Annotated in this window: 53 protein-coding genes, 1 rRNA gene and 1 pseudogene (1 of these 55 running past the window's edge); 38 read left to right on the top strand and 17 right to left on the bottom strand. The window is 42.5% G+C overall.

Annotated elements, in window-relative coordinates; translation table 11 throughout:
- From rlmN to der, 8 genes are all read left to right on the top strand, one after another.
- Positions 1–589 carry the 3' portion of a 23S rRNA (adenine(2503)-C(2))-methyltransferase RlmN gene (gene rlmN / locus FTU09_RS08705; protein ID WP_004975094.1) on the top strand. The gene continues 644 nt to the left of window position 1, outside the view, so only the last 589 of its 1233 coding nucleotides appear in the window; its start codon lies off the left edge, out of view; the stop codon is at positions 587–589.
- Positions 590–664: 75 nt separating this feature from the next.
- Positions 665–1453 carry a type IV pilus biogenesis/stability protein PilW gene (gene pilW / locus FTU09_RS08700; RefSeq protein ID WP_371971077.1) on the top strand — a complete coding sequence of 263 codons (789 nt, stop codon included), beginning with the start codon at positions 665–667 and terminating at the stop codon, positions 1451–1453.
- Positions 1444–2253 (top strand): RodZ domain-containing protein, encoded by an 810-nt coding sequence (locus FTU09_RS08695; RefSeq protein WP_004975098.1) that lies wholly within the window; start codon positions 1444–1446, stop codon positions 2251–2253. Before pilW ends, FTU09_RS08695 begins: the two co-directional genes overlap by 10 nt.
- A 22-nt stretch (positions 2254–2275) precedes the next feature.
- Positions 2276–3397 carry a flavodoxin-dependent (E)-4-hydroxy-3-methylbut-2-enyl-diphosphate synthase gene (gene ispG / locus FTU09_RS08690; RefSeq protein ID WP_004975100.1) on the top strand — a complete coding sequence of 374 codons (1122 nt, stop codon included), beginning with the start codon at positions 2276–2278 and terminating at the stop codon, positions 3395–3397.
- 3 nt (positions 3398–3400) lie between these two features.
- Positions 3401–4696 (top strand): histidine--tRNA ligase, encoded by a 1296-nt coding sequence (gene hisS, locus FTU09_RS08685; protein ID WP_180079998.1) that lies wholly within the window; start codon positions 3401–3403, stop codon positions 4694–4696.
- 30 nt (positions 4697–4726) lie between these two features.
- Complete coding sequence (locus FTU09_RS08680; protein ID WP_004975103.1) at positions 4727–5428, top strand: tetratricopeptide repeat protein; 702 nt, start codon at positions 4727–4729, stop codon at positions 5426–5428.
- The gene (gene bamB, locus FTU09_RS08675; RefSeq protein WP_180079997.1) at positions 5428–6576 is read left to right on the top strand and encodes an outer membrane protein assembly factor BamB; all 1149 of its coding nucleotides are present in this window, start codon (positions 5428–5430) and stop codon (positions 6574–6576) included. The genes FTU09_RS08680 and bamB overlap by 1 nt, the downstream gene beginning before the upstream one ends.
- Before the next feature lie 218 nt (positions 6577–6794).
- The gene (gene der, locus FTU09_RS08670) at positions 6795–8207 is read left to right on the top strand and encodes a ribosome biogenesis GTPase Der (RefSeq protein ID WP_004975107.1); all 1413 of its coding nucleotides are present in this window, start codon (positions 6795–6797) and stop codon (positions 8205–8207) included.
- 138 nt (positions 8208–8345) lie between these two features.
- On the opposite strand, the gene FTU09_RS08665 is transcribed toward der, so the two are convergent.
- Both FTU09_RS08665 and FTU09_RS08660 read right to left on the bottom strand, forming a co-directional pair.
- Entirely contained in the window at positions 8346–8900 is a 555-nt protein-coding gene (locus FTU09_RS08665; RefSeq protein ID WP_180062337.1) for a hypothetical protein, read from the bottom strand.
- Positions 8901–9108: 208 nt separating this feature from the next.
- Positions 9109–9882 (bottom strand): SDR family oxidoreductase, encoded by a 774-nt coding sequence (locus FTU09_RS08660; protein WP_004975109.1) that lies wholly within the window; start codon positions 9880–9882, stop codon positions 9109–9111.
- Positions 9883–9989: 107 nt separating this feature from the next.
- Here FTU09_RS08660 and mazG point away from each other — a divergent pair, with 107 nt between their 5' ends.
- From mazG to yjgA, 9 genes are all read left to right on the top strand, one after another.
- On the top strand, positions 9990–10751 hold the full coding sequence (mazG, locus tag FTU09_RS08655; RefSeq protein WP_004975111.1) for a nucleoside triphosphate pyrophosphohydrolase: 762 nt from the start codon (positions 9990–9992) through the stop codon (positions 10749–10751).
- A 16-nt stretch (positions 10752–10767) separates the two neighbouring features.
- Positions 10768–11235, top strand: coding sequence for a ComEA family DNA-binding protein (locus FTU09_RS08650; protein ID WP_096901517.1), 468 nt, complete (start codon positions 10768–10770; stop codon positions 11233–11235).
- 129 nt (positions 11236–11364) lie between these two features.
- Positions 11365–12831, top strand: coding sequence for a polynucleotide adenylyltransferase PcnB (pcnB, locus tag FTU09_RS08645; RefSeq protein ID WP_096901516.1), 1467 nt, complete (start codon positions 11365–11367; stop codon positions 12829–12831).
- Complete coding sequence (folK, locus tag FTU09_RS08640) at positions 12828–13316, top strand: 2-amino-4-hydroxy-6-hydroxymethyldihydropteridine diphosphokinase (RefSeq protein WP_004975118.1); 489 nt, start codon at positions 12828–12830, stop codon at positions 13314–13316. The genes pcnB and folK overlap by 4 nt, the downstream gene beginning before the upstream one ends.
- Positions 13317–13365: 49 nt before the next feature.
- A complete protein-coding gene (panB, locus tag FTU09_RS08635) occupies positions 13366–14175 on the top strand; it encodes a 3-methyl-2-oxobutanoate hydroxymethyltransferase (protein WP_004975120.1) in 810 nt (269 codons plus the stop codon).
- Between the two features lies 1 nt (position 14176).
- Positions 14177–15022, top strand: coding sequence for a pantoate--beta-alanine ligase (gene panC, locus FTU09_RS08630; protein WP_180079995.1), 846 nt, complete (start codon positions 14177–14179; stop codon positions 15020–15022).
- 24 nt (positions 15023–15046) lie between these two features.
- On the top strand, positions 15047–15898 hold the full coding sequence (rapZ, locus tag FTU09_RS08625; protein ID WP_180043973.1) for an RNase adapter RapZ: 852 nt from the start codon (positions 15047–15049) through the stop codon (positions 15896–15898).
- Positions 15895–16164 carry an HPr family phosphocarrier protein gene (locus tag FTU09_RS08620; protein ID WP_026438354.1) on the top strand — a complete coding sequence of 90 codons (270 nt, stop codon included), beginning with the start codon at positions 15895–15897 and terminating at the stop codon, positions 16162–16164. Before rapZ ends, FTU09_RS08620 begins: the two co-directional genes overlap by 4 nt.
- A gap of 2 nt (positions 16165–16166) precedes the next feature.
- Positions 16167–16700: a ribosome biogenesis factor YjgA gene (yjgA, locus tag FTU09_RS08615; RefSeq protein ID WP_167846246.1), complete on the top strand. Its 534-nt coding sequence runs from the start codon at positions 16167–16169 to the stop codon at positions 16698–16700.
- A gap of 107 nt (positions 16701–16807) precedes the next feature.
- Here yjgA and FTU09_RS08610 read toward each other — a convergent pair whose 3' ends face one another.
- The 3 genes from FTU09_RS08610 to FTU09_RS13905 form a co-directional block, all read right to left on the bottom strand.
- The gene (locus FTU09_RS08610; protein ID WP_131260752.1) at positions 16808–18454 is read right to left on the bottom strand and encodes an acyl-CoA synthetase; all 1647 of its coding nucleotides are present in this window, start codon (positions 18452–18454) and stop codon (positions 16808–16810) included.
- A gap of 202 nt (positions 18455–18656) precedes the next feature.
- Complete coding sequence (locus FTU09_RS13910; protein ID WP_228274499.1) at positions 18657–19121, bottom strand: helix-turn-helix transcriptional regulator; 465 nt, start codon at positions 19119–19121, stop codon at positions 18657–18659.
- The gene (locus FTU09_RS13905) at positions 19064–19684 is read right to left on the bottom strand and encodes an AraC family transcriptional regulator ligand-binding domain-containing protein (RefSeq protein WP_306670084.1); all 621 of its coding nucleotides are present in this window, start codon (positions 19682–19684) and stop codon (positions 19064–19066) included. The genes FTU09_RS13910 and FTU09_RS13905 overlap by 58 nt, the downstream gene beginning before the upstream one ends.
- Positions 19685–19805: 121 nt before the next feature.
- Between FTU09_RS13905 and FTU09_RS08600 the strand changes: the two are divergent.
- From FTU09_RS08600 to FTU09_RS08565, 8 genes and pseudogenes are all read left to right on the top strand, one after another.
- A pseudogene (locus tag FTU09_RS08600) lies at positions 19806–21589 on the top strand (neutral/alkaline non-lysosomal ceramidase N-terminal domain-containing protein).
- A 125-nt stretch (positions 21590–21714) separates the two neighbouring features.
- The gene (locus FTU09_RS08595) at positions 21715–22998 is read left to right on the top strand and encodes a D-arabinono-1,4-lactone oxidase (RefSeq protein WP_167846245.1); all 1284 of its coding nucleotides are present in this window, start codon (positions 21715–21717) and stop codon (positions 22996–22998) included.
- A gap of 58 nt (positions 22999–23056) precedes the next feature.
- Positions 23057–24226: an alanine racemase gene (locus FTU09_RS08590; RefSeq protein WP_178318757.1), complete on the top strand. Its 1170-nt coding sequence runs from the start codon at positions 23057–23059 to the stop codon at positions 24224–24226.
- 188 nt (positions 24227–24414) lie between these two features.
- Entirely contained in the window at positions 24415–26337 is a 1923-nt protein-coding gene (gene thrS / locus FTU09_RS08585; RefSeq protein WP_004975142.1) for a threonine--tRNA ligase, read from the top strand.
- A gap of 5 nt (positions 26338–26342) precedes the next feature.
- Positions 26343–26891, top strand: a complete 549-nt coding sequence (infC, locus tag FTU09_RS08580) for a translation initiation factor IF-3 (RefSeq protein ID WP_096902435.1) — start codon at positions 26343–26345, stop codon at positions 26889–26891.
- A 211-nt stretch (positions 26892–27102) separates the two neighbouring features.
- Positions 27103–27720 (top strand): glutathione S-transferase N-terminal domain-containing protein, encoded by a 618-nt coding sequence (locus FTU09_RS08575; protein ID WP_004975146.1) that lies wholly within the window; start codon positions 27103–27105, stop codon positions 27718–27720.
- A 72-nt stretch (positions 27721–27792) separates the two neighbouring features.
- Positions 27793–28077, top strand: a complete 285-nt coding sequence (locus FTU09_RS08570; protein ID WP_179991363.1) for a hypothetical protein — start codon at positions 27793–27795, stop codon at positions 28075–28077.
- Between the two features lie 7 nt (positions 28078–28084).
- Positions 28085–28513: a YqaA family protein gene (locus tag FTU09_RS08565; RefSeq protein WP_167846243.1), complete on the top strand. Its 429-nt coding sequence runs from the start codon at positions 28085–28087 to the stop codon at positions 28511–28513.
- Positions 28514–28545: 32 nt separating this feature from the next.
- On the opposite strand, the gene FTU09_RS08560 is transcribed toward FTU09_RS08565, so the two are convergent.
- Complete coding sequence (locus FTU09_RS08560) at positions 28546–29304, bottom strand: energy transducer TonB (RefSeq protein WP_373685370.1); 759 nt, start codon at positions 29302–29304, stop codon at positions 28546–28548.
- Positions 29305–29644: 340 nt separating this feature from the next.
- Here FTU09_RS08560 and rpmI point away from each other — a divergent pair, with 340 nt between their 5' ends.
- Together rpmI and rplT are read left to right on the top strand one after the other, a co-directional pair.
- On the top strand, positions 29645–29839 hold the full coding sequence (gene rpmI, locus FTU09_RS08555; RefSeq protein WP_004975152.1) for a 50S ribosomal protein L35: 195 nt from the start codon (positions 29645–29647) through the stop codon (positions 29837–29839).
- An 11-nt stretch (positions 29840–29850) separates the two neighbouring features.
- On the top strand, positions 29851–30210 hold the full coding sequence (gene rplT / locus FTU09_RS08550; protein ID WP_004975153.1) for a 50S ribosomal protein L20: 360 nt from the start codon (positions 29851–29853) through the stop codon (positions 30208–30210).
- Positions 30211–30502: 292 nt separating this feature from the next.
- Here rplT and FTU09_RS08545 read toward each other — a convergent pair whose 3' ends face one another.
- On the bottom strand, positions 30503–31531 hold the full coding sequence (locus FTU09_RS08545; RefSeq protein ID WP_167846241.1) for a hypothetical protein: 1029 nt from the start codon (positions 31529–31531) through the stop codon (positions 30503–30505).
- A 159-nt stretch (positions 31532–31690) separates the two neighbouring features.
- On the opposite strand from FTU09_RS08545, the gene pheS reads away from it, so the two are divergent.
- From pheS to FTU09_RS08530, 3 genes are all read left to right on the top strand, one after another.
- A complete protein-coding gene (pheS, locus tag FTU09_RS08540; RefSeq protein WP_004975156.1) occupies positions 31691–32671 on the top strand; it encodes a phenylalanine--tRNA ligase subunit alpha in 981 nt (326 codons plus the stop codon).
- Positions 32672–32846: 175 nt separating this feature from the next.
- The gene (pheT, locus tag FTU09_RS08535) at positions 32847–35228 is read left to right on the top strand and encodes a phenylalanine--tRNA ligase subunit beta (protein ID WP_180079991.1); all 2382 of its coding nucleotides are present in this window, start codon (positions 32847–32849) and stop codon (positions 35226–35228) included.
- Entirely contained in the window at positions 35225–35521 is a 297-nt protein-coding gene (locus FTU09_RS08530; protein WP_004649746.1) for an integration host factor subunit alpha, read from the top strand. Before pheT ends, FTU09_RS08530 begins: the two co-directional genes overlap by 4 nt.
- Positions 35522–35891: 370 nt before the next feature.
- On the opposite strand, the gene FTU09_RS08525 is transcribed toward FTU09_RS08530, so the two are convergent.
- From FTU09_RS08525 to trxA, 3 genes are all read right to left on the bottom strand, one after another.
- Complete coding sequence (locus FTU09_RS08525) at positions 35892–36191, bottom strand: hypothetical protein (RefSeq protein ID WP_131260745.1); 300 nt, start codon at positions 36189–36191, stop codon at positions 35892–35894.
- Positions 36192–36612: 421 nt separating this feature from the next.
- Positions 36613–37881 (bottom strand): transcription termination factor Rho, encoded by a 1269-nt coding sequence (gene rho, locus FTU09_RS08520; protein ID WP_004975162.1) that lies wholly within the window; start codon positions 37879–37881, stop codon positions 36613–36615.
- Between the two features lie 335 nt (positions 37882–38216).
- A complete protein-coding gene (gene trxA / locus FTU09_RS08515) occupies positions 38217–38543 on the bottom strand; it encodes a thioredoxin (protein ID WP_004975164.1) in 327 nt (108 codons plus the stop codon).
- Positions 38544–38814: 271 nt separating this feature from the next.
- On the opposite strand from trxA, the gene ppx reads away from it, so the two are divergent.
- From ppx to FTU09_RS08490, 5 genes are read left to right on the top strand one after another with little or no spacing between them, the layout of a single operon-like run.
- Positions 38815–40335 carry an exopolyphosphatase gene (gene ppx / locus FTU09_RS08510; protein WP_180079989.1) on the top strand — a complete coding sequence of 507 codons (1521 nt, stop codon included), beginning with the start codon at positions 38815–38817 and terminating at the stop codon, positions 40333–40335.
- Positions 40336–40367: 32 nt separating this feature from the next.
- Positions 40368–41189 carry an acetyl-CoA carboxylase carboxyltransferase subunit alpha gene (locus FTU09_RS08505; RefSeq protein ID WP_004975170.1) on the top strand — a complete coding sequence of 274 codons (822 nt, stop codon included), beginning with the start codon at positions 40368–40370 and terminating at the stop codon, positions 41187–41189.
- Positions 41126–42472, top strand: coding sequence for a tRNA lysidine(34) synthetase TilS (tilS, locus tag FTU09_RS08500; protein WP_104852453.1), 1347 nt, complete (start codon positions 41126–41128; stop codon positions 42470–42472). Before FTU09_RS08505 ends, tilS begins: the two co-directional genes overlap by 64 nt.
- Positions 42473–42502: 30 nt before the next feature.
- The gene (gene proC / locus FTU09_RS08495) at positions 42503–43330 is read left to right on the top strand and encodes a pyrroline-5-carboxylate reductase (protein ID WP_096902428.1); all 828 of its coding nucleotides are present in this window, start codon (positions 42503–42505) and stop codon (positions 43328–43330) included.
- A gap of 42 nt (positions 43331–43372) precedes the next feature.
- Entirely contained in the window at positions 43373–43942 is a 570-nt protein-coding gene (locus tag FTU09_RS08490) for a YggT family protein (RefSeq protein WP_004975174.1), read from the top strand.
- Positions 43943–44104: 162 nt separating this feature from the next.
- On the opposite strand, the gene polA is transcribed toward FTU09_RS08490, so the two are convergent.
- The gene (polA, locus tag FTU09_RS08485; RefSeq protein WP_180079987.1) at positions 44105–46864 is read right to left on the bottom strand and encodes a DNA polymerase I; all 2760 of its coding nucleotides are present in this window, start codon (positions 46862–46864) and stop codon (positions 44105–44107) included.
- 182 nt (positions 46865–47046) lie between these two features.
- Here polA and FTU09_RS08480 point away from each other — a divergent pair, with 182 nt between their 5' ends.
- Positions 47047–50058, top strand: a complete 3012-nt coding sequence (locus tag FTU09_RS08480) for a DUF2339 domain-containing protein (RefSeq protein WP_180079985.1) — start codon at positions 47047–47049, stop codon at positions 50056–50058.
- Between the two features lie 48 nt (positions 50059–50106).
- Here the strand turns inward: FTU09_RS08480 and FTU09_RS08475 are convergent, their stop codons facing one another.
- Complete coding sequence (locus FTU09_RS08475) at positions 50107–51030, bottom strand: mechanosensitive ion channel family protein (protein WP_096902425.1); 924 nt, start codon at positions 51028–51030, stop codon at positions 50107–50109.
- Positions 51031–51039: 9 nt separating this feature from the next.
- On the bottom strand, positions 51040–51861 hold the full coding sequence (locus tag FTU09_RS08470) for a hypothetical protein (RefSeq protein WP_004975182.1): 822 nt from the start codon (positions 51859–51861) through the stop codon (positions 51040–51042).
- A gap of 102 nt (positions 51862–51963) precedes the next feature.
- Here FTU09_RS08470 and gspE point away from each other — a divergent pair, with 102 nt between their 5' ends.
- Positions 51964–53451 carry a type II secretion system ATPase GspE gene (gspE, locus tag FTU09_RS08465; RefSeq protein WP_180050468.1) on the top strand — a complete coding sequence of 496 codons (1488 nt, stop codon included), beginning with the start codon at positions 51964–51966 and terminating at the stop codon, positions 53449–53451.
- Between the two features lie 80 nt (positions 53452–53531).
- Here the strand turns inward: gspE and FTU09_RS08460 are convergent, their stop codons facing one another.
- From FTU09_RS08460 to FTU09_RS08445, 4 genes are all read right to left on the bottom strand, one after another.
- Entirely contained in the window at positions 53532–54356 is an 825-nt protein-coding gene (locus FTU09_RS08460; RefSeq protein WP_180060974.1) for a carbon-nitrogen hydrolase family protein, read from the bottom strand.
- A gap of 21 nt (positions 54357–54377) precedes the next feature.
- The gene (gene gigB, locus FTU09_RS08455) at positions 54378–54905 is read right to left on the bottom strand and encodes an anti-anti-sigma factor GigB (RefSeq protein WP_070154874.1); all 528 of its coding nucleotides are present in this window, start codon (positions 54903–54905) and stop codon (positions 54378–54380) included.
- A 113-nt stretch (positions 54906–55018) separates the two neighbouring features.
- Positions 55019–55987: an RsbU family protein phosphatase GigA gene (gene gigA, locus FTU09_RS08450; protein ID WP_096902424.1), complete on the bottom strand. Its 969-nt coding sequence runs from the start codon at positions 55985–55987 to the stop codon at positions 55019–55021.
- A 101-nt stretch (positions 55988–56088) separates the two neighbouring features.
- Positions 56089–57012, bottom strand: a complete 924-nt coding sequence (locus tag FTU09_RS08445; protein ID WP_180079983.1) for a VacJ family lipoprotein — start codon at positions 57010–57012, stop codon at positions 56089–56091.
- A gap of 546 nt (positions 57013–57558) precedes the next feature.
- On the opposite strand from FTU09_RS08445, the gene FTU09_RS08440 reads away from it, so the two are divergent.
- Positions 57559–57671 (top strand): 16S ribosomal RNA (locus FTU09_RS08440); the annotation flags it as partial.

Genomic DNA, 57671 nt, shown 5'->3' with positions numbered 1-57671 from the left:
TATGCTAGATGACTTTGCTTATGGCATGTCTAAGCGTCGTGTGACTTTATCGACTTCGGGTGTTGTACCTAAAATTGACCAATTGGCACAAGATATTGATGTGGCTTTGGCAATTTCTTTGCACGCCACCAATAACGAACTGCGTGATGAACTTGTTCCAATCAATAAAAAATATCCATTGGAACAATTAATCGCAGCTTGTCAGCGTTATATTGGCAAAGATGGCAACGAAAGTGCGCGTAAACACGTGACCATTGAATATGTCATGTTAGATGGTGTAAATGACCATCCTGAACATGCGCAGCAAATGATTAAGCTACTCAAGAACCTGCCAAGCAAGATTAATTTGATTCCATTTAACCCATTTCCGCACGCGCCGTATGGACGTTCAAGCCGAAATCGAATTATTTCTTTCCAAAAAACTTTGTCTGATGCAGGTTTTGTGTGTACGATTCGTCAGACACGTGGTGATGATATTGATGCTGCGTGTGGGCAATTGGTTGGACAAGTGGCAGACCGCACCCGCCGTGCCGAACAGTGGAAAAAGAAAGTTGCAGCGCAAAATGAAATCATACGCTCGCAAGGATAATGACTTGTATAGATAACTAACTTGCATCGAACGAAGACGCAAAGGGGATGTCCATTGAATAAGCCTGTATTTAAAATCGCACAAATTACAACTGTTTGTATTTCGGCAATTTTTGCTGCAGCTTGTCAAACCACAGCTCCAACCTTAGGGCAAAAAGACCCTGAAAAAGCGGTGCAAGTACGTACGCAGTTGGCAGCAGAATACTTAAAAAATGGCGATTTAGACTCAGCCAAACGCGCACTTGATCAAGCTTTGGAAAGCGATTCACGTGATTCCACCGCTAATATGATGATGGGCGTGTTGCTGCAACAAGAAGGCAGCAAGCTGAATTTAGAAAAAGCCGATGCGTATTTTAAGCGTGCCATTGCCGCTGACCCAAAAAATGCACAAGCGCGTAACAACTATGGTACGTATTTATATCAAGTAGAACGCTATAATGATGCGATTGAGCAGCTCAGTATTGCAGGTGCAACACTGGGTTATGATCAACGCTTTAGAGCATTGGAAAATGTAGGTCGTATTTACTTGAAATTAGGCGATATAGAGAATGCCGAAAAGTCATTCAAACAAGCCTTGCAAGCCAATCGCGATTCTTATGTTTCAATGTTAGAGTTGTCGGAAATTTTATATTTAAGACAACAATTTGCACCCGCGCGACAATTGTATGAACAATTTGTACGTGCTGTGGGGCAAAAAAATCAGGGTGCGCGTGCCTTATGGATTGGGATTCGTTTAGCACGTGCCAATGGCGATCAATTGGGAACTCAGGTTTTAGTGAACCAGCTGCGTGCATTATTTCCCAATAGCCAAGAATACCAACGTTATTTGCAATTACAGTACAGTACTGAGGCCGTATGGAAGTAAATCCTAATTCACCGCAACCCACACAGGGGACAACGCCTGTACCCCATGCATTAGGAAATGTTCAACGTCCAGGTGAGTACCTTCGTCAAATTCGCGTCAATCAAAAACGCGAACTGGATGATGTTTCAAAAGATTTGAAAATTCCATTAAAAACGCTGATGGCGCTAGAGCAAGACGAATATACCGCTTTGCCTGAAGCGACCTTTATTAAAGGTTATTATCGTACCTATGCCAAATATTTACAGGTCGATGCTTCAGCCATTATTCAGCGTTTTGATGAAATTTATGCCAACGATACAGGGTTGTTGCCAAATCACGCCTTGAACAATTCACCCATCAAAATTATGGGAAAACTGCCAGGCTCTAACCGCGATCGCAATAAAAAGTGGCTCACACGTATCGCTGTGATTGTGGCGGTATTGCTGTTGTTGTGGGCATTGGTCGCGCTAATTCAAAACTGGATGTCGTCTGGTCAAGAGGGTGCAGAACCTGAAATTGCAGTACTGCAATCCGATGTGCAAATCATTTCTGACAATGCGACAGGCAGCACGCCTGCACTTGCTTCGGGCGATCAGCTGAATTTGCAATTTGCTCGTCCAACTTCAGTGCATATTGTTGACTCTGCTGGCAATGTTTTAGCGACAGGACGTCAAGCCTCTACTTTAAATTTACAAGGCGAAGCCCCATTTCAAATTCGCTTAGATGATGCGACTGCTGTGTCATTAAGTTTGAACAATGAGTCGATTTCATTATCGCCATATACTGTGAACGGAAAAGCAGAATTCCGTTTATCTCGATAATGCAGCAAGGTAGAGCGATATCATGATTGTGAATCCAATTCAACGCCGTCCGACCCGTAAAATTCGTGTGGGTTCTGTCTATGTGGGTGGTGATGCGCCCATCAGCATCCAAAGTATGACCAATACGGAAACCTGTGATGTTGCTGCAACTGTGGCGCAAATTCAGCGTTGTGTAGATGCGGGCGTAGACATCATGCGTGTTTCTGTACCAACCATGGAAGCCGCAGCTGCATTTGGCGAAATTCGTAAGCAAGTATCTGTGCCGTTGGTGGCAGACATTCATTTTGACTATAAAATTGCATTGGCAGTTGCCGATGCGGGTGCAGACTGTTTGCGGATTAACCCGGGTAATATTGGTTCGGAAGCCAAGATTCGTGAAGTGGTGGCTGCTGCCAAACATCATGATATTTCTATGCGAATTGGTGTGAATGCAGGATCGCTGGAAAAAGATATTCAGAAAAAATATGGCGAGCCGACAGGTGCAGCATTGCTGGAATCTGCTATGCGTCATATTGATATTTTAGACCGTCTAGATTTTCAGGAATTTAAAGTTTCAGTCAAAGCATCGAATGTGTTTTTAACCATGGATGCTTATCGTTTGTTATCACAACAAATTGATAATCCATTACATTTGGGCGTAACTGAAGCAGGTATTTACCGTACAGGTACCGTAAAATCTGCAATTGCTTTGGGCGGTCTGCTCATGGAAGGCATTGGCGATACCATGCGTATTTCACTTGCGGCAGAACCTGAAGATGAAGTTAAAATCGGTTTTGATATTCTAAAATCTTTAGGTTTACGCTCTAACGGGATTAACTTTATTGCCTGCCCAAGCTGTTCACGTCAGGAATTTAACGTCATTTCTGTAATGCAGGCATTGGAGGAGCGTTTGGAAGATATTCGTACTCCAATGGATGTATCGGTCATTGGTTGTAAAGTGAATGGCCCAGGCGAAGCTAAAGAAGCTGATATTGGTGTGGTGGGCGCAAGTCCGCGTTCATTGGTTTATCGTAATGGTGAAAAGAGCCATTTAATTGATACCAATCAACTCGTTGATGAAATCGAAAGCATGGTTCGTCAGCGTGTTACAGAGCTTGAACAAGCTAAATCTAAAGAGATTATTCGTACAAATTTTTCTGAGTAAGTCATGAGTTCAATTGTTGCAATTAAAGGTTTTAATGACATTCTTCCAACGCAAACACCTGCGTGGAGACGTCTAGAGCAACATTTAGCATCTTTAATGGATGCTTATGGTTATCAACAAATTCGTTTGCCAATGGTTGAGCAAACCAATTTGTTTAAGCGTTCAATTGGTGATGCGACCGATATTGTTGAAAAAGAAATGTACACATTCTTAGACAAGGGTAATCCGCCTGAGTCTTTGACTTTGCGTCCTGAAGGAACTGCGGGTTGTGTACGTGCCATGTTAGAGCACAATTTGCTACGTGGTGCGACACCGCGCGTGTGGTATATCGGCCCAATGTTTCGTTATGAAAAACCGCAAAAAGGTCGTTATCGTCAATTCCACCAATTTGGTGTAGAAACTTTTGGCGTTGCAACACCAGATATGGATGCCGAACTTATTTTAATGACTGCGCGTTTATGGAAACGTATGGGCGTTGCCGATAAAGTTCGCTTAGAGTTGAATACGCTGGGTGAGTCGGATGAGCGCGCAGCGTATCGTGCCGCTTTGGTTGAGTTTTTGGAAGCGCACAAAGCCGATTTAGATGAAGATTCACAGCGTCGTTTAAGTACTAACCCACTGCGTATTTTGGACTCGAAAGATGCTAAAACGCAAAGCATCCTAGAAAATGCTCCAAAATTGCATGATTTTATGGGTGAAGATACGCTGAATCACTTTGCCCAATTACAGCAGTATTTAACCGATGCAGGCATTGAGTTTGTGATTAATCAAAAACTGGTACGTGGTTTAGATTATTACAATAAAACCGTTTTTGAATGGACAACCACGCATTTAGGTTCGCAAGGCACAGTTTGTGCAGGCGGGCGCTATGATGGTTTGGTTGGGCAGTTGAAGGGTAAGGCAGATCAGTCCGTACCTGCCGTGGGCTTCGCCATGGGCATTGAGCGTTTATTGTTGTTGCTTGAGCAAGTCGAAGACAATACGCCTGTACGTGATTGTGAAGTATTCTTGTTGGCAGATCCAACAACTCAAGGCAAGGCGTTGGTTTTAGCTGAGCAAATTCGTGACCAATTCGAACAAGCGGGCAGCCAGATTCGCTTAAAAGTTGGTTCACAAGGCTCAATGAAAAGCCAAATGAAAAAAGCCGATCAATCAGGTGCAATCTATGCCTTGATTTTTGGTGAGCGCGAAGCGGAAGCACAGCAATTGGCAGTGAAAACCTTGGCAACTGCTGAGCAAACGACTGTTGCAGTGACCAAAATTGTGCCTTTCATCATTAAAAAATTTTCTTCACAATAAGCCAAATAACATAAGGAAAAGGGTAATCCAATGAGCGCATTGAGTGATGACGAACAACTTGATAGTTTAAAATCGTTTGCGAAAAAATATGGTTCAGCCATGATTAGCGGGATTTTAATTGCGTTGATTGCCTTTTTCGGATGGCAATATTGGCAGAAAAAAACCTTGGCAGAGCAGCAAATGAATACTGCTAAAGTGCAACAACTGATGGATGATGCACGTACAGCAGAAGGCAATCCAGATGCCTTCAGTCAATTGTCTGCAACTGCCGATAAAATTGTGAAAGAAGCCCCTGATTCTGCGCAAGCTATTCAAACTCAATTCTTAATGGCTAAACTCGCTTACGATCAGCAAGATTTTGCTGCCGCAGAAAAAGCCTTAAAGAAAGTTGAAAACTCTAAAGTAAAAGACCAAGGCTTAGTGCAATTGGTTAAGTTGCGTTTGGCTTATGCACAGTTGGCGCAAAAGAAATACGATGAAGCTATTCAAAGTTTGGCCGCGGTGACTGATCCTGCATTTAAAGCGACTGCAGATGAAGCGCGTGGCGATGTTTATGTCGCGAAAAATGACCGTGAAAATGCCCAAAAAGCGTATCAAAGTGCATGGGATACTTTGGTGGAACGTAAACAAGAACGTCAAATTTTACAAATAAAACTCGAAAGTGTTGGTGTTTTGGTGGATGATCCTGAAATTGAACGCCCAGTATTAGACACACAAGTGGATGAGAGCTAATGAATAGAAAGTATAAAATACCGTTTGCACTGACCGTTTTAACCCTTGCTTTGGCGGGGTGTTCCACCAATAAAATTAAAGTTGCAGAAGTTAAGCCAAATCCACTGCCAAAACTTGAGCAAGCTCAAAGTCTAGTTCCTGTATTTTCACAAAGCGTTGCATCGACTACAGCAGCCGATCCATTGCGCCTGCAATTGGATGCTGAAAACGGTGTAATTTATACTGTTGATCCTAAAGGTGAGATGGCTGCCTATCAAGGCAAACAACGTCTTTGGCAAAAACAAGTGTCTAAGCAAGGCTTAACTGCAGGTGTCAATGCTGCTGATGGCATTGTGGTTGCAGGAAACAGTAAAGGACAATTGTTTGCTTTAGATCAGCAAACAGGTGAGCAAAAGTGGGTTGCACAGTTAACAGGTGCAATTCTTGCGCCATCGTTAATTCAGGCGGGTCGTGTGGTGACTGTAAGTAATGACGGCACGGTATATGCACACAATGCCGAAACAGGTCAGTTGGTGTGGACTTACAACTTGCCAAACGTGCAATTTAGTTTGCGTGGTATGGCTGCACCTGTGGCGCTCGATTCACGTACTGTACTGATTGCTTCTGCAAATGCCTATGTCTATGCACTGGATATTGTTACAGGCGTACCACGTATGCAGCGCCGCGTTGCCATTAGTGAAGGCCGTTCAGACATTCAACGCTTAAATGACATTGATGGCGACCCAGTGGTTGCTGGTCAATTCTTGGTGACCACAAGCTACCAAGGTCAGGTCACCGTATTGGACTTGGCTTCACAACAAGTGATTTGGAGTGAAGATGCAAGCAGTACCAAACGTCCAGAAGTTGCGGGGAATGGTGTATTTGTCAGCACTGCAGATGGTAAAATTGCAGCTTACGAAATCACATCAGGACAAGCACTTTGGGAAAATGACAGTTTGCTCAACCGTCGTTTATCTAATCCTGTGTTGTTTGGACAATATTTAGTGGTCGGTGATTTAGATGGTGTTTTACACCTCATTGATCCAAGCTCAGGGCAACTGGTTGGACGTTCAAAAACCAATGGCGAAGTCCGTTCATTGCGTGTAATTGACAATCAACTCTATGTCGCAACGCAAAAGGGCGCATTAAGCGTTTGGCAGAACCGCTAATTTTGTTCTGACTTTTATGCTAAAATAGTTGTCCGTATTTTTACGCGGGGTAATTGAATCATCAATGCCCCGTGTTTTTATTTAATAGAGTGGTCGATGTTCTCTCTGTCGTTTGCGTGGTCGCAACGCTGAACCCAACATCCATACTCTGTTCTTTCTTCCACAGTTTCGGATGTACAGACCATTGAAACTGACTGATCTTGAATAAAGGTTAATCTATGAAACCCGTAATTGCGCTCATTGGTCGTCCGAACGTCGGAAAATCAACGCTGTTTAACCAGATTACCAAGAGCCGTGATGCACTTGTTGCTGACTTTGCAGGTCTGACACGTGACCGCAAATATGGTGATGCAACCTATCAAAATAAATCTTTCATTGTGGTCGATACTGGCGGTATTGGCGAAAGTGAAGGTGGCATCGACTCTTACATGGCTGAACAATCTAAAACAGCCATCCATGAAGCCGATATGATCATTTTTGTGGTCGATGCACGTGCAGGCTTGTTGGCATCGGATGAGCAAATTGCGCGTGAATTGCGTACTTTGGGCAAAAAAGTATTCTTGGTGGCGAACAAAGTAGATGGCGTACATGCCGAAGCCGCTTTGGTTGAGTTCTTTAAACTGGGTATGGGCGAGCCATTGCAAGTGGCTGCCAGCCATGGTCGAGGCGTTCAGCAAATGCTGGAAGACGTTTTGGCAGATGTTCCTGAAGATGAAAACCCAGATGCACATGATCAAGACACAGGTTTGCGTTTAGCCATTATTGGACGTCCAAACGTGGGTAAATCGACACTGGTTAACCGTTTATTGGGTGAAGAACGTGTAGTGGCATACGATCAGCCAGGTACGACACGTGACTCAGTCTATATTCCGTTTGAGCGCAACGAACGTAAATACACCTTGATTGATACTGCAGGTGTGCGTCGTAAAGGTAAGGTCGATGAAATGATCGAGAAATTCTCGATTGTGAAAACCTTGCAAGCCATGAAAGATGCACACGTGGTGGTGATTGTGGTTGATGCACGTGATGGTATTGTCGAGCAAGATTTGCACTTAATTGGTTACGCACTTGAAGCAGGGCGTGCCATGGTGATTGCGATTAACAAATGGGACAATATGTCCGAATATGATCGCAAACAATGTAAGTTAGATGTTGAGCGTCGTTTTGACTTTATTCCATGGGCAAAAATCCACCTGATTTCTGCCTTGCATGGTACAGGCGTGGGTGACTTATATCCATCTATCCACCGTGCGTATGAGTCATCGCACTTAAAAGTGTCACCTGCTAAATTGACGCAAATTTTGAATGACGCAACAGATGCACACCATCCACCTAAAGTGCAAGGTCGCGCTATTAAAATGCGTTATGCACACATGGGTGGACAGAACCCGCCAACCATCGTGATTCATGGTAATAAGGTCGATAAAACTCCTGCAGATTACCGTCGTTATTTAGAAAACGTGTTCCGTAAAGTCTATAAGCTAGAAGGTACACCTGTAAAAATTGAATTTAAAACCTCTGAAAACCCATTTGAAGGGCGTAAGTCACAAGTGGATGAGCGTACTGCGGCACGTCGTCGTCGTTATGTGCAGAAGTTTAAGAAAGCCGAGAAGAAGTTTAAGCGAGGCTAAGGCTTAAATTTTGACGCGTTTGATTAAAAAATCCCGAATGTGAATTCGGGATTTTTTTTATTACAGTTTGAGCAAAATTGCCTAGAGATCAGCTTTGTGAATATTTTACTGAAGTTGTTAGGTCAATTCTTAATATTGTTAAAATGCACATTTTTTCGCTTTTTGATAAATTTGGATGTTATCCAGATTATTACGTGCAATTTCCAAAGACTGTTGGCTTGCACTTAAATCTTGTTGTGCATTTTGACCCGAAAAAGCATTTGCAATTTGGCTTGCTTTAGACACTGTTTCAGATTGACCTGAGAAAGCAGAAAGGGCTGAACCTGCAATGCCAGCCCATTTGCTTACAGGGTTGTTGGCTTGAGCATTGGCTTGGCTGCTGCTGATCTCTGCTTGCGCCAAAGTGCGTTGTGCTGCTTTGGCTTCAACTGCTAAATCTGTGCAGTCTAAAGTTTTTAAATAGCTGGTGCTATAAACCTGATTTTGCTGAAGGTTGCCATAATAAGCTTTATCGGCTTGCTTAACTGCATTCGCAGCAGCTAGACGGCTTTGATTCATTTGAGCTTCGGCTTGATTGACTGCAGCCGCATTTTTAGCACCTAATACTGCTGTTGCTGCTTCAATCCAGTTGGCTTGAGCTGCTAAAGGTAAACAAAGAATCCCGCAGCTAAGAAACAATTTTTTTAAAGTCATTATTTATCCCTCTCATTTATATAAGATTGTGATTCTAATAAAAATAAAAGCAAAAAAGGTGATTTGTTATACTTTTGTATCAAATTAATTGTTTGATTGTAAATAATTTTTTAATTTCAAGTATTGATTGTTTAATCATTCTAATGAATCTAGCGCCTGTGATGAAAAAGGCGCTAGAAGTATTGCTGTTGAAGTTTTATATATTTATTTAATGACGCTTCGCCAACAAGCTATTCGACAGACGATTTAACCATTGTGGGCTAATACTCGAAAGTTGCATTAGGGTTTTGGCTTTTAAACCGACCGCACGATGCGTATTGGTCAGAATCGAATCTTTAACCGTCGCTTGTTGATACACCACCTGGGCGACATCTTCTGTCGATAAATGCACGCCCATGTTTTGAATGGTGGCTGCATCCATATCTTTCACCATTGCAGTTTGTACAAATAGCGGCATGACATCTAAGACCCGAGTGCCGTATTTTTGCCACTCTATATCTAAACCTTCCGTAATGCCACGTACTGCAAATTTGGAAGCAGAATAAGAAATTAAATCGGCTTGTCCATAAATCGCAGATGCCGAAGACAGGTTAATCACCCGTGCAAAACTTGCTTGTTTTAAATAAGGCAAAGCCGCATGACAACCGTTTAATACACCATTCACATTCACTGCCATAGTCCGATGATGCGCTTCTATGGGTGTGTCTTCAAATGCGCCTGAGTAGAGAATTCCTGCATTATTCACCAAAATATTCAATTCACCTGCCCATTGGCAAAAATCGGATAATGCAGCTTGCCAACTGGCATAGTCTGCTACATCAAGCAAACCTGCATGCGCACGCTCACCCAATTGTTCTGCCAATTGCTGTGCTTGTGTGAGATGAATATCATAAATACCGACACGGTAACCTTGCCGATAAAACAATTGTGCGATTGCGGCACCAATGCCTTGTGCAGCGCCACTAATCAAGATACTGTGCATTTGAACTTGCTCCCTGATGTTATTTTTGTTGTGCATATCGTCCTTGCCGTCTGAGCATAACAAAAAAATGGTGCATTCGTGCAATAAATTGAAATAAGGAACAACCCATGCAGCAATTGCTTTCAATCATGCAACAGTTACGTCAACAATGCCCGTGGGATCAAAAACAAACCCCAGAAAGTTTGACTCAATACGCAATTGAAGAAGCTTATGAAGTTGAAGCAGCAGTGCGTTCAGGCAAGGTGGATGATGTACGTGATGAACTGGGTGATTTGTTGTTGCAAGTGGTGTTTCAGGCACAAATGTATAGCGAACAAGGCGCATTTGATTTTCAGGATGTGGTGCAAGCCATTTGCGATAAATTGATTCGTCGGCATCCACATGTTTTTCAGGCAGAACAGTTTGCGCAGCTCAGCGCAGAAGATGTCGCTGCCTTATGGAAAACCATCAAACAACAAGAAAAACAGGGTAAAGCAAAGTCACGTTTAGATGAGGTGAAACATGCACCCGCTTTGGTGCAGGCACAGCAAATTCAGCAGCATGCGGCACAATTGGGCTTTGACTTTCATACCGTGCAAGATGCGTATGGCAAGTTAGAAGAAGAATTGCAAGAATTACAACAGGCGATTCAACAGCAACAATCCGATGAAATACAGGATGAGTTAGGGGATTGTTTGTTTTCTTTAATCAATGTTGGGCGTAAACTTGGCGTGTCCAGTGAGTTGGCATTATTGGGCACAATTCATAAATTTAGAACACGCTTTGCTTACATTGAAGATCAGGCCGAATTACAACAAAAAACAATAGAAGATATGACTTTAGAAGAAATGGATCAACTTTGGGAGCAGGCAAAACAACAATTAAAATGACAGGTTTTGCGGCAACATGAATATATCGCAGCAATTAAAAGTTTCTTTTCGCTTTTTTTCTTTCGGATGGCAGTACTGGCTTGCATTGCTGTTATGCAGTATCAGTGTATGGACTACAGCACAAAATGTGCAATCTAAGCCTGCGCAGGTGGGTGGGCACAGCTATGATCAAAACTATTTAAAATGGAAAGCGCAGCAAGCCGCGCAAGATCAGCGTTTAAGTGCGGCTCAAACCACATCATCAAGCGCAGAACATTATTTAGCACGTCCTACTCAGCAAAGTGCGCATACAAATCAAGTGCGTTTAAATAGCGCTTCACTAGAACAATTGCAGCAATTGTCTGGGGTGGGCATGAAAAAAGCACAAGCGATTGTGGAATATCGAAAACAAAATGGAAAATTCCAAAGTATTGAAGAACTTCAGCAAGTCAAAGGGATTGGGTCTGCCTTATTTGCCAAGAATAAACACAAGTTGGCATTGTAGCTGCAAGCAGAATTTTAGCACTGCACATTGCAAAATTAGCATGTGAATCAAATTGCCCTTTGATTGTGTTAGAGATATGATTAGCGACATCTTATCTGTTTTACGTTCAGACGTAGGAGACAGCGTCTTTTGCAAACTTTGCGCGCGTCAAAATGTGGTTTATCTACCGCTCAATTACCTTCTTCCATTTTAGATGTTCTAGATGCTTTAACCAAAGCAGGCTATGAAGCTTATATCGTCGGTGGTGGAGTTCGTGACTTAATGTTAGGGCTAAATCCGAAGGATTTTGATGCCGTAACCAATGCCACACCCTCACAAGTGAAAGAAGTTTTCGGACGACGTTGCCGAATTATTGGACGACGTTTTGAGCTGGCGCATGTCTATGCAGGGCGTGAACTAATTGAAGTGGCCACTTTCCGTGCGCCACCGAAAAAAGCTGTGACTTCTGCGGCGGGGATGATTCTGCGCGATAATAACTGGGGCACAATCGAGCAAGATTTTGCCCGTCGTGACTTTTCAATCAATGCGTTGTATTACCAGCCACGCAAAGGCATCGTGTTAGATTTTTGCAATGCCGTAGATGATATAAAGCACAGAAACTTGCGTTTATTGGGCGATCCAACTTTACGTTTTGAAGAAGACCCAGTGCGTATGCTGCGTACTTTGCGTTTTGCTGCCAAATTAAATTTCAATATTGATCCAAAAATTCTTAAAATTTTTACGCCTGAAATGACGCAGTTATTGCGTGATGTATCGCCACACCGTTTATATGATGAGTCGCAAAAACTCTTTACGATGGGACATTTAAATAAAGTCCTGCCGATGTTGATTGAGTTTGGTATTTGGCGTCAGTTATTTGCCGACATCAAGCCAGACATCAACTCATTTATTGAACGTGCAGCAAAAAATACCGATCAACGGATTGCGATTGGTAAAACCATCAACCCTGCATTTTTCTATGCGGTGCTGTTGTGGCAACCGTTTTTAGAGCGTTGTGACTTTTATCTTTCTAAAGGTGTGGTGGCAGCCGAAGCGCGAGCCCAAGCAGGTTTAGATGTACTGAAACGTCAGGCGACACGTACCATTATTCCTCGTTTTGCTGAAACTTTTATTCGTGAAGTTTGGGAAATGCAAACCCGTTTATTGCAACCGAAACCACAGCAAATTGAAGCATTGTCTGGGCATGCGCGTTTCCGTGCAGGTTTTGACTTTTTATTACTGCGTGAAAAAGCAGGCGATAGCTCGACTTTAGGAATGGGTCAGTGGTGGGATGCCTACCAGCTTATGAGCACCGATGAAAAAGAACGTGCGATTGCCCAATATAACCGATTACGTGCCAAGAGCCGCCGTAAAACAGCGCAAGAACCTGTTGATGTGGCACCAGCAACACATGCTGCCGATATGCAGATTGAACCCTTGGTGAATGAGCCTGAGCCTCGTAGTCGACGTGCGCGTAAAGCCAAACAGTATGAAGAAAATCGGGCGCAATTGACTGCTACAGCAAACGGTTCAGGTATTGGTGCAGATCATCCGATTTTAAAACGTAAACGTGTGCAACGTGATTTAAGCCAAGTGATTTTTGGGCCAACACAATGAGCAACATCACCTATATTGGTTTAGGCAGTAATTTGGGCGATTCGCGTCAAATTTTGACTGAAGCGGTGCAAAAACTGGCAACTTTGGGGCAAGTGCAGACTTCTAAACTGTATCAAAGCCCACCAATGGGGCCACAAGATCAGCCTAATTATTTGAATGCTGTGGTACGTTTAGATACCGAACTTGAAGCCTTGGCATTGTTAGATGAATTACAGCGTTTTGAACAAGAGTCGGGTCGGGTGCGTTTACGTCATTGGGGTGAGCGTACGCTAGATTTAGACTTGTTGATTTATGCTGATGCCAACATTCAAAATGAACGTCTGACTGTACCGCATGTGGGGGTGTTAGAACGTGATTTTGTCGTCATCCCGTTGTTAGATTTGGATGCTAACTTAAGCGTTAAGGGACAATTATTAAAACACTCGCCATTGCTTGAACATCCGAGCTTAACTGTTGTAGATGCCAGCAATTGGGCAGGGCTATAAAGTTTTAAATTAAGCATGCGTGATGCTTTTTCCATAGAGGAATATTTTCATGATTAGTTTAAGTGACCTAAGAAAATTTAAAGCGGAAGGTCGAAAATTCTCCTGCCTGACTTGCTATGATGCAAGCATGGCGAAAGCAATGGAAATTGCTGAAATTGATACGATTTTAATTGGCGATTCTTTGGGGATGTCCATTCAGGGGCGTGACTCAACCTTGCCTGTCAGCGTGGCGGATATGGCTTATCATACTGCGGCGGTGCGTCGTGGTAATCAACATGCTTTTATTTTGACTGACTTGCCATTTATGAGTTATGCCACCTTAAATGATGCATTGCAAAGCTCGAAAGAGGTGATGCAAGCGGGTGCACAAATGGTCAAAATGGAAGGTGGTGCATGGCTCAGCGAAACCGTTGCAACACTGACCCGTAATGGTATTCCTGTCTGTGTACATTTAGGTTTAACGCCACAATCGGTGCATGTATTTGGCGGTTATAAATTACAGGCACGTACCCGCGAAGCTGCAGATAAACTGATTGCTGACTGTAAAGCTGTGGTAGAAGCAGGCGCGGCGATTCTGTTACTAGAATGTGTGCCAGCACAGCTAGGTCAAGAAATTTCTGCCTTGTTCCCTGAAATTCCAGTGATTGGGATTGGTGCAGGTGCAGACACTGACGGTCAGGTACTAGTGGTGCAAGACATGCTGGGGCTGACTTTTGGTCGTGTCGCAAAATTTGTACGTAACTTTATGAAAGAACAAGCGGGTGAAACTGCCATTTTGGATGCATTTAAAGCCTATCATGCTGCAGTTCAAGATGGTTCTTTCCCTGCACGTGAACAAACTTTCCAAGTCGAGTTGTAATATGAAAACTGAAACCACAATTCAAGGCTTAGCGGCTTCATTACAGCCTGCACGCGCTGCGCGTAAAACTATTGGTTTTGTTCCGACTATGGGCAATTTGCACGAAGGGCATTTGACCTTGGTGCGCGAAGCGAAAAAAATATGTGATGTGGTGGTGGTCAGTATTTTTGTCAATCCAATTCAATTTGGCCCTAATGAAGACTTTGACAGTTATCCGCGAACTTTAGACCAAGACAGCCAATTGTTGGCAGAGGTCGGTTGCGACATTATTTTTGCGCCTTCAGTTGAGCAAATGTATGGTAACAAACCACGTTTGACCAATATTTCAGTGAGTGAGATTACGGCAGACTTGTGTGGCTTGCAGCGTCTTGGACACTTTGATGGTGTTGCGGTGGTCGTGACCAAATTATTCAATATGGTACAGCCAAACTATGCTTTCTTTGGTGAAAAAGACTATCAACAATTGGCAGTCATTCGCCAGTTTGTACGCGACTTGAATATTCCGCTAGAGGTGATTGGTGTGCCAATTGTACGTGCGGCAGATGGTTTGGCACTCAGTTCACGCAATGGTTATTTGAGCGCAGAACAGCGTCAAATTGCACCGACTATCTATCAAAGTTTAAAGGCTGCTGCACAAGCATTACAGCAAGGTGAAACTTTGTCACAAGTGTTAGCGAATATTAAAGCAACATTGACAGCGGCAGGCTTTGTTGTGGACTATGTAGAAGCGCGTACAACAGAATTGCAGAAAATTGAAGCATTTAGTGAAGATATAGTGTTGTTCGTTGCGGCAAAATTGGGCAATACACGTTTAATTGATAATTTGCAGGTCAAACATTCTGCATAGCTGGCAATAGAAGGGTTGCATGCCATGAAACGTATTTTGATCGTGACAGGTCAATCGGGTTCAGGAAAATCTTCGGCATTACAAGTGTTGGAAGATTTGGGTTATTACTGTATTGACAATTTACCTTTGGCATTGCTCCCTGAAATTGTGGATAAACTGGATCAGGAAAATAACTTGGAACAGTTGGCATTGGGGGTAGATGTACGCAGCACCCGTGCCGACTTGCAAGAGTTTGATTTGGTATTTGAGCAACTGCAAAAGCATGGTTCAGTCGATATTATTTATCTGACCACGCAAGATCAGGAATTGATTGCCCGTTTTAGCGCATCACGCCGTCCGCATCCACTCTCTAATCGTTTTAAAAGCTTAAATGAATGTATTCAAGAAGAAAAAAACTTGTTGATGCCGATTCAGTTCCGCTCTACGGTTCATATTGATACCACTGACAAAAGTGTGCATGATCTAAAACACGTATTGTTGTCTAAGCTTGGGCAAACCGACAATCTTATTGTAATTTTACAATCCTTTGGCTATAAGCACGGAATTCCCTTAGATGCCGATTATGTGTTTGATGTGCGTCATTTGCCCAATCCCCATTGGGATTTGGAGCTAAGAAAACATTCAGGCTTAGATGCACCTGTGCAGGAATTCTTGCAACAAAGTCCGCAAACCCATGAAATGTTTCAGGACATCCACCAGTTTTTAGAAAAATGGTTGCCAGCCTTTGCCGAAGGGCATCGACACTACATTACCATTTCAATTGGCTGTACGGGTGGGCAACACCGTTCTGTCTATATCGTTGATAGACTAAAAAAAGCACTTGAGGCAAAATGGTCTATTCAAGTCTTACACCGAGAAATGAAGCACTGGTCATGATTGACACAACTGTTGACGTAATTAATAAACTAGGTTTACATGCACGGGCATCTGGGAAACTGATTGAAGTGACCACCAAATTCCGTTCGTCAATCCAAATTGGTAAAGGCGACAAATTGGTTGATGCCAAAAATATTATGTCCTTGCTCATGTTAGGTGCAGGCAAGGGAACTACTTTACGCTTGGTGATTGATGGTGCAGATGAAGAAAAAGCTTTATCTGATATTCAAGCACTGTTTGCAGCAAAATTTTACGAGGCAGATTAATCGTGGCACGTCGACCGCAACGTTTTACCGAAGATGACTTTGAATCTTTAGAAGGGCGTGCAAGTAAAACCGAACAGAAAAAAGCCGTACAACGTATGGCCGCGCTTGGCGAACAATTGGCGCAGTTAAGTACTAAACAAATTCAAAAACTTCCAGTAGAAGAGCGTTTAATTGATGCTTTACTGGAATTGCAAAGTATTACTTCACATGAAGCACGTCGTCGTCAGTGTCAGCGTATTGGTAAATTGTTGCGTAATGAAGATGAAAGCGTAATTTTGTCTTATTTGACGCCGCAGCAAGGTGCGAAAAAAACCGCACAGTTACAGCGTTGGGTAGAGCGAATTATTAAAGACGGCGACCCTGTGATTAATGATTTTAGTAAAACCTATAAAGCAGCTGAGCGTCATACGCTGCGTCAGCATGTGTTGCGTATCCACCGTGATATGAAACAGGAAGTGTCTGCGGAAGAACTTGAAGCATCTAAGCTCAAGTTGTTTAACTATGTGCAGCAAGTGGCTTTGCTGTCAGAAAACTAAGCTATCAGAGAACCAAGTGATCAAACGCGAGCTTGTCTGATTGCAATAAAAAACGACTCATAACGAGTCGTTTTTTATTGTCTTTTATGTGTAAGGATTTTCAAATTTTAGCCGAACTCACCGACTGAACGCTCTTTGGCCCATTCACGCAGTACAAATTTTTGTAATTTACCTGTCGATGTTTTTGGAATTTCAGTAATCACCACATCCTTTGGTACTTTAAAACGCGCCAAATGTTGACTGCAATAGGCAATAATTTCTTCAGGGCTGACCTGCTTGCCTTCTTTCAGTTCAATAAAGGCACACGGGACTTCCTGCCAACGTGGATCTGGTTTTGCCACCACTGCAGCAGTCAAAATTGCAGGATGTTGATACAACACCTCTTCCACTTCGAGTGAAGAAATATTTTCACCACCTGAAATAATCACATCTTTAGAGCGGTCAGTAATTTTGGCGTAGCCATCGGGTTGGCAGACAGCTAAATCGCCCGTATGGAACCAGCCACCTGCAAATGCTTCTGCGGTGGCTTCTGGGTTTTTCAAATAACCTTTCATCACGATATTGCCACGGAACATAATTTCGCCCATGGTTTTGCCGTCTTTTGGTACAGGTTGCATGGTTTCTGGGTCTAAAACTTTCATGCCATCTTGCAGCGGATAAGGCACGCCTTGACGCGAATGTAATTGTGCTTGTTCTTGAATGGATAGGTCGCTCCAGCCTGCTTGAGAAGCACACAGCGCAGATGGGCCATAGGTTTCAGTTAAGCCATAAACGTGAGTTACGTTAATGCCAATATTGCGCATACCTTCAATAATTGCTGCTGGCGGTGCAGCACCCGCAACCATCACTTCAACACGGTGATCAAACTGAGTCTTTTTCTCCTCAGGGGTGTTGATGAGCATCGACAAGACAATTGGCGCACCGCAGAAATAATCGACTTTGTGCTCTGCAATTAATTTAAAAATCAGTTCAGGGTCGACTTTACGTAAGCAGATATTGGTGCCACCGTTGGCTGCCATCGTCCATGCAAAGCACCAGCCATTACAGTGGAATAGGGGCAGTGTCCATAGGTAGGTTGCACGTGGGGTCATCCCGCAGGCAATAATATTACTGGCTGCATTAATGTAGGCACCGCGATGATGATAGACCACGCCTTTCGGGTTGCCTGTCGTGCCAGACGTATAGTTCAGGCTAATTGCATCCCATTCATCTTGTGGCAAATGCCATTCAAAATTTGGGTCACCTGCAGCCAGCCAAGTTTCGTATTCAATCTGTCCGATGCTAAGGGCATTGGCAGCATGCTCATATTCTGCATCGTTGACATCAATCACGTAAATTTCATGATTGACCATCGCTAAGGCTTCTTGTGCCAAAGCCGCAAATTCAGGGTCAACCAAAAGCACTTTGGATTCTGCATGATCGAGCATAAACGCCAGTGTTTTGGCATCTAAACGAGTGTTTAGTGTGTTCAGCACTGCACCCGCCATTGGCACAGCAAAGTGTGCTTCTAGCATGGCAGGAACATTCGGAAGCAGCACCGAAACAGTGTCATTTTTGCTGATGCCTAAATTTTGAAGTTGATGTGCAAATTGGCAGCAGCGCAAATAAGTTTCGCGCCAGGTAATTTGACGTGAACCGTGAATAATCGCGTTTTGGTGCGGGTAAATATAAGCTGCCCGTTCTAAGTAACGTAACGGGGACAAGGCGACAAAGTTCGCAGGGGTACGCGGTAATTCATCGTATGCGCTGACCATTGTTATTCTCCATAATATGTGTCGTTATTTTATCCAACTTAAAAAGATAGGGATTTTATGGCAGCTTTGCAGTTATGCTTTAGTCGAAAATCTGTTGTTTTTGTTTTGAATCGCTTGTAAGTACATTTAAAAAATAGTTTAAGTAAAATTTAGCAGCTATTTTTTATTCAATAAAAATAGTAGCTTATTGGAAAATATTAACTTATTCTGTCATTTGGCTTTTATAGAGTGATGGGCTGAGACCTGTCCAACGCTTAAATGCACGTCGAAATTCGCGTAATTCACTAAAGCCAAGTTGTTGGCTAATTTCAGTCATGCTCAAAGGCTGTTGTAGCAGTTGTTTAGCTTTATTTTCCAAAACGTGTTGGCGCAGGTTTTGGAAGTTGCAGCCTTCGGCAAGTAATTGTCTGCGTAAATGTCTTTCGCTCATTTGAAAATGTTGTGCCGCTTGGTGCATATCAAAGTGCTGAGGTAAATGCTGTTCGATTAGATAACTCAACACGTGTGCATATTGCTGTTGATTAATCGCCTGCATATCCTGATACGCTTGTTGGCAGACACGCAGGGCGGTGCTGTAATTGGCGGCACTAGAGGTTTTAATTTGGCGTCCTAAATCTCTGGTCGGAACACCAAAGCATTCATGTATGATGAAAAGTGCAGAGGACATTGATAATGCACCTGATAAGCCTCTAAATAGTCGGGTTGGGCAAAACTAAAATGCACTTCGACCAAATCTTGATGATTGCCAAGCATGACGTCTAAGCAGCTAACAATACTGGAGAGGACTTCATCGCAAAAAAAGCGCAGTAAGTTCCCCGTGGGATAACGCTCTTTCATCACCAGTGTAGGAGAGGTCGAGGAAAAATCGTACTCCAAATCCATCACACTGCCTGAAATGGGATGGTACTGCAGTCCTGTCTGTAAGGCTTCTACAACATTTTGACTGGACACCATGGCAAAACCGAGCATGCCCATGGAAATCAGCCCCTTGTCACGTCCAATTTCTAAGCCTAAATGTGCACATTGAGTGTCTTGCAGGGCGCGTGTCACCACTTTGCAAATATCTTGAAATGAAACAAAACCATTGCCTTGGACGATTTGATCAAGATCTTGAGAAATTCCCTGAAACCATGGTTGATAGGGGATCTGTTGTTCTTTGGCGTAATGAATCAGACCTGACAATAAGGCAGGCGGCACGTGCTGCAGCAAGTAGTTTGAAGTTGCTGACATAAGTCCGATTATCCCCCCATGCCATTGTCGCTTTGACCCTTATTTGCCGTGATGCAATTTTGTTTAATGGCGTTGATCAGCGTCATGACTGATTGTATAGATGAAAAGGAATACGATTGCAATGTATTTGGTGGGTTGGGATAAACAGGAAATTCATATTCAGCCAAAAGGGCTTGCCATGTTTGGTTATGGCAACTGGAAACATCGTGCCTATGAACAACGAACAGCTTTATTTGCCCGCAGTATTTGTATTCAAACCTTAGACAATGACTTATTAATTTTTTGCTGTCTGGATATGGGGTGTGTGACCTATGCCATGCGTCATTTAGCGATACAGCGTTTACAGCGTAAACTGGGGGAGCGTTTTCAGCCGCAGCGTTTGGTATTGATGGCAACGCATACTCATTCTGCACCTGGCGGTTGTGCACATGAAGCGTTGTACAATATGCCCACACCTGGTTTTGTGCCTGAACATTTAAATGCAGTGGTCGATGCGATTGTGGGCAGTGTGCTCAAAGCTTTGGCGACCCAGAAAAAACCGATATTTATATGAGCAATGGTCGTTTTGCAGAAGAAACGCCAGTGGCATGGAATCGCTCTTTAACAGCGTATAACCGTAATCCTGATGTATCTCGTAGAACGCTGGAACAGGCACATTTGGCCTTAGATCGTGATATGCAATTGCTTGGTTTTTATCGCGAAGGTAATTTACAGGCAGTTTTTTCTTTATTTGGGGTGCATGCTACCTGTTTAAGCAGTCGTTTAAGCGCTCATGATGGTGATAACAAAGGTTATGCCGCACTTTGTACCGAGCGTGCACTGCAACAACGTGGGGTCAAAAATCCTGTGGCAATTTTTGCCCAAGCCGCAGCGGGTGATGTTTCTCCACATTATCATGGCCCTGAGCAGTCACAGGTACGTGCTGCAATGCGCGATGAAAAAGAATACGAATATACACAGCAAAATGGTCGCTATCAAAGTGAATTGGCACTGAAAGCTTTGGCATATAGAGGTACGCCGTTAATGGGAGCTTTAGATGCTGTGTGCCATTATGTCGATTTAAGCAATATTGAAATTCCAGTTGAATTTGCGATGGGGCAAACAGATGCAAAAACCAGTGCAGCCTGTCATGGTGCAGCATTTTTTGCAGGAACACCTGTAGATGGTGCAGGTGTGGCACAACCGATTTTTAAAGGTATGCAATGGTTAGCGCAGCGAGTGAAAAAGAAAAAGTTGAGTAATCCTCAAGCCGCAGATTATACCTATTATCAACAGCTATATGCCTCACAAGGCCCCAAAGATATTGTGCTGGAATGTGGTTCTAAAACCATTTTTGGCAAGCCACTGAATCATTATCCTAAATTTTTAGACAAACTGATTGCAGAAATGAACAAGCAGGCCAGTGTAGGCGCAATTGATCATAGCTTGTTGGTACCGAATGTAGTGCCATTACAATTAATTAAAATTGGCGACTTAACCTTGCTGTGCTGTCCTGGGGAAATTACTACTGTTGCAGCTAAGCGGCTCAAAGTAACCGTACAACAAGAATTGGAATCGACTCAAAAAGTATGGTTGGCTTCATATTGCAATGATTATATGGGCTATGTGACCACCTTCGAGGAATATCAACAACAAGCCTATGAAGGTGGTCACACTTTATATGGACAGTGGACTTTGGCAGCGTTGCAAACTAAATTTCAATATTTCGCAGAGCAATTGAATTTGCCTATTCCACAACGCGATACAGCATCGTTATTACCGCCCGCTGTACCTTTGGATGAATTAGAAAAAAGAACATATCGTGACAGTTTGAAAGCTAATGCGCTAAATGAATTGTGGTTTTTTTATACATTGTTCCATGTGAAACATATTCTAAATCATGTACTAGTCAGGAGGTTAATCTAAATCAATATGGATAGAGAGGTCATTTATCTCATCCATGTGTCTCTATTTTTTTAATGCGGTACTTTAAAAAGTAACGCAAAACAAACTGCAATAAAAATAAATGCCACGCAGAAAAAGGAAGGATTATGAAACAGCGTTGGAGTAACTGGTCTGGAAAGCAAACAGCCTATCCAGACTTTTTACAGCCGAAAAATGTAGATGAACTGAAAAAAATTGTGCGAAAGCACGACAAAATTAGAATGGTCGGAGCAGGGCATTCCTTTAGCCCCTTAGCCACAACCGATGATGTGATGGTGAATTTAGATCATATTCAGGGGGTGCATCAATTTAATGCACAAAAGCAGCAATGCACCTTACATGCAGGGACTCGGCTGTACAAACTGGGTGAATGTCTAGCTCCGATTCATCAGGCGCTGCAAAATCAGGGCGATATTGATCATCAGAGTTTGGCAGGTGTGGTTGCAACAGGAACACATGGCACAGGTGTGGATTTACCTTGTCTATCGGCTTTGGTGACTGATTTTGAACTGCTCACAGCAGAGGGTGAGGTGTTGCAATGTTCACCTGAACACAATGCTGAAATTTTTCAGGCAGGTCGGGTCGCGCTGGGCAGTTTTGGGGTGATGACCAAAATCACTTTACAAAACCGTTCGCGCTATAAACTCAAAGAGCAGCTACGTTTATGTGCCTTGAGTGATATTTATCAATATATAGACCGTTGGAAGCATCAACATCGCCATATTGAGTTTTGGGCATTTTTACACAGTGATCAGGTGATTTTAAAAACCTTAGATGAGAGCCGAGGATTGACGGATCCTCGTCCGCAATATTGGTTATCAGAAGACCGTTTATTAAATTTTTGTTCGGAAATAACCCGTGTTTTTCCACAGTTAAATCCGTATTTACAATCTTTGTTGGGCGTGTTTATCAAACCGAGTACTCATGTCGATTGGTCGAGTCAAATTTTCCCAACGCCACGCAATACCAAATTTAACGAAATGGAATACCAATTGCCTGCCGAGCAAGGTTTGGCATGTTTAGAAGAATTATTGGCGGTTTTGAAACAACAGCGTGTCGCCATGTTTTTCCCAATCGAGTTTCGCTATGTCAAAGGCGATGATATTTGGCTGAGTCCTTTTTATGGACGGGATTCGGTGTCTATTTCAATCCACCAATTTTATAAACAAGATTGCCAACATATTTTTAAATGGGTTGAACCGATTTTACAAAAATATCAGGGACGTCCACATTGGGGCAAATTGCACAGTATGCAAGCGGATCAATTACGTGAGTTATATCCAAAATGGGATGATTTTATGCAACTTCGTGAGCAGCTTGATCCACAGCAAAAATGGATTAATCCATATTTAAGACAAATTTTCACGATTCCAAGTTTGAGTGCAGCGTGATGTTCAATAAACAACTCAAGCAATCGCAAAATAAGAGCATTCAATTAGGGAGCGTGACATGCAAAGTGATTATTTTCAGCAACTCACCCACAGTTTGCAGCAACAGGGTACAGGAACACCGCAACTGATTGTGGATATGGCACGTTTTCAGCATAACTTGGATTATGTTGCAGCCCATTTGCCTGCACGGTTGCAACCACGACTGGTGGTGAAATCGCTAGCGTGTTTGGAGATATTGCAACACGCAAGCCAAAGTCTGAATACGCAGCGTTTTATGTTGTTTCATCTGCCACATTTGTATGAAGTGATGCAGCACTTTCCACAAGCAGATGTACTGTTTGGCAAGCCAATGCCAATACGTGCGGTAGATGCTTTTTATCAGCAGGTGATGGCGTCTGCTGAGAATATCCAATTGCATTTACAATGGTTGGTTGATCAACCTGCACGTTTACAACAGTATTTACATTTGGCACAACAACGCCAGCTTTGTTTGAATATTAATCTTGAAATTGATATCGGTTTGCATCGTGGTGGGGCGCAAGATCATGCTGGATTTATGCAAATGCTGGAATTGATTCAGCAGCATCCACAACATTTAAAACTGTCAGGTTTGATGGGGTACGATGCGCATGTGGTGAAATTACCAAATGTATTTCATGCACAAGCCAAAGCCTATCAACACTCACAGCAGCAATATAGAAATTATAAACAACTGATTCAGCATCATTTTCCAAAGTTGTGGCAGGATGACTTGTGTTTTAACGGTGGTGGTAGCCTGACATTTATGCAGCATTGTCAGCACAGTGAATGTAATGATCTGGCTTTTGGTTCGATGTTGCTTAAACCCAGTGATTTTGATTTAAAAATCTTGTCAGATTTGCAATCGGCTTTGTGGATTGCAACACCTGTTTTAAAGGTATTGGCTGCGGTACAAGTGCCAGGCTTAGATCGTTTGCAGTCCTATTTGCCACAATCCAATCAAGCCGTTTTTGTTTATGGTGGCTATTGGATGGCAGATTATGTTTATCCTGAGAGCAGTCATCCACATGCTTTATACGGACGCAGTAGCAATCAAGAGTTGATTCAAGTACCCAAACAGCATCGCATCCAAATAGATGATTATGTATTTTTACGCCCGCAACAGAGTGAGGCGGTGTTGCCACAGTTTGAAGCGGTGTATGCCTATCAACATGGACAATTCACGCCGTGGGCAACCTTTAGGGAATAAAAACAGCTGAAATGCCGATTCTTTGGCTTTTTTAGTACACAAAGGTTTAAACCTGTACGCAAGCCGTGTAAAATTTAAGGCGCTTTTTATTTATACACCGTTTTTATCTTTTGAGGGTCTCCCTTAATCATAATCTCGCGGTGATATGCTCCATGGTACGGGGCATCACTCCTTAAGGATTTTTATCTATGCCTATTATCACTTTGCCAAATGGCGATCAAAAACAGTTTGATCAAGCCGTATCTGTGATGGAAGTTGCTCAAAGCATCGGTCCGGGTCTTGCCAAAAATACAGTTGCTGGACGTGTGAATGATCGTTTGGTCGATGCCTGCGATTTAATTACCGAAGACGCAACCCTACAAATTATTACGCCTAAAGATGAAGAAGGCGTAGAGATTATCCGTCACTCATGTGCGCACTTGGTGGGGCATGCGGTAAAACAGCTTTTTCCTGAAGCGAAAATGGTGATTGGCCCTGTCATTGAAGAAGGTTTCTACTATGACATCTGGATGCCTCGTCCATTTACGTTAGATGATTTGGCAGCAATCGAAGAGCGTATGAAAAAGCTCATCGACCAAGATTATGATGTTGTGAAAAAAATGACCCCGCGTGATGAAGTAATTGCAGAATTCACAGCGCGTGGCGAAGAATATAAATTACGTTTGATTGCAGACATGCCAAACGAAACCCAAATGGGCTTGTACTATCATCAAGACTATTTGGATATGTGTCGTGGTCCACACGTTCCAAACACTAAATTCTTAAAGTCGTTCAAACTCACCAAAATTTCAGGCGCTTATTGGCGCGGTGATGCGAAAAACGAACAGTTACAACGTATTTATGGTACGGCTTGGGCGGACAAAAAACAGCTCGCAGCGTATATCAAACGTATTGAAGAAGCAGAAAAGCGTGACCACCGTAAAATTGGTAAAGCTTTGGACTTGTTCCATATGCAAGAAGAAGCACCAGGCATGGTGTTCTGGCATCCAAATGGCTGGACGATTTACCAAGTACTTGAGCAGTACATGCGTAAAGTACAACAAGACAACGGTTACCTAGAAATTCGTACCCCGCAAGTGGTCGATTTCACGCTATGGGAAAAATCAGGACATGCTGCCAACTACGCAGACAATATGTTCACTACCCATTCTGAAAACCGTAACTATGCAGTAAAACCAATGAACTGCCCATGTCACGTACAAGTCTTTAACCAAGGGTTAAAGTCATATCGTGATTTGCCAATTCGTCTGGCAGAATTTGGTTCATGTCACCGTAACGAGCCATCAGGTTCACTGCACGGCATTATGCGCGTACGTGGCTTTACTCAAGACGATGCCCACATTTTCTGTACCAAAGAACAAATTGGGCCAGAAGTTGCAGACTTCATCAAACTGACTTTAGATGTTTATAAAGATTTCGGTTTTGAAGAGGTGCAAATGAAACTGTCTACACGTCCTGAAAAACGTGTGGGAGATGATGCACTTTGGGATATGGCAGAAAAATCTTTGGCTGATGCCTTGGATGCTGCAGGTCTGGAATGGGAGTTACAACCGGGTGAAGGTGCGTTCTACGGCCCGAAAATTGAATTCTCACTGAAAGACTGCTTAGGTCGTGTGTGGCAATGTGGTACAATTCAGTGTGACTTTAACTTGCCTGAGCGTTTAGAGGCATCTTATGTCACTGAAGACAATGATCGTGATCAGCCTGTAATGTTGCACCGCGCAATTCTTGGCAGCTTTGAACGATTTATTGGTATACTTATTGAGCACTATGCAGGCTTTATGCCACCATGGTTAGCGCCAGTGCAAGCTTGTGTCATGAATATTACCGATTCACAAGCTGCTGCAAGTGAACAGGTCGTCGCAAAACTTAAAGAAAACGGTATTCGTGCTATTTCTGACTTGAGAAATGAGAAAATCGGCTTTAAGATTCGTGAGCGTACATTAGAGCGTATTCCATACTTACTGGTACTTGGGGACCGTGAAGTGGAAGAAGGAACGGTAAACGTCCGTACTCGCTCAGGAACAAATTTGGGTACTATGTCAATTGATGCTTTCATTGACCTAGTGAAAACAGCCGTCGCAGAACGCGGCCGGTATATTGTGGAGTAACAGCGATTAAACAGCCTGACCGTAATCAACAGGGCGGAAAATCTAACCGTCCTGCTTTGAATGATGAAATTCGTGCAAAAGAAGTCCGTCTTGTAGACGAAAATGGTGAGCAAAAAGGTATTGTAAGCTTGGCTGATGCATTACGCGCAGCAGAAAGCGTTGACCTTGACTTGGTGGAAATTGTGGCAAATGCCGAACCACCGGTGTGCAAAATCATGGACTTTAACAAGCATTTGTTTGATCTAAAGCAAAAGCAGAAAGAAGCGAAGAAAAAACAACATCAAGTACAGGTGAAAGAAATCAAGCTCCGCCCTGCGACTGATGTTGGTGATTACAACGTAAAATTACGTGCAATTATCAAATTCCTTGAAGAAGGGAACAAGGTAAAAATCACTTTACGCTTCCGTGGTCGTGAAATGGCTCACCAACAGTTAGGTTTGGCTCAATTGCAAAAAGTTGAAGCAGATGTAATTGAATATGGTGTAGTTGAACAAGCACCAAAAATGGAAGGTCGTCAAATGGGTATGTTGCTTGGTCCTAAAAAGAAAAAGTAATCCCATCTTGAACAAAAGAAGCACTGCACCTTGGCGGTGCTTTTTTTTGCGTGATGAAAGTGAGCATCTATGTTTCATGTTTATGAGATATGCCATTCGATAAAAAAACTCTACGCAGCGACACGCAACAAACGCTTAAAAACATGCTATAACTAAAACCGCAGTAGAAGAATGCTGGTCAAAAAGCAAAAAAAGTAATGAAGGATAAAACATGATTGATCTTTATTATTGGGGCACCCCCAACGGTCATAAAATTAGTATTGCACTTGAAGAAATGGGTTTGGAATATCAAATTTTCCCCATCAATATTTCAGAAGATGATCAATTTCAGCCAGATTTTTTAAAAATTTCGCCCAATAATAAAATTCCTGCAATTGTCGATCAGAACGGTCCGCGTGGTGAGCCAATCTCTGTGTTTGAGTCGGGTGCAATTTTGCAATATCTAGGGCGCAAAACTGGCATGTTTTATCCTACCGATGAACAGGAGCGTGTTGAAGTAGAGCAGTGGCTCATGTGGCAAATGGGTGGTTTTGGTCCAATGTTAGGACAGAATCATCATTTTAGCCGTTATGCACCAGAGAAAATTCCTTATGCGATTGAACGCTATATCAATGAATCCAAGCGTTTGTATGGCGTGTTAAATAAGCAGTTGATGGGGCAAAAGTACGTGGCGGGCGAATATTCAATTGCTGATATGGCTATTTTGCCGTGGGCGTTACGTCATGACTGGCAAAATATTTCGCTGGAAGATTATCCGTATGTACAAGACTATATTACACGGCTGACTGCGCGCCCTGCAGTGCAGAAAGCACTCGCGATTCAAGTTTAAATCTACTTTTATGCTAAGATGCCAGCCACCTGATACCTCACTTTTTCAGGTGGCTTTTTTATTGGATGAGCTATGCAAGAATTTTTTTTAAACTTTACCAAGATTGTTGAGCAAAATGCCAAAGTGTATTGGAGCATTATTTTGGGCATTGTGTCTTGCTTGATCTTATTTGTGATCGAAGCATTTCATGTGCAGAATATGATTGCGGCTTTAAATAGCACAGATCAACAGGTTTTACGTGCTGCGATTGAGCCTGTTACTCAGCGTTATACATGGGCACGTGCGGCACTTATTTTGCTTAGTATTTTTTGGGCGAGCTGGGAATATCGTAAAACCAAGCAGGCTTTAGGGCTTTAAATCGTCTATGCTTTGGACGCTGTTTGGTTTATTTTTATCTGCATGTGGTGCGGCAACTTTATTGCCTTTACAGTCCGAAGCTGTGTTGTTGGGGCTGTTATATGAAGGCAGCTATGCACCCATTTGGCTGATTAGCATTGCCAGTCTAGGCAATATTTTAGGTTCTTGTGTGAACTGGTATTTGGGACTCAAGATCGAACATTATAAAGATAAAAAGTGGTTTCCTGTTTCGGCTACACAATTAGAAAAAGCACAGCACACCTACGCCAAATATGGGTTTTGGTCTTTACTGCTCAGTTGGGTGCCGATTATTGGTGATCCAATTACGCTGATTGCAGGTTTAATGAAAGAACATTTTGCCCGTTTTGTGTTGATGGTGAGTCTAGCCAAAATCGGGCGTTATCTGTTTATTTATTTTGTTTATACATGGGTTTAAGCCAACCACCGCTTTACTGTCCCCATGTACACTTATGACTGTTCTTGTGTACCACACGTGTTTAAATCAAAATAAATTTCATCTTTTAATTTTGACTTTTTATACAGCCAAAATTGACGCGGTACATCTACTTGAGCAGCTTTCACTGCAGCTAAAACTTGTTGATCAAGTGCGTATTGTCCCGAACCTTGTGTCAATTTCACACGTTTCACTTCGCCATGCTTATTTACTTTGAATTGAAACTTTAACTTACGTGAGTGATTTTTTAAATCTTCCGCACTTAAGTTTAATTGTGGTTGACTACGATACTTAAATTGAACTTTTTGCTGTTGTTGCTGTGCTAACCATTGTTTAGATTGAAAATCAAACTGGCAATCTTCGTGCTGGTTATCCTGAAATCTTAAATTAAAGCTTTGAAAACCAATGGTCGGTACGGCAGTATCTTCTACATAGGTCGGTTGAATTTCAGCAGTGCGAACCGCTTGTAATAAGGCATCATCTAATTTTTTCAGCCCTGTACTTTCTTGAATAGTGGCTTGACTGATTTTGCCGGTTTCATCTGCATAAATACGCACAATTGCAGCTCGGTTTTGTTGATTTAAATCTTCATTTTTATATTTGGGTTGTGGAAACTTGCGCCATGCTAAGCGTGTGGTGAGATGAGCAGGCAAGGCAGCACTTTTTTGTACTTCGAGTGTGGCTTTTGGTGTCGATTTCTGCTGCGGTGGTTTTGCAAAAAGATGCGTCGCACTGAGTCCAAGCAATAGAGTTATATATAAAGATGTTTTCATCATATTACGGTCTTTTTTATCTCACACAAGACGAGGCGAAGTATTGATGGAATTGTGGATAATCGCAAGGGTAATCCGCAACTTATTGCAAGTTTTTAGGGTGTTGATCTGCACAATTTTTGACAGAGCTTTAGCTTTATTTTGAATTGTAGTGGGTGTTCACAATTCCAGTATTTTTTCCTGAGTTGAATTACGGCAAATGAGTGAGGTAATGATCATTTTTTATTTAGCCAATATGCTTTTGTTTTAAGCAAAGATGCTTTAGAATACTCGCTCCCTTACCTGCAGGTCGTTTTTGCAATGGTGCAGACGTGCCGAACAGGTGTTTAAAGAGGTTGTTATGGCTAAGTTAAAAACTCGCCGTGGTGCAGCTAAACGTTTCAAAGCGACTGCTAACGGTTTCAAGCGTAAACAAGCGTTCAAACGCCACATTTTGACCAAAAAATCTGCTAAACGTATCCGTCAATTGCGCGGCTGTGTAATGGTTCACGTGAGTGACGTTGCTGCTGTTCGTGCTATGTGCCCATACATCTAAGGAGATTATAAATGGCTCGTGTAAAACGTGGTGTACAGGCTCATCGCCGTCATAAAAAAATTCTTGCTCGTGCTAAAGGTTACTATGGTGCTCGTTCACGCGTATATCGCGTAGCGTTCCAAGCGGTAATCAAAGCAGGTCAATACGCTTACCGTGACCGTCGTCAAAAGAAACGTCAATTCCGTGCTTTATGGATTGCGCGTATCAATGCGGGCGCTCGTCAAAATGGTTTATCGTACAGCCGTATGATCGCTGGCTTGAAAAAAGCACAAGTGATTATCGACCGTCGCGTACTTGCTGACATCGCTATGCATGACGCAGTTGCATTTGCTGCTTTAGCTACAAAAGCTAAAGATGCATTAGCTGCATAAGTCTTTATGACTTAAAAGAAAGACCGCATTTGCGGTCTTTTTTTATGCCTGAAATTTAGGGTCTCTGCCAAGTTTCATAACTCAATCTGAGAAATTTTTAGCCACAGCCTGAGCAAAAACAAGCACTGCTTTGTTTGCAGCGGAAGGCGCAGCGAAGGACAAGCATATTTTTTGCTGCTATTGCGTTATGTGCCGGTCATTTAGAATGACTAAATTTCCTGTCCCATGCCTTATATCAGCTAAAAAATATGCGTTGTCGCAAACATAGACGAATTGTCAACAGCCCCTAAGCTTATAAACCAAAATAATAGGCAGCTGCACAAATAACCACAGTCATTAAAATCAGTTTAATCACGGCAGATGTACCCACTTTATGCGTAGCTGCAGGTGTTGGTATTTGTGGTGAAGCGATGTTTTGTACTTGGCTAGGCGTTGATTCAAAAGGATCAGGTGTTTGCACTGGCGTGAGCTGTGCGGTCTGATAATGGTTCGCAACCTTGGTGATAAATTTGGCGTGTAAATCTTCAAGTTTCTGAGAAAAATGACGTAAATTGAGTTGTTCGCTTGGTTCAAGTTCTGTGCCATCGGCATGATAAGGATGCTGGATTTTATTCTGAATGTGTTGATCCAGTGCATCTAAACGATACAGCATCTGATGTGCATAGGCAGCAGGGTAGTCTGCGGGAATTAACGCCAAAGTTGGGTACATGCTTTCAGTTGCGTTTTGAGTAAGATCTACACCGAAATAAGGTTTAGCGCTTTGCTCTGGTTCAACAAACTCTGTAGCACAAGGATTTAAAAATAATTCGGAGCGAATAAAGCGATCAATTTCATCCCAGTTTGGAGAGGCAAAATCTGCATCGAGCTGTTTGGCGAGTTTGTGATTTAATTGATAGCGCCACATGACTTCCTGACGTAGCTCGCTCTGTTGGGAAACAGGCGCCATATAATCTTGTTCTGCGGTATACCATTCTGCAAGCTCTTTTCCGAAAATCCAAGCAGATTTGTGCTGTGCCTCGTGACTCACAATAAAGTGTGCAAAAGGCAATAACTCTACATTTGGATTGGGGTTTTTTTCATCATTTAAAATACTTGCCTGATGTAGGCTTAAACGTCGCACACCTTGTTGTTTAAGATGCTCTAACCAGATTTGAAAGTGTTGTGCCAGTAAATGTTGTGACAATAAATCACGAAACTGAATTTGATGCTGGTTAAACACTTGATGCTTGAGCCAATGATTAAAACTTAAATCTTGAGCCAAATATTCATTGCCATAAGTCACAAGGGCAAGTTGCTGTTTCCAAATCTGATCGAGCGCCATAATGTTGAGATCTCGTGGTGATTGGCTTTATCTTATACTTTTTGTATTTCAAGATGCTAATCTAATTTTCATTACATCGAAGCTTCATCAAAGCGACTAAAAACTGTTAGAATACGGGGTTTTTAAATTATTTCTAAATTGTTGCTTTTGAGAGTTACTATGTCACTGGAAGCCCTGACCAATGAAGCGCTCGCTGCAATTGCAGCAGCAGAGGACCTTGCTACACTCGACCAGGTGCGAGTGCAATTTACGGGGAAAAAAAGCCAGCTTGCGGAACAATCCAAAGCACTAGGTAAAATGGACCCTGAACAGCGTAAAGAATTTGGTGCACAAATTCATGCTGTGCGTGAAGCAATCAATGCGGCATTAACTGCGCGTCAAACTGAATTACAACAAGCGGCTTTGGCACAAAAACTGGCGAATGAAACCGTTGATATTACTTTGCCAGGTCGTGGTCAAAGCATCGGCAGTATTCACCCAGTTACGCAGGTACAGGAACGTATTTGCCAATTCTTTACCAAAGCAGGTTTTACCGTGGCAACGGGCCCAGAAGTTGAAGATGACTATCACAACTTTGAAGCGTTGAATATTCCAGGACATCACCCTGCGCGTGCCATGCACGATACTTTCTATTTTGATGTGAATCATTTATTGCGTACCCACACGTCGGGCGTACAAATTCGCACCATGGAAAATCAACAGCCGCCTATTCGTATTGTTTGTCCAGGTCGTGTGTATCGCTGCGACTCAGACCAAACACACTCACCAATGTTCCATCAAATTGAAGGCTTATACGTCGCAGAAAATACCAGTTTTGCAGAACTCAAAGGTTTGTTAATTAACCTGTTAAACGAATTCTTTGAAAAAGACTTAAAAGTACGTTTCCGTCCATCTTATTTCCCATTCACAGAGCCAAGTGCCGAAGTGGATATTATGGATGAACGTGGTCGCTGGTTGGAAGTTTTGGGCTGCGGTATGGTGCATCCAAATGTGTTACGCGCTTCAGGCATTGATCCAGAAAAATATAAAGGTTTTGCCTTCGGTTTAGGGGTAGAGCGTTTTGCGATGTTGCGTTATGGCATCAATGACTTGCGTATGTTCTACCAAAATGATGTGCGTTTCTTGCGCCAGTTTGCTTAAAACTTTTTAAACAACCTTTCCTAAAATTAGGAGAGGGAAAAGAGATTATTTTTAAATTTTAAAAATCCCCCCTAAATCCCCCTTTGTAAAAGGGGGACTTACGCGAAATAAATAGAAGTGTGGGAATTCCCCTCTTTATTAAAGAGGGGGTAGGGGAGATTCAGGAAATGAATGTATGAAAATTAGCGAAAATTGGCTACGCACGTGGGTTAACCCAGCCATTGACAGCGATACTTTATCGAATCAACTCACGATGCTGGGTCTAGAAGTTGATGATATGTCACCAGCAGCAAAGCCATTTACAGGCGTTGTGGTGGGTGAAGTCTTAACGGTTGAACAGCATCCAGATGCAGATCGTTTACGTGTGACTACGGTAAATATTGGTTCAGGTGAGCCGTTGCAGATTGTGTGTGGTGCGCCAAACGTGCGTGTAGGTATGAAAGCACCTGTGGCAACCATTGGTGCGGTATTGCCAGGCGACTTTAAAATCAAAAAAGGCAAACTGCGTGGTGTGGAATCACAAGGGATGCTCTGTGGCGCATCAGAAATTGACCTTGAAGATAAACTTGATGGTTTATTGGAACTGCCTGCAGATGCACCTGTAGGTGTGAATGTACGTGAATATCTTGATCTAGATGACCATGTCATTGATATCAGTATTACTCCAAACCGTGGTGATTGTTTCAGTATTCGTGGTATTGCCCGTGAAATTGGGGTGATTAACCAATTGCCAGTGAATACACCTGACATTCAGGCAGTAGCGGCAACTATTCAGGATGAAAAAACTGTACAAAGTTTGACGGAAGGCTGCCCACGTTATTTAGGTCGTGTGATTAAAAATGTAAATACCAAAGCCGCTACACCTGAGTGGATGGAGCGCGCGTTGGCACGTTCAGGTATCCGTCAGCACAGTATTTTGGTTGATATTACCAACTATGTCTTGATTGAATTGGGTCAGCCAATGCACGCTTTTGATGGTGCTAAAATTCAAGGTGGCATTCAAGTTCGTCAAGCGACTGCAGCAGAAAAATTGGTGCTGTTAAACGAGCAAGAAGTTGAGCTGCAAGATGATGTGATGGTGATTGCCGATGACGCAAAAGTATTGGCGATGGCGGGCATCATGGGTGGTTTATCTTCTGCGGTAAGTGATGAAACCACAGAAATTTTCCTTGAATCCGCTTTCTTTGCACCATTGCATATCGCAGGTCGTGCACGTCGTTATGGTTTGCATACCGATGCCTCACAGCGTTATGAACGTGGTGTCGATTTTGAATTGCCATTATTGGCGATGAACCGTGCATCACAACTGATTGCAGAATTTGCTGGCGGCGAATTTGGTCCAATTACAGTGGCAGAACAAGCAGCACAATTGCCAACACGTGAAGCAATTGCGTTAAATCAAGCGCAAGTCGATCAGCTCTTGGGTTATCACGTTGATGCTATATTTATTGCCGATGCTTTAACTCGTTTAGGCTGCGAAGTTACTGTTCAAGCTGAAGGTCAGTGGAGCGTTGTACCACCATCACATCGTTTTGATATGGCAATTTACCAAGACTTAATTGAAGAAGTTGCTCGTATTCACGGTTATGACAACATTCAAATCAGTTTGCCTGTGATTGATGTGCAATTAGCAAAATACCAAGATCAGTTTGAAGTTGCGCAATTACGTCAAACCGCAGTGACTTTAGGTTATCAAGAAGCAATTAGTTTTAGCTTTGCCGATGCAAAATTGGAAAAACAATTAAACCCTGCAGTGAATCCGTTGGCATTGGCGAATCCAATTTCAAGCGATTTGGCAGTAATGCGCTCAACGTTGTTATCCAGCTTAATTCCATGCGTTCAGTACAACGTGAATCGTCAACAAAACCGTGTGCGTTTCTTTGAGTTGGGTTTACGTTTTGATTATCAACATGCAGCAAGCATTCATGACTTGAAGCAAATTCCAACTTTGGCATTGATTGCGGTGGGTGCTAAACATGCAGAATCTTGGCATGCTAAAGCTCAGCCTATGGATTTCTTCGATTTTAAAGGCGATATTGAAGAAATTTTAGCTGCAGGTCGTGTGCAGGTAGAGTATGTTCGTTCGGAGCGTACTTGGTTGCATCCTGGACAATCTGCTGAAATTTTGGTAGATGGTCAGTCTATTGGTTACTTTGGTCGTTTACATCCATCTTTAGAAGATGAGCTGGATTTAGGCACGGCTTGGGTAGCAGAACTCGATCAAACAGCAGTTTTGCAAACTTATGTATCTAATTTTACAGAATTATCACGTTTTCCATCGGTTAGACGTGATATTGCGCTTTTAATTAGTGATAAGATAAATGTAAGCGAAATTCAGCAACTTATTGAAAAAACGGGTGGAGCGCTGTTAGACTCAACTTGGTTATTCGATGTGTATACTGGACAAGGTGTTGAACAAGGCAAGCGTTCTTTGGCTTTTGCTCTGTTATGGCAACATCCAACACGTACACTTGAAGATGCTGAAATTAAATCTGGTATGGATAACATTCTGCAAGTGTTGGAAAACACTTACCAAGCGACATTGAGGGCTTCATGACAGCATTAACAAAAGCAGAAATGGCTGATCATTTAAGTGAGCTCACGAGTTTAAACCGCCGTGAAGCGAAACAAATGGTCGAGTTATTTTTTGATGAGATCAGCCAAGCACTGATCTCTGGCGAGCAAGTTAAACTTTCAGGGTTTGGGAACTTCGAGTTACGTGATAAACGTCAACGACCTGGTCGCAACCCGAAAACAGGCGAAGAAATTCCAATTTCAGCCCGCCGTGTAGTCACATTCCGCGCAGGGCAGAAATTCCGCCAGCGTGTGGGAAATGAGCAGATCGATTGATCTGCTTTTTTTTATGCTTTTTATAAGAGATTTTAGAAAGACGCTGTGATTTAGCAAGACATAGTGATTGATCTTGCAATTGGGAGACTTGAATCAAACTATGGATATGAATGAAAACACTGTAGAGCTGAACAAGACGCTACCTAAGAATTGAGCGTGGAGATGAGAAACCAAAAGGTTATATCGAAATAAATGCCGAATGGGGTTAAGTGTTTTGGTTAAATGCTTTTATATGCTGAATCATCTACTTGAAAAAGATGGATTGAGCGATTTGGAGATATTGTGCTGAGTAAAATAAATTTTAGACAAAATATTCAGAAATAAAAAAGAGAGCCATCGGCTCTCTTTTTGTACTGCATAATCGTATCGATTATTGAGCAGCAGCTTCAGAAGCAGCAGCAGCAGCGTCTACAGCAGCATCAGCAGCGTCAGTTGCAGCAGCAGCAGCAGTGTCAGCAGCATCAGTAGCAGCGTCTACAGCAGCTTCAGCGCCAGAAGCAACTTCTACAGCAGCAGCGTCAGCAGCAGCTTCAGCTTCAGATGCAGCTACAACAGCTTCAGATGCAGCAGCGTTAGCGTCAGCAGCAGCTTCTTCAGTTTTTTTAGCACAACCAACGAAAGCTAAAGTAGTAGCAACTGCAGCAGCAATAGCGATTTTTTTGAATAACATGGCATCACTCTCTAAAATATGAGATTAAAAAAAACCGACGTTAGTCTGTTGTATGCTTTTATTATTCCTAAATTTTGTTAGGCACTAACAACGCAGGCGCAGTCTAACTGGTCTGCGAATATGCTATCACTGCGCTTTTTGAATTGCTACTAGGTTGATTGAAAAAAAGGCAAAAAAACGCGAAAAATACGTGCTTTTTTAACAGAAAATAACAATTAATTTGGCATTTTAGATTGGAGAGTTGCACGGTAACTGGCTAAAAACTAAAAGGTTTTTACTAAATATTTTTTTATAATCATTTACTTAAAAATAAGTTTACATATACCGCGTGCAATTGTGTCTTTATGTAAATTTTGTCAACCAAATAAAAAAGCCATCGTTTTAAGATGACTTTTTTAGGTGTTCTAATATTTATAGCCGTTTAATTGGCTGCTTTACGTTTCATTTGATCAAAGAAGTCGTCATTAGTTTTGGTTTCTTTCATGCGATCAAGCAAGAATTCCATTGCTGCCAATTCATCTTGAGTGTGTAACAATTTACGCAAAATCCAAACTTTACGCAAATTATCTTCACTCATTAAGCGCTCTTCACGACGTGTACCTGATTTTTTGATGTTCATGGCAGGGAAAACACGTTTTTCTGCAATACGACGGTCTAAGGTAATCTCTTGGTTGCCTGTACCTTTAAACTCTTCGTAAATCACTTCATCCATTTTACTGCCAGTTTCAATCAGTGCAGTTGAAATAATGGTTAGAGAACCACCTTCTTCAATATTACGTGCAGCACCAAAGAAGCGTTTTGGACGTTCTAAAGCGTGCGCATCAACACCACCTGTTAAAACCTTGCCTGAAGAAGGTACGACAGTGTTGTAGGCGCGTGCCAAACGGGTAATCGAATCCAGTAAAATCACCACGTCTTTTTTATGTTCAACTAAACGCTTGGCTTTTTCAATGACCATTTCTGCAACTTGAACGTGACGAGCAGGTGACTCATCAAATGTTGATGCAATCACTTCACCGCGCACGGTGCGTTCCATTTCAGTCACTTCTTCAGGGCGTTCATCAATGAGAAGTACAATCAAGAACACTTCTGGGTTGTTACGAACAATCGACTGAGCGATGTTTTGTAGCAACATGGTTTTACCCGCTTTAGGCGGAGCCACAATAATTGAACGCTGACCTTTACCAATTGGCGCAACCAAATCTACCACACGTGCAGTTAAGTCTTCAGTTGTTCCATTACCTAACTCCATCACCAACTGTTCTGTTGGGAAAAGCGGGGTTAAGTTTTCAAATAAGATTTTATTACGTGAATTTTCAGGGGTGTCATAGTTAATTTGATTGACTTTGAGCAAAGCAAAATAACGTTCGCCTTCTTTTGGTGGACGAATCGTACCTGTAATGGTGTCACCCGTGCGCAGGTTAAAGCGACGAATTTGCGAAGGGCTGACATAAATATCATCTGGGCCAGCAAGGTATGAACCTGCAGCTGAGCGTAAGAAACCAAAACCATCAGAGAGAATTTCTAGAACGCCATCACCAAAAATCTCTTCACCATTCATGGCATGGCGCTTTAAGATGGCAAAAATAATGTCTTGCTTGCGGTTACGCGCCATTCCTTCAAGGCCCATAAACTCGGCAATCTTGATGAGTTCGCCAATCGGTTTTTTCTTGAGTTCGGTTAAATTCATAGAGGTTCTGATAGAATTAAAATTCTGGGGTACAGGTTAGAGAGGGAGCAACATTTAGCCGCATTCATACAATAAAATGAAAGCAATTGTATTTGCACAATAACGATTCAGAGCACTGATTCATTGTTTGATTGAAAAATGTGAAAAACAATTTCTGTTGCCGAGCGGCATTTTTGTGTTGTGTCTTTTCAGAAAGAGGATGAAAGATCCTGCGTTTCCTGAGCATGCAATATAAGAGAGAAACGTCTACTTGTCAATTTGTAGGCAAAAAAAATACGCCAATGCGTGGCGTATTTTTTTCATCATCTCTATAAATAGACGATGGATCCATCGACTTAGATATTTTCGTCAATAAATGCAGTCAATTTAGATTTAGGTGCTGCACCGACTTGCTGTGCAACCACTTCACCATTTTTGAACATCAATAATGCTGGAATATTGCGGATGTTGTAGTTCACTGCAGTTTGTTCGCAAGAAGTTACATCAACTTTTACAATTTTAACTTTGCCTTGGTATTCGTCTGCAAGTACTTCAAGTACAGGTGCAATTGCTTTACATGGCGCACACCAGCCAGCCCAGAAGTCAACCAATACAGGAGTATCTGATTGAAGAACATCTGCTTCGAAGTTTGCATCAGTGGTGTTTACGATGTTGCCAGACATGGATTACGCTCCAAATAATTTTTAAGATAGCTTTAGTTAGTATTACATAGCCATCTTGAACAAAGTAGGGGAATCTGTGGATTTTCCACTCAAAATACAAATTTGTCTAATTGATCGTGACGATAACGCTAAACGAAAATGCTAATTCTGTAACACAATTGTCATATATGCAGAAAATTTAAATAGTCGTCAAATTGTGCTGATAAATGGCTTTTAAATTAGGTGTATGTGAATTACTCTAGGCACAATTCTGTCTAGGTTTGTTTGAAGAATGTCTGATTTTTTAATTGATGAAGAGTTACTCGCAGCCATCGATATGGGGTCGAATAGTTTCCACTTGGCAATTGCACGAGTGGATCATGGTGAAGTAAAAAAAGTGGCATCAATGTCAGAAAAAGTACAGTTGGCCGCAGGTTTAGATGAAAATAAGAATTTGACCGAAGCAGCTCAACAACGTGGTTTGGCATGTTTGGCGCGTTTTGTAGGACGTTTAACTGCGGTGCAGTCAAATCGTTTGCGTATTGTGGCAACCAACGCATTGCGTCAGGCCAAAAATGGACATGAGTTTATTCAAAAAGCCGCAGAAATTTTGCCTAAGCCTATTGAAATTATTGCAGGGCGTGAAGAAGCCCGTTTAATTTATTTAGGCGTATCGCACACGATGGCAAATAGTGGTCGTCGTTTGGTGATTGATATTGGCGGTGGCTCTACAGAATTGATTATTGGCGAAGAATTTGAGCCAATTCATACCGAATCTTTACAAATGGGCTGTGTGGCCTATACCAAAGCCTATTTTGCCGATGGCGAAATTAGCAAAAGCAGTTTTGAAAAAGCAGTGGTTGCAGCGCGTAAAGAATTGTATTCGATTGCCAATACTTATAAAGAAGCAGGTTGGGATACCGTTGCAGGTTCGAGCGGTACCATTAAAGCCTGTCGTCAAATTACGGTAAATATGGGCTGGAGCAATGAGCAGGAAAATCTGACTCGTGAAGGTTTAGAAAAACTCAAAGACCGTTTGCTCAAGTTTAAACACGTATCAGAAATGGAATTTGATGGTCTAAAAGAAGACCGTCGAGCAGTTTTGCCAGCAGGTTTGGCAATTTTATATGCGGTATTTGATGTATTAGATATCGATAAACTGGTGTATTCCGATGGGGCTTTGCGTGAAGGCGTAATGTATGACTTGTTGGGACGTTTCCAGCATGAAGACATTCGTGATCGCAGTGTACAGGCCTTGATGGGGCGTTATAACTCAGACCCGAAACAGGCTGGACGTGTGGTGAAAACTGCGCAACATTTATTTGACAGCGTGGCAGAATCATTAAAATTAAATAACGAAGATAGTGACTTATTGCGTCGTGCTGCGTACCTACATGAAATTGGTTTAGCCATCAGTCACAGCAGTTATCATCGTCACGGTGCATATTTATTGCAACATTCGGACATTCCCGGTTTCTCACAAATTGACCAAAACTATCTCTCGCATTTGGTCGGCAACCATCGTCGAAAGTTGCGCCAAGACTCGAAAACAGAAGCACTGAAAGCGGGTGGCAATAAAATTGTTTACTTAAGTTTGTTGCTTCGCCTTGCAGTTTTGGTCAACGCAAGTCGTAGCGATGCGATGCTTCCTGCCATTGAATTAAGCATCCGCAATGCGCAACAATGGCAGCTCAGCGTGTCGGGTGATGCCAAACAATGGCCATTGCTTGTCGCTGAATTGCACGATGAACAAGTGCAATTCAAGAATTGGGACATTGAATTGAATATTCAGTCGGAACAATTTGTCGATTAAGATTTGGTTAATTTAGGGATAACAGTCGACTTATGAAAAAAGCTGCTCAATCTAAAGCATGGAAAACCGTGCAAATTGCACGTCATCCTGAACGTCCGCAATTTCTAGACTATGTGGGTGAAATTTTCACTGAATTTGATGCCTTACATGGCGATCGTTTATTTGGTGATGATGGTGCAATGATCGGTGGATTGGCACGCTTTGATGGTCAGCCTGTCATGGTGATAGGTCAACATCGTGGTCGCAGTACCCGCGAAAAATTACAACACAACTTCGGGATGTGTAATCCAGAAGGCTACCGTAAGGCACAGCGTCTTATGGATATGGCAGAGCGTTTTAATCTGCCAGTTTTCACTTTTGTTGATACGATGGGTGCATACCCAGGTGTAGGTGCAGAGGAACGTGGTCAGGCAGAAGCGATTGCGACCAGCTTAGCGCAATTGTCGAACTTAAAAGTACCTGTAATTGCTACAGTATTGGGCGAAGGTGGTTCAGGCGGTGCGTTGGGTATTGGCGTGGCTGACCGTGTGGTAATGTTGTCACACAGTATTTACTCTGTTATTTCACCAGAAGGTTGTGCGTCTATTCTGTGGAAAACTGCAGAAAAAGCCGAACAAGCCAGTGAAGCATTGGCATTGACTGCAGAAAAACTGCAAAAGATTGGTATTGTAGAATACGTGGTTGATGAAGGTGAGGGTGCGCATTTAAACCCTGAACAAGTCATGCACAGTCTGAAAAATGTGTTAAAAGAAGCTTTGGATGAATTGCAAGCGATGGATGCAACACAACGATGCGAAGAACGTTACCAGCGTTTAATGAAGTTTGGCAGCGACAATTTAGGTCTAGCGTCTTAAGCCAATTACAGGCTTTTTCTGCACAGACAAAATTTTTAATCGGATGTAGTGGCGGCATGGATTCCATGCTGCTACTGCATCTTTTGTCGTTTTTGTGCCCTGAAAAAGTACGCGCGATTTATATTGATCACCAATTGCAAAGTCCAAGCGCAGCGTGGGGCACATTGGTGCAAGCCACCTGCCAAAATTTAAATGTGCCGTGTGTGCTGCAAAAAGTCAGTGTGTCTGAGGGTAATTTAGAAAATCAGGCACGTCAGGCGCGTTATCAGGCCTATATGCAGCACTTAGATAGCAACGAAGTTCTAGTATTGGCGCATCATCAGCAAGATCAGGCAGAAACCGTATTGCTGCGTTTGTTTTCAGGCGCAGGTGTGCAAGGACTTGCTGCCATGCAAGCTGTCGATGTGCGTGATGACATCAGTATTTGGCGTCCGTTATTGGATATTTCGCGTGAGCAGATTTGCCAATGGAGTGCTGAATTAAAGCTCGATTATGTGCAAGACCCAAGCAATCAGGATGTGCATTATGACCGAGCTTGGGCAAGAGAAATATTGTGGCCTGTCGTGCAACAGCGTTTTCCTAAAATGCAGCAAGCTGTGACGCGTACTGCAAACTTGATGCAAGATACTGAAAACATTTTGGCAGAAGTTTTGGCGCAGGATTTAGCTGCATGTGGCACAGACTCGCAGTTGAATTTAATTCAGTTACAACAATTGTCTTTGTCACGGCAACGTCAGCTATTATCGGCATGGATGAAAGGACAGGCACAATATCGCCCAAGTTTTGATATGGTCGAACGCTTGCAACGTGAGGTGATTCAAGCCAAAGCCGATGCACAAGCGGCATTACATTGTCAGGATTATTATTATCTGCGTTATCAGCAACAATTATTTCGTTTGCCGAAAGCGGAGTATTTAGCTGCAGAACATTTTGAGGCAGAAGAACAAGTGTTATGTTTGCAGGCAGATCAGACTTTTCAAGTGTGGTCTGGCTGTTATCAACTGCAACAAGCCAAAGTCGGTTTATCTGCAACTTTGCTGAATCGTCCGTTAACTTTACGGCCACGTTTGGGTGGTGAAAAAATTCATTTGTATGGTCGGGTGGGCACATGGCCACTGAAAAAAGCCATTCAGGAAGCACAAATTTTTCCGTGGACGCGTCATACAATTCAAATATTAAGCCTAGATAATGTTATGCTAGGCGTTTTTAGCCCCAAAGGCTTTTGGCTTGCACAGTCGGACTATTGTGTCGCAGATGGATGGCAACCGAATTTAGTCTCTTAACGACAAAGAACTCAACGAAGAGCGTGAATCATGAGTGCAGTATTGAATTGTAATATTAGTTTCATTGGCGGTGGCAACATGGCGCAAGCCTTGATTGGTGGTTTGATTGCCAGAGGTTTGCCGCCAACCCGTATTACAGTTTCAGACCCTGTAGAACAAGTGCGTGAATTATTAAAAGAAAAAGATGTGCATGTCACTGAGGATAATTTGGCCGCGATTGCAGATGCAGATATTGTGGTATTTGCAGTCAAACCACAGGTTTTGGCACAAGTATTGCGTCCATTGCACGGTCAGTTTGAAGATAAACTGGTGATTTCGATTGTTGCGGGCGCAGAAATTGCCACGATTTCTGAGTTATTACGTACAGAACGTGTAGTGCGGGTAATGCCAAATACGCCTGCTTTGGTGCAAACAGGTGCACATGGTTTGTATGCAACCGAACAGGTCAATAGCACTGACCGTGAATTGGCAAGTCAGGTTTTGGCAGCGACAGGTTTAACTATTTGGGTAAACTCTGAGGCGCAAATTGATGCTGTGACTGCAGTATCTGGTTCAGGGCCAGCATATTTCTTCTATTTGATGGAAAGTATGATTCGTGCAGGCAAGAACTTAGGTTTAGATGAAAAAGTGGCGACAGCACTGACGTTACAAACTGCTTTGGGTGCAGCACAAATGGCAATTACCAGCTCGAATACACCTGCAGAATTACGCAAAAATGTAACTTCACCAAATGGCACGACCCAAGCGGCAATTGAAGTGTTTGATCATGCGCAAATTTCACAAAATATTCAGGCGGCATTGGCTGCTGCTAAAACGCGTAGTCAAGAATTAGCGCAAGAGTTGAGTGATAGTATTTAATTATTGAAAAACAATGAATTTAAATTTTAGGAAAGTTTAAGTATGGGTGCAAATTCTGCGCTAATTTTTGGCATTATCATTAACGTAGCGATTTTGCTCGTATTCTTCCGTTTCTTAATGCAATTGGCAGCGGTGAGTCCTTATAACCCTGTGGTGCTTTCAACCATTAAAGCCACCAAAATTGTAGATGTATTTGGACGTATTTTTCCAACGGTTGGCAAAGGTCGAGTTAACTCTGCAGCCTTGGCTTTGTTGGTGGTGTTGTATCTACTCAAAATTTTTGGTGTTATGTATCTCAATGGTGCGATGCCGAATAGTCCAATTCACTTACTGATTCTGACTTTTGTGACCATGATTCAGGATTTAATCCGTTTCTGTCGTTATTTGATTTTTGCCACCATTATTTTGAGTTGGGTGGTGATGTTTACTCAATCTCGTGGCCCGTATATTGAGGTGATTCAAGAGTTGGCAGAGCCGTTATTAGCACCATTTCGTCGTTTATTGCCGAACATGGGCATGATTGATTTGTCGCCAATTATTGCATTTTTGGCTTTATATATCGCTGAAATTATTATGAATCAGGTAGCGATTGTATTGCTGACTGGCTTATAAGTCGCATTATCCTAAAACATTAAAAAGGACTCAAATCGAGTCCTTTTTTTGTAGTTTAAGTTTGGGCTGACGACCTTAATGAGTCTTCAGAAATACAAATAACCTGCATCCTGACCTCCTTCTAGGCGAAGGAAGGTGCTGAAAAAAGAGAGCGCAACGACTTTAATGCGCTTCATCCCAGTTATTGCCTTTTCCGACTTCCACCACCAATGGTACAGAAATTTCCACCACAGATTGCATGACTTCTGCCAACTTCGGCGCGAGTTCATCTGCCGCATCTGCATCGACTTCAAATACCAATTCATCGTGTACTTGCAGCAACATTTTGGCTTGCGCTTGCGGTAACATTTTGTCGACTTCAATCATCGCCATTTTAATAATATCAGCTGCAGAGCCTTGTAATGGCGCGTTAATTGCCGCACGTTCTGCCGCTTTACGTACCATCATATTACGTGCAGCAATATCTGGCGTATAGAGGCGACGACCTAAAATAGTTTCTACAAAACCTTGTTCTAGCGCGACTTGGCGGGTACGTTGCATATATTCATAAATGCCCGGATAACGCTGGAAGTATTGCTTGATGTAGTTTTGTGATTCTTCACGGGTAAACCCAAGCTGACGAATTAAGCCAAATTCCGACATGCCGTAGAGCAGACCGAAGTTTACAGCTTTGGCCTGACGACGCTGATCTGAGGTTACGTCTTCTAAGGCAATACCCAAGACTTCTGCCGCAGTACGGCGGTGCACGTCTTGTCCATGGTTAAAGGCATCGAGTAGGGCATCATCTTGTGAAAAATGTGCCATTAAACGCAATTCGATTTGCGAGTAGTCGGCTGCCAACAACACGCGACCTTCAGGTGCGACAAAGGCTTTACGAATTTGACGACCAATTTCGGTACGAATTGGAATGTTTTGTAAGTTTGGATCAGTAGAAGATAAACGCCCTGTTGCAGTCAAAGCTTGGTGATAACTGGTATGCACTCGATGCGTATCGTTGTTGGCTTGTTTCAGTAAGCCATCGGTATAGGTGCTTTTGAGTTTAGATAAACCACGGTAGTCTAAAATTAAACTACTGATCGGATGCTCAATTTTTTCCAAAACACTTTCACTGGTACTGTATTGACCTGTTGCGGTTTTCTTGCCGCCTTTGAGTCCGAGTTTATCAAACAGGATTTCGCCCACTTGTTTCGGTGAGCTGACATTAAAGTTTTCACCTGCCAATTCTACAATTTGGTTTTCCAAATCTTGCATGGTTTGGGAAAAATCGACACCCAATTGATCTAAAAATTTCAGATCAAGCTGAATGCCATTTTCTTCCATACTGGTCAGCACACGCGCCACAGGCATTTCGATGTTGTGCAAAATATTGACCAATTCAGGATGCTTTTGTAGCTTCGCAGACAGCACTTCATATAAACGATACGTAACATGCGCATCTTCTGCAGCGTAGTGCGCAGCCGTTTCAATTTCAATTTGATTGAAAGTTTTTTGCTTGACGCCTTTGCCTGCAATTTGCTCATAAGATGTGGTCAGGTGGCTTAAATATAAGCGTGCCACGTCATCCATGCCGTGACGGGTTGCGACAGAGTTAAGCACATAAGATGCCAACATGGTATCGAAATACCAACCTTGTAAATGAATACCGTGATTTTCAAGCACATGCGCATCATATTTTAAATGATGCCCAATTTTATCCACCGCATTATTTTCTAAAATAGGTTTGATTTGTGCCAAAACCTGATCACGGTTGAGCTGCTGTGGTGCGCCCTCATAATCATGCGCCAATGGTACGTAATAGGCATCTTTGGCATCGAACGCGATAGAAAAACCAACAATTTCTGCAACGCGATAATCCAGACTGGTGGTTTCTGTATCAAAGGCAAAACGCTGTGCAGTTTGCAAGCGTTGCAGCAAAGCATCCCAATGCGCCTGATCTAAAATGGTGTGGTATGTTGCTGCACCGAGTTGATCATCAACACTGCTTTGCGTGGCTTGATCTTCAGTTTCAATTTCATTGGCTGTCGGTGCGGCGACTGTTTTTGCAGCTTGTTTATAATTGCTGTTATTTGGATTATTTGGATGATCGAGCGATTGTAATTGATTACGGAATTCTAGCTCGGTATATAAATTGCGTAAGGCTTCAACATTAGGGTCTTGTAGTTTTAGATCGGCATAACCAAAGTTCAGATCAAGGTCACAAACAATGCTGGCGAGTTGATGATCTAGCGCGATGCCATCGGCATTGTCTTTAATATTTTGTCCGACTTTGCCTTTAATATGATCGACATTTTCTAAAATCGCACCAATCGAGCCATATTCGGCCAGTAGTTTTGCAGCAGTTTTGGCGCCAATGCCAGGCACGCCCATAATACCATCAGAAGCATCACCCATGAGGGTCAGATAATCAATAATTTGATGCGGCCATACGCCAAACTTGTCAAATACAGCCTGAATATCCATTGGCTTTTCTTTGAAGCTGTCTTCAAGGGTAACTTTTTCAGTCACCAACTGCGCCATGTCTTTATCGCCCGTAGAAATCAGTACTTGCTGTCCTTCGGCTTCGGCACGTTTGGCTAAAGTTCCAATAATATCATCGGCTTCTGCGCCTGGTAGCATGTAAAGTGGAATACCCAAAGCACGAATTAAAGCATGTAAGTATGGAATTTGCTGAGAAAGTTCCTCAGGCATACTTGGGCGGTCACCTTTATAAATTGGCGATAGTTCGTGACGGAAAGTCGGCTCAGGCGTATCAAAAATTACCGCCATGTGAGTAGGCTGAGTACGACGCATCAACTTTTGAATCGCAGAGATCGCGCCACGAATAGCATTGGTATGTAAACCAGTTGACGTGGTTAATGGTGGTAGTGCGTGAAAGGCACGAAATAGAAAATATGAGCCATCGACCAAGACAAATGGTGGCATGGATTGATTCCTTCTGCAAATAAGCAGTTTATTGTACGTGATTTTTGCAGTTGTCGCAGAAACTGATTTTTAAGGCAAGTGTTGCAGACGCACAGTTACCGAATTGCTGATGAATCCTGATTCAGAATCGTGCTGTCTGTTGTATGATCGGAGCCATGACAATATCAATAAAATGAAGAGCAATGCAGACAGGGCAGAATGAAATTCGAATCATTTGGTTCATGCTATTAATCATAATTTCAATTGGCGCATGGTGGCTCGGTGTGCCGATGCTGAGTTATATCTGTGCAGTTGCTGCGGTGGTCAGCGTGATGTTTTTTGTGGGACGAGTGCAGAACTCACTGGAACAGGTTGTGGATGCACAGTCACAAGTACAACGCCAAAGCTCTAAAACTCCTTTATATATCGCCGCTTTTATTGCTTTTTTAGGAATATTGCTGGATTGGTATTTACTGACATCTATTGCTTTAAGTGCATGGATTTTTATGTTGTTGCGATGGTTGCAGCGTTTGGAGCAAGGACTGTATCAATTACAGCAATTACAAAGTGCCGCTAAGCTTCAGGCGCATGCTCAAAAGAGCTATCCTCAAAAGACCAATGCTCAAGAGAAAAAGGTTCAAACGCAATTCGCAGAGCATATTTTAGCCAATACATCTGAAGTTGATGCAAGTCTTTCATCAGTTAAGGCAAATGTGGATGATGGTGTTATATCAACCGCTTCTCAACCTGAAACCATCGCTATTCAATCTGATTCCACATTATCGAGCGAGCCGAATTCTGTTCGGGAACAAGCAGCTCAAGTTTCTTATCCATATCAAGACCAAGAGTATCTACATCAAGAATATTCAGCTCCAGATTTAGCCAAATCCTCAAGGTCTGTTGCACCTTTTGCAACTCAGTCGCGCTCATCAAGTAACAGTTTATTGCAACAAGCTCAATCATGGCTGATACATGGTAATCCTGTATTAAAAGCAGCAATTGTAGTGTTACTCATAGGCGTGGTGTTACTGCTACGTTTTGCTACTGAACATTGGCAATTTAGTTTGGCAGTGAAACTTTTGTTCGTTGCTGGCGTGAGTGCAGCAGTGACAGTATTCGGTTATCTGTTACGCAACAAAAATCGCAGCTTTGCTTTGGGTGTGCAAGGTTTGGGGTTGGCTGGGCTGTGTCTGACCTTATTTTTTGCCTATTACAATTTGGTCATTCCAAATTTAGCTATCGCCAGTCTGTGTTTTATTGTGGTGATGTTGCTCACGCTCTGGCTGAGTTTAAAACAACAATCAGTCGAACTTGCCCTCATGGCAATGCTGATTGCGTATTTCGCACCGTTTACTTTACCTGTTCGTAATGCAACAGCCATTGAATTTATTGCCTATTATTTGCTGATTAATATTTCGGTTGCCATTTTAAGTAGTTTACGTCCGTGGAAATATTTAAATCAAATTGCGTTTTTAATGACGGTTGTGGTGGGTGGCAGCTATGCCTTTTATCATGGTTATATCTTTGAACGGCAGGTGCTAACGCTTTTAGTTTTGGCGCATGCGGCTATTTTTATTTGGTTGGGTTTTCGCTTTAGTCAGCTTTTGGCACAGGAAGATGTCGCCACGTTTCAGCTGAAACCTATTTTAGACCTTGCCTTGATTTTTGGCGCACCCATTGTCGGTTATGCCTGTTTATATCTGATGTATTTTGAAGAAACAGCAGAGCAGGCAGCCTTTAGTTTGTTATTTGCGGTGGTTTTTGCAGGTTTGTATTGGCTGATCAAACAGCATCGGCAGACACAATTTATTGCACAAAGTTATTTCAGTTTGATGCTGATTTTTAGTGTGTTGATTCCACCTATTTTACTGCCTGAACAATGGAGTGTCATTGGTTGGGCATTACAAGGCGTGGCTGTGTTTATTTTTGCCTTTATTCAATATTCTAAAATTAGCCGTTATTTGGCACTAGGTTTGTTTGCCGTAGCGGGCTTATCTGGGCTGTATTATTTAGTAGAGTTGCCTTATTTCGAGCGCAGTATTTATTGGGTACTGAGCCTAAGTTATGCCACGGTTGTGGTGTTTTCCAACAGCCGTGCAGCTTTCAGACAACAACTGAGCACAGCAACCACGAGCGTACTGTGTTTAATGATGTTGTCTGCAACCAGTTTATGGCTATGGTTAGGTTTAGATTACTTTGATGGAGAACTTGCAACCGTACAGACGCTTTTGGCGGTGGTGGTCATTTATTTACTTATCAACGAAGTACTACTTTCTCGTCAAGCGACATGGTCATGGCTATTGCCCAAATGGTTAGGTCTAACGCCAGTTTCGCTCACTGCAGCAGGTTTATTATTCAGCCGTAGCTATGATGGAGCGGTGCATTGGGTTTCGGGTACTGAACGTCTGCTATTTGCCTTGTTTGCAGGCGTGCTCAGTGTGTTGTGGTTGCGTCCTTTATGGACTGTCCGCAGCGACAAAGAATGGCTGAGTTTAGGACTGTTACCCATTTTGGCGATGGCGAGTTTAACGCTGTTACCACAGCATCCGTATAGCAGCGTGGTGATTTTACCATTGCTCTTTGCGGCGTGGTGTTGGTGGCAACAACCGGATTCAGATTGGCGCAAATTTTGGTATGCGCGTAGCAATTTAATCTTCATGTTGATGTGGATGCTATGTTCACAACTGTTGACTGAACACGCATTTTACGGCTATGTACTGCCTATTTTGAATCCATTTGATTTGGTCAGTATAGCCATGTTGGTGGCTATTTTGTGGATGTTGAATCTGCAACGCAAAACCCATTTAGACCAAGGCTTGGCAGCGGTAATTATGGTCTTGAGTTTACTGTGGCTAAGTAGTTATGTGCTATTACGTGCCTTACATCTGTATTTGGGAACGCCAATCAACCAAATTGCTGTTTGGCAAGATGCCACTGTGCAGCTCAGTTTGACCTTGCTTTGGGTGAGTTTGGCTTGTATCGCCATGTGGATTGCCAGTCTGAAACAATTACGTGCCTTGTGGATTTTAGGCAGCAGTATTTTGGTGATTGTGACCTTAAAATTGGTGCTTTTAGATTTATCTAATATTGGAACTTTAATGCGCGTGCTGTCATTCTTTGCTGCAGGTTTAGGTATGCTACTGATTGCATATATTGCCCCAATTCCTGAGCCAGATCTCGTAAAAAACAACACTTCGCCGTCTTCCAAAGCTTGAGCAGATCCTCAAGTTTAGTTAGAGGCAAAGTGTCGAAGACTGAAACGATTACTTTAAGTCAGGTTCTCGTTTCAGTGCTTGGGCATTGGCATATTGATCAAGTTCTTCATTATTTAAAGGGCGCGATAAAGGATGATCAACAAAACCCATTTTGGGTACAGGAATTTCGATTTGGTTGTCTAGGAAACCATTACGGATACGTTCCTGCATTTCATCACGTACCTTTAAAAAGTTTTCTTGCTGACACCACACCGCAAACAACAATTCAATTGAAGATTCACGGAAAGCTGTAACTGTCACCGCGGGTTTAGGGTCAGACAGCACGAGCGGATATTGATTGGCGACACTGAGCAACACTTCACGCACTTTAATAATATCTTCGTGAAAATTAATCGCGAGGGTAATGGGCACACGTCGGATTGGAAACTTGGACAAGTTATGCACGGGTGCACGAATCAATTGTTCATTGGGTAAACGCACATAAATATTGTCTTGGGTCAGCAATTTAACTGAAAGTAAGTCAATTGAGATCACTTCACCTTCAATGGTGTGTCCGCGAATCAGGGTGATTTGAATGGTATCGCCCACTTCAAAAGAACCTTCACCAATCAGGAACATACCACTAATTAAATTGGATGCCGAGGTTTGTGAGGCAAAACCCAAAGCCACGGTTAAAATACCCGCTGCACCTAAAAACACGCTGAGTTTAAAGCCTGCTTCTTTCAGGCTCGCCATCACAAACAGCAGGAAAATAAAGTAAAAAATCCCGCGTCGCCAAACTAAGCGTTGATGCGCATTAAAACGTGCGCCAATAGTGCGTACAAAAGTATTGGAAACAAAACGTGCAATTAAGAAACCAATCAAAGACAATACAATTGCGACCAAAATTTCGGTCAGACGATCTGTATTGATACTGGTAAAAATTCCTTTGAGGCTGTTGGTGATTTCTTTGGAAATATTGGAATCTGCCATAACATCCTCTTAGAAAAATGAATCAAACATATTAAATAAAGCACCTGCCGTTTCACGCGGTGGTTGCAAATAGGTCACTTCACCTGCATGTGGCGGGGTGCGATTTTCAATCCGAATTCGTGGCGGGCGGTCTAAACCTTCATGCATCACTTTAATTTGTGAAGTCCATAAACGACCTGTACTTTCGCTGAAAAATAAAGGCAGCGCAGGCACAGGCACATTCATTCGGTCAAAACGCAATTGTTGATTGCTGGTGTTGTGAAATTCAATCGGCGTGACGGCACGAAATGCACGTGGTTTTAATTGATGTAATTCGGTACGGCCATCGACTGCTGTGGCATAGCAAATTTCACCTGTACGATGATTGGGGCCAAACCAAGTATCTTTCGGGCGAATAATCGGCAAATCAAAAATGGGTTCACGTTGACCATCGACAAAGGCAGACATCCACAACGGTGTGCTGATATATAAGGTGCCGCGTTGCCCCGCAGGAATATAAATTGGATCGACAGGTTTAATCACCACTGAACGGTCTGCCAAACGAGGCATGAGCTGTAATTTACTTTGTGTAGATTTGAACATATAGCGTTCAATTTTCACAGGTTGTGGAAAGGCAAATTCAGGATCATCAATGTTATGCCATTGCTGTTCATAATCGTATTGAACCTGCGGGCGATAATATTCCAAACGCCATTCTTGCATACCACGGGTCAAACGTACTAAGAGTGAGCCAAATTGCCACGTTTTAGGACGATTGAGCTCAAACTCATAGTCACCCCACCATTTTAATTTAGCCGAATCAGTTTCTGAAATCTCATGATTTTGTGACAATGGCCTATCCCTTTCTTGATAAATCAGCGAAAACAGACTTCACGCTGTCATACGCTTAGAGTACACTCAAATTAAATTTTTTCATCATTATTATAATCGCTGATGCAAGTACTGAAACAATTACAAATACCGTATAGCTTTGCCAAACGCCATGGGGTGTTAATTCGTTATGAGGGCGATCATGCCTTTATTGTACGTCGTGAAAATACGCCGATGCTTGCCATTCAGGAGGCGCGTCGTTTTTTGGGGCATCCTGCACAGCATCAACTTTGTAGCGATCAGGAATTTCACCAATTATTAAGCAGCAGTTTTGCAGGTGATACAGGCGAGTCGCAGCAAGTCGCTGCGGGATTGGAAGATCACCCTGACTTGCTTAGTTTGGCAGATTCAGTTCCTGAAGCAGAAGACCTGATGGATCAGGAAGATGATGCACCGATTGTACGTTTAATCAATGCTTTACTGTCTGAAGCGATTCGGGTTGGCGCATCGGATATTCATATCGAATCTTTTGAGAAAAAACTGTCAGTCCGTTTGCGGGTCGATGGTCAGTTGCGTGAAATCGTGCAACCGCGCCGTGAACTTGCGCCTTTATTGGTGTCACGTATTAAAGTCATGGCAAAACTGGATATTGCCGAAAAACGTATCCCTCAAGATGGTCGTATTTCGCTCAGACTAGCAGGTCGTGAGGTCGATGTACGTGTGTCAACGCTGCCATCTTCGCATGGTGAGCGGGTGGTAATGCGTTTGCTGGATAAGCAAGCAGGTCGTTTAAACATGACGCACTTGGGGCTGATGCAAAATGATTATGAGCGCTTAAAGCAACTGGTACATCGACCACACGGGATTATTTTGGTTACAGGGCCGACAGGTTCGGGTAAAACTACGACCTTATATGCAGCTTTGTCAGACCTGAATGACGGTTCTAAAAATATTTTGACTGCAGAAGACCCGATTGAATATCAACTTGAAGGGATTGGGCAAACACAGGTCAATACCAAAGTGGATATGACCTTCGCTCGTGCTTTAAAAGCCATGCTGCGCCAAGACCCAGATGTGGTGATGGTGGGGGAGATTCGTGACTTAGAAACCGCCGAAATTGCAGTGCAGGCTTCCTTAACTGGTCACTTGGTACTGTCTACCCTACATACCAATACGGCCATTGGTGCAGTCACCCGTTTAAAAGATATGGGCATCGAGCCGTTCTTGCTGTCAAGTTCATTAATTGGGGTGATCGCGCAGCGTTTAGTGCGCACCTTATGTTCGCACTGCGCCACATGGCATGCTGCAGATGACTTTGAACAAGAACTCTTTAAAAGTGTGACCGATGCAAGCGATTTAAAACTTCCGCAACCGAAAGGCTGTGAACATTGCTCACATACAGGTTTTACTGGGCGGACTGCAATTTATGAAATTGTCCCTGTGGATGAAGCAATGCGCCGTTTGATTCATGGCAATGCCGCAGAATATGAACTGGAAGATTATGCACGACAGCAATCAAGTTCGATTCGTGAAGATGGATTGCGTAAGGTATTGGCAGGTAAAACCACTTTGGAAGAAGTGCTGCGCGTGACCAATGAAGCGGCTGAATAGCTAAAAAGTAAGGTTAAGATAAGAAATACAAAGAGTTGATCACTATATTGTTGATCAACCCTTTTTATTGAAATTCAATTTTAAAATTGCAATAAACGACGATGCTGCATTAACGGCATCGACTCTCGAATTTTGCTTTGTTCATCTAAATCAAAGGGCACTGTAATCAGTTGCGTACCTTCGTCTTGCACCATTGACAATAACTGTCCGCGTGAATTGGCAGCGCCTGAATGTCCCCAAGTCTGACGTTTTTCACCATGCCAACCTTGTTGGGCTGCACCTAAAACCTGACATTGACTGTCCATGCCACGCGCCTGCAAGAGCAATTGCCAATGCATTTGACCTGTGGTGTAAGTAAAAGCCGATGGCGCAGTTAAAATATTGGCGCCTTGCGCACGTAAAGTTAAGGCCAATTCAGGAAAGCGCAAGTCATAACACACCATTAAGCCAATGTTGCCAAACGGTGTTTTCGCCACAACGACTTCAGAGCCGGGTTCAAAAAACTTAGATTCCTGATAACCACCAACAGAGTCACCAACTTGCACATCAAACAAATGAATTTTGTCATAACGTGCTTCAGTTTTTTCTGGGCTAATACATAAACTGACCGTACGCACACGACCATCTGCAATTGTTGAACCATCAGGGCGATATGGGCAGGGCAATGTACCCGCCACAATCCAGATTTGATATTGATGTGCAAGCTGTTCCAAACGCTGTTGAATACTTTCAAACTGTGTCGCGGTTTCACGTTGTTTACCGGCCGCAAAACAGATAAAGTTTTCTGGAAAAACGATCAGTTCAGCGCCATCAGCTTTACTCTGTTGAATCAATGTTTCAATGATTTTGAAGTTTTCTTCAATATCGTTTTGCGAGTTCATTTGAGCAACAGAAAGTAAAGTCATCAAAGCATTCCTGAGTGAAGATCAAGCGTTCTGCTGATTTTTCTCAGCACACTGATCAAGATTATCTTGTTCTTTTTGTAGCTGTTTCACCAAAGGTTCGAACATATTTTGGTTGTTTTCATTCAGCTTCATGAGGGTTTTATGGGCATCTAATACTGTGGTGAGCATATTGCTATGCGTGACGTGTTCTTCTACCAGCTCACGCGTGCAGACTGTCGGATCGCCACAGTAATTTAAAATCACAAACACCTGTCCTAAGCCCATGCTATTTGCGAGCGTAGTAATGTCTGGATTAGTAGATAGCATAACTGCCTGAATTTGATGGATTTGTTTTAGTTTTAAGCCTAGCTTAGCCAATATACCTAAAACTGTACTGTCAATAAATGTAGTTTGGGTTAAATCTACAATTGCACCCACCACATTGGATTGCTGTTCAATTTTACTGAGTAGTTTGTCTAGACTAATACAAGATTGGGCACGCACTTCGCCAAAAAGCTTAAAGATATGCGTTCCATTCAAACTTGCATATTCAACATGACCTGTTGACATATAAATGCCATTTGCAGAGAAGGATTAGATAATTATCCCATAGCGACTATATAGACTCAAGTAGCTTACAGTCGTATATCTAGGGTTAAGAAGTTAACTGGCTGATTTGTTGGTTATTTTGTTCGACACAAACTCAAGATTGCAATGTCATCGGCTACATGATCGGGTGCTTGGAATGATTGATTTTGCAAGTGAAAGACCAATTGTTCAAACTGTTCATTCAAACCACCGCTATAAGGTTCTAACGCACCATCGGAGCAGATAATAAAACGTGCCTGTTTATTTAATACGCACTCAAATTCCTCAACTTCTAAATCTTCAGTCAGTCCTAAAGGAAAACTACTGGTATTTAAAATTTTAGGTGCTTGATTGGGTTCGATAATAATGGCAGGTGGATAATGCCCCGCACTCGACCAACGCAGTTCGTGGGTTTCAATATTTAAAATCCCACTAATCATGGTGATATGCTTTTCAATATTTTCTTGAACCAACATGCCATTCAGCTTCTTAATCAGTTCGCGTGGTGTTTTGGAGCGACCATGAAATGCAGCCATCCAAGACGTTAGTAAACTACTAGTTACACCATGCCCAGAGACATCGGCTAAATAGAACATGATTTCTTTATCACTGATTTTCCAGTAATCAAACCAATCGCCCGACAAATAAGCCGAAGGCTTAAATAACGTATCTACACGGTAGTTGCACAGTTCGATAGGATTGGGCAGTAATTTTTTTTGTAATTCCGCCGCAGAAGGTAAGTCACGGCTGTCTTGATTGCGTTTATATTGTGCGTCTATTTTGCGTAAGGCTTGTGGTGGATTTTCTGGTAAACGACTCCACAACCAACCTGCTAAAGCGCCTTGTTCCCATGCTTGCACCAATGCTGTGCCTTCATCTTCAAAGGCCAATACAATCGTGGGTAAATTCCATTGATGTGTTAAATAATCTTGCACATCGGCAATTGCAATAATGGTTGGGTCATACAAGCTGATGTCATCTATGTGAATCATTTGCACACTAGGAAGTGTGTCGAGCACCTGTTCTAGATATGGAATATCACGTGTGGGTTGAATGAAATACATAGAGTTTTGTGTTGACCCTGAACCTAAACAAAGCGTTACTATAACAATGCCTGAATACTCAAGGAAAGTAAAAACTCACCTTGAGTAAAATGTTTTACAAATTATTCTTTGCTTTCTTCAGGCGGGTTTATTTCTTCTTGATCATCAAAAAGTTCTTCGCTTTCATCATCTACAAAAGAAATACTATCTGCATCGAGTCCTTTCTTTTCCGCAATTTCAAAGTTTTTACGTTGCAAGTAAATATCCCGAATCGCGGCATATTTATCGCCCTGTAATACTTGTTCTACATCTAGGAGTTGCGAGCGCGTATCTAGGCCGCGCATAACTTGCTCCGACCAATATAAACGGTCATTGCCATCTAAAATGTATTTTTGTGGACGTGCCTGACCATCTACAAGTGTGCCGAAACCATCACGGAAAGTACTTGGGCCGTAAATTGGTAGCATGACATAAGGCCCTGAAGGGACACCGTAGTAGCCCAAGGTTGTACCAAAATTTTCTTCTTCCGTGTCTAAACCTAAACGACGTGCAGGGTCAGCCATGCCTAAAGTAGTAATCGTATTTAAACTAAAACGACCTAAAGTTTTTGCGGCACGTAAAGGGCGGCCTTGAATCAATTGGTTAACCGCATTCCAAGGTTCGCCCAAGTTTTTTCGGAATTGACGATATGACCCGCGCACTTCACCAGGGACTTTCTTTGTATATTGAACCGCAAGTGGACGCGCGATATTATGATCTAACATATCGTTGAATGCATAAATCTGACGGTTCAAAGGTTGTAGTGGGTCTTTGACTTCATCGGGTTGTGCAGCATTTGCATTCACTTTTAAATCTTTGGCTTTTACATTTTTTAATTCTTTAAGCGCATCCAAACGACTACTTTTAGTTTCAGAAGATGAATTTGCTGCAATAACTTCAGCAGTTTCTTCTTGAGCAGCTGCTTCAGTAGAAGGCGTTGTCGCATGTGTTGAGGTGATGAATCCTAAAGAAACAAGGCACACCCAAAGATATTTTTGTTGATACATAAAGAATCCTAGCGCTTAAATCTGAGTAAGCAAAAGCTGTTATATCGCCGATGGGTGTATAGTAACAGTTAATTGAAACGATGTATTAAAGCAAATTTGCTCAAAATGTGTGTAGAAAAGGTAAGAATGAACAAAAAATAAACACTCGATATATTTCCTTTGCAAAAAGTGTTGCATGGCGAAATATTTCACCTATAATGCACATCCATCGGCGGTAATGAAGATTAAAACTTCTGGTAAAACAATGACTTGATTGAAATCGATTGGGTTGGGTTTTAGAAAGGAAGTTTAAAATAATTTAAATTACCAGTTGACACTTTAGAAATAAAGCGTAATATAGCCGACCTAGCTTGATGCTGACGAAGCATCGAGAAGATCATTAAGAGATTATGAAGAACAACTTGTGTGGATTTTTACTGATTGATTGATCGAAAATATTTCATTGATTGATTGGTTTAAATTACTCGAAGTTTATTTGAGCGAAATTTAAGTCAGAAAATTGATGAGCCAGATTTGGAAGTTTAGATTAAAACTTCAAAATGATTTTAACTGAAGAGTTTGATCATGGCTCAGATTGAACGCTGGCGGCAGGCTTAACACATGCAAGTCGAGCGGGCGAGGTTGCTTCGGTAACTGAGCTAGCGGCGGACGGGTGAGTA

It is taken from the genome of Acinetobacter sp. YH12058 (assembly GCF_013419805.1).
GTDB lineage: Bacteria > Pseudomonadota > Gammaproteobacteria > Pseudomonadales > Moraxellaceae > Acinetobacter > Acinetobacter towneri.
This window is presented reverse-complemented; position numbering and strand designations above follow the sequence as displayed.

What these genes read in the sequence shown, in the direction of transcription:
- FTU09_RS08695 (WP_004975098.1), top strand. Translation starts at nt 1,444, where the DNA reads ATGGAAGTAAATCCTAATTCACCGCAACCCACACAGGGGACAACGCCT.
- ispG (WP_004975100.1), top strand. Translation starts at nt 2,276, where the DNA reads ATGATTGTGAATCCAATTCAACGCCGTCCGACCCGTAAAATTCGTGTG.
- hisS (WP_180079998.1), top strand. Translation starts at nt 3,401, where the DNA reads ATGAGTTCAATTGTTGCAATTAAAGGTTTTAATGACATTCTTCCAACG.
- FTU09_RS08680 (WP_004975103.1), top strand. Translation starts at nt 4,727, where the DNA reads ATGAGCGCATTGAGTGATGACGAACAACTTGATAGTTTAAAATCGTTT.
- bamB (WP_180079997.1), top strand. Translation starts at nt 5,428, where the DNA reads ATGAATAGAAAGTATAAAATACCGTTTGCACTGACCGTTTTAACCCTT.
- der (WP_004975107.1), top strand. Translation starts at nt 6,795, where the DNA reads ATGAAACCCGTAATTGCGCTCATTGGTCGTCCGAACGTCGGAAAATCA.
- FTU09_RS08665 (WP_180062337.1), bottom strand. Translation starts at nt 8,900, where the DNA reads ATGACTTTAAAAAAATTGTTTCTTAGCTGCGGGATTCTTTGTTTACCT.
- FTU09_RS08660 (WP_004975109.1), bottom strand. Translation starts at nt 9,882, where the DNA reads ATGCACAGTATCTTGATTAGTGGCGCTGCACAAGGCATTGGTGCCGCA.
- mazG (WP_004975111.1), top strand. Translation starts at nt 9,990, where the DNA reads ATGCAGCAATTGCTTTCAATCATGCAACAGTTACGTCAACAATGCCCG.
- FTU09_RS08650 (WP_096901517.1), top strand. Translation starts at nt 10,768, where the DNA reads ATGAATATATCGCAGCAATTAAAAGTTTCTTTTCGCTTTTTTTCTTTC.
- folK (WP_004975118.1), top strand. Translation starts at nt 12,828, where the DNA reads ATGAGCAACATCACCTATATTGGTTTAGGCAGTAATTTGGGCGATTCG.
- panB (WP_004975120.1), top strand. Translation starts at nt 13,366, where the DNA reads ATGATTAGTTTAAGTGACCTAAGAAAATTTAAAGCGGAAGGTCGAAAA.
- panC (WP_180079995.1), top strand. Translation starts at nt 14,177, where the DNA reads ATGAAAACTGAAACCACAATTCAAGGCTTAGCGGCTTCATTACAGCCT.
- rapZ (WP_180043973.1), top strand. Translation starts at nt 15,047, where the DNA reads ATGAAACGTATTTTGATCGTGACAGGTCAATCGGGTTCAGGAAAATCT.
- FTU09_RS08620 (WP_026438354.1), top strand. Translation starts at nt 15,895, where the DNA reads ATGATTGACACAACTGTTGACGTAATTAATAAACTAGGTTTACATGCA.
- FTU09_RS08610 (WP_131260752.1), bottom strand. Translation starts at nt 18,454, where the DNA reads ATGGTCAGCGCATACGATGAATTACCGCGTACCCCTGCGAACTTTGTC.
- FTU09_RS13910 (WP_228274499.1), bottom strand. Translation starts at nt 19,121, where the DNA reads ATGTCCTCTGCACTTTTCATCATACATGAATGCTTTGGTGTTCCGACC.
- FTU09_RS13905 (WP_306670084.1), bottom strand. Translation starts at nt 19,684, where the DNA reads ATGTCAGCAACTTCAAACTACTTGCTGCAGCACGTGCCGCCTGCCTTA.
- FTU09_RS08595 (WP_167846245.1), top strand. Translation starts at nt 21,715, where the DNA reads ATGAAACAGCGTTGGAGTAACTGGTCTGGAAAGCAAACAGCCTATCCA.
- FTU09_RS08590 (WP_178318757.1), top strand. Translation starts at nt 23,057, where the DNA reads ATGCAAAGTGATTATTTTCAGCAACTCACCCACAGTTTGCAGCAACAG.
- thrS (WP_004975142.1), top strand. Translation starts at nt 24,415, where the DNA reads ATGCCTATTATCACTTTGCCAAATGGCGATCAAAAACAGTTTGATCAA.
- FTU09_RS08575 (WP_004975146.1), top strand. Translation starts at nt 27,103, where the DNA reads ATGATTGATCTTTATTATTGGGGCACCCCCAACGGTCATAAAATTAGT.
- FTU09_RS08570 (WP_179991363.1), top strand. Translation starts at nt 27,793, where the DNA reads ATGCAAGAATTTTTTTTAAACTTTACCAAGATTGTTGAGCAAAATGCC.
- FTU09_RS08565 (WP_167846243.1), top strand. Translation starts at nt 28,085, where the DNA reads ATGCTTTGGACGCTGTTTGGTTTATTTTTATCTGCATGTGGTGCGGCA.
- FTU09_RS08560 (WP_373685370.1), bottom strand. Translation starts at nt 29,304, where the DNA reads ATGAAAACATCTTTATATATAACTCTATTGCTTGGACTCAGTGCGACG.
- rpmI (WP_004975152.1), top strand. Translation starts at nt 29,645, where the DNA reads ATGGCTAAGTTAAAAACTCGCCGTGGTGCAGCTAAACGTTTCAAAGCG.
- rplT (WP_004975153.1), top strand. Translation starts at nt 29,851, where the DNA reads ATGGCTCGTGTAAAACGTGGTGTACAGGCTCATCGCCGTCATAAAAAA.
- FTU09_RS08545 (WP_167846241.1), bottom strand. Translation starts at nt 31,531, where the DNA reads ATGGCGCTCGATCAGATTTGGAAACAGCAACTTGCCCTTGTGACTTAT.
- pheS (WP_004975156.1), top strand. Translation starts at nt 31,691, where the DNA reads ATGTCACTGGAAGCCCTGACCAATGAAGCGCTCGCTGCAATTGCAGCA.
- pheT (WP_180079991.1), top strand. Translation starts at nt 32,847, where the DNA reads ATGAAAATTAGCGAAAATTGGCTACGCACGTGGGTTAACCCAGCCATT.
- FTU09_RS08530 (WP_004649746.1), top strand. Translation starts at nt 35,225, where the DNA reads ATGACAGCATTAACAAAAGCAGAAATGGCTGATCATTTAAGTGAGCTC.
- FTU09_RS08525 (WP_131260745.1), bottom strand. Translation starts at nt 36,191, where the DNA reads ATGTTATTCAAAAAAATCGCTATTGCTGCTGCAGTTGCTACTACTTTA.
- rho (WP_004975162.1), bottom strand. Translation starts at nt 37,881, where the DNA reads ATGAATTTAACCGAACTCAAGAAAAAACCGATTGGCGAACTCATCAAG.
- trxA (WP_004975164.1), bottom strand. Translation starts at nt 38,543, where the DNA reads ATGTCTGGCAACATCGTAAACACCACTGATGCAAACTTCGAAGCAGAT.
- ppx (WP_180079989.1), top strand. Translation starts at nt 38,815, where the DNA reads ATGTCTGATTTTTTAATTGATGAAGAGTTACTCGCAGCCATCGATATG.
- FTU09_RS08505 (WP_004975170.1), top strand. Translation starts at nt 40,368, where the DNA reads ATGAAAAAAGCTGCTCAATCTAAAGCATGGAAAACCGTGCAAATTGCA.
- tilS (WP_104852453.1), top strand. Translation starts at nt 41,126, where the DNA reads ATGCGAAGAACGTTACCAGCGTTTAATGAAGTTTGGCAGCGACAATTT.
- proC (WP_096902428.1), top strand. Translation starts at nt 42,503, where the DNA reads ATGAGTGCAGTATTGAATTGTAATATTAGTTTCATTGGCGGTGGCAAC.
- FTU09_RS08490 (WP_004975174.1), top strand. Translation starts at nt 43,373, where the DNA reads ATGGGTGCAAATTCTGCGCTAATTTTTGGCATTATCATTAACGTAGCG.
- polA (WP_180079987.1), bottom strand. Translation starts at nt 46,864, where the DNA reads ATGCCACCATTTGTCTTGGTCGATGGCTCATATTTTCTATTTCGTGCC.
- FTU09_RS08480 (WP_180079985.1), top strand. Translation starts at nt 47,047, where the DNA reads ATGCAGACAGGGCAGAATGAAATTCGAATCATTTGGTTCATGCTATTA.
- FTU09_RS08475 (WP_096902425.1), bottom strand. Translation starts at nt 51,030, where the DNA reads ATGGCAGATTCCAATATTTCCAAAGAAATCACCAACAGCCTCAAAGGA.
- gspE (WP_180050468.1), top strand. Translation starts at nt 51,964, where the DNA reads ATGCAAGTACTGAAACAATTACAAATACCGTATAGCTTTGCCAAACGC.
- FTU09_RS08460 (WP_180060974.1), bottom strand. Translation starts at nt 54,356, where the DNA reads ATGACTTTACTTTCTGTTGCTCAAATGAACTCGCAAAACGATATTGAA.
- gigB (WP_070154874.1), bottom strand. Translation starts at nt 54,905, where the DNA reads ATGTCAACAGGTCATGTTGAATATGCAAGTTTGAATGGAACGCATATC.
- gigA (WP_096902424.1), bottom strand. Translation starts at nt 55,987, where the DNA reads ATGTATTTCATTCAACCCACACGTGATATTCCATATCTAGAACAGGTG.
- FTU09_RS08445 (WP_180079983.1), bottom strand. Translation starts at nt 57,012, where the DNA reads ATGTATCAACAAAAATATCTTTGGGTGTGCCTTGTTTCTTTAGGATTC.